This is a genomic window from Acaryochloris marina MBIC11017 (assembly GCF_000018105.1).
In the GTDB taxonomy this organism is placed as follows: domain Bacteria; phylum Cyanobacteriota; class Cyanobacteriia; order Thermosynechococcales; family Thermosynechococcaceae; genus Acaryochloris; species Acaryochloris marina.
The window spans coordinates 5,823,873-5,881,543 of sequence record NC_009925.1; the positions used below are offsets into that span (position 1 = coordinate 5,823,873).

At 44.3% G+C, this 57,671-nt stretch carries 50 protein-coding genes (1 of these 50 only partly in view); 35 read left to right on the forward strand and 15 right to left on the reverse strand.

All coding sequences use genetic code 11. The annotated features are described in order from the left end of the window. Both AM1_RS25970 and AM1_RS25975 read right to left on the reverse strand, forming a co-directional pair. Positions 1-28, reverse strand: partial view of a phosphodiester glycosidase family protein gene (locus AM1_RS25970; RefSeq protein WP_041660536.1) — the 5' portion only. The gene continues 1,742 nt to the left of window position 1, outside the view; only the first 28 of its 1,770 coding nucleotides appear in the window; the start codon lies at positions 26-28; its stop codon lies beyond the left edge, outside the window. Between the two features lie 116 nt (positions 29-144). Further along, positions 145-510, reverse strand: a complete 366-nt coding sequence (locus AM1_RS25975; protein ID WP_012165905.1) for a hypothetical protein — start codon at positions 508-510, stop codon at positions 145-147. 373 nt (positions 511-883) lie between these two features. Here AM1_RS25975 and AM1_RS25980 point away from each other — a divergent pair, with 373 nt between their 5' ends. From AM1_RS25980 to AM1_RS26005, 6 genes are all read left to right on the forward strand, one after another. Beyond that, positions 884-1,570: a DUF1997 domain-containing protein gene (locus tag AM1_RS25980; RefSeq protein ID WP_012165906.1), complete on the forward strand. Its 687-nt coding sequence runs from the start codon at positions 884-886 to the stop codon at positions 1,568-1,570. 403 nt (positions 1,571-1,973) lie between these two features. Continuing rightward, positions 1,974-3,137, forward strand: coding sequence for a SpoIID/LytB domain-containing protein (locus tag AM1_RS25985; protein ID WP_012165907.1), 1,164 nt, complete (start codon positions 1,974-1,976; stop codon positions 3,135-3,137). 95 nt (positions 3,138-3,232) lie between these two features. Further along, positions 3,233-4,318 carry a GDP-mannose 4,6-dehydratase gene (gene gmd / locus AM1_RS25990; protein WP_012165908.1) on the forward strand — a complete coding sequence of 362 codons (1,086 nt, stop codon included), beginning with the start codon at positions 3,233-3,235 and terminating at the stop codon, positions 4,316-4,318. A 66-nt stretch (positions 4,319-4,384) separates the two neighbouring features. After that, positions 4,385-5,020: an esterase/lipase family protein gene (locus AM1_RS25995; protein ID WP_012165909.1), complete on the forward strand. Its 636-nt coding sequence runs from the start codon at positions 4,385-4,387 to the stop codon at positions 5,018-5,020. 38 nt (positions 5,021-5,058) lie between these two features. Next, positions 5,059-6,042, forward strand: coding sequence for an ABC transporter ATP-binding protein (locus tag AM1_RS26000; RefSeq protein WP_012165910.1), 984 nt, complete (start codon positions 5,059-5,061; stop codon positions 6,040-6,042). Next, positions 6,039-6,827 carry an ABC transporter permease gene (locus AM1_RS26005; protein WP_012165911.1) on the forward strand — a complete coding sequence of 263 codons (789 nt, stop codon included), beginning with the start codon at positions 6,039-6,041 and terminating at the stop codon, positions 6,825-6,827. Before AM1_RS26000 ends, AM1_RS26005 begins: the two co-directional genes overlap by 4 nt. A 4-nt stretch (positions 6,828-6,831) precedes the next feature. On the opposite strand, the gene AM1_RS26010 is transcribed toward AM1_RS26005, so the two are convergent. After that, positions 6,832-7,878: an isocitrate/isopropylmalate family dehydrogenase gene (locus tag AM1_RS26010; protein ID WP_012165912.1), complete on the reverse strand. Its 1,047-nt coding sequence runs from the start codon at positions 7,876-7,878 to the stop codon at positions 6,832-6,834. Positions 7,879-8,097: 219 nt separating this feature from the next. On the opposite strand from AM1_RS26010, the gene AM1_RS26015 reads away from it, so the two are divergent. Next, positions 8,098-10,347: an NADP-dependent isocitrate dehydrogenase gene (locus AM1_RS26015; RefSeq protein WP_012165913.1), complete on the forward strand. Its 2,250-nt coding sequence runs from the start codon at positions 8,098-8,100 to the stop codon at positions 10,345-10,347. 242 nt (positions 10,348-10,589) lie between these two features. Here the strand turns inward: AM1_RS26015 and AM1_RS26020 are convergent, their stop codons facing one another. Beyond that, entirely contained in the window at positions 10,590-12,629 is a 2,040-nt protein-coding gene (locus AM1_RS26020; RefSeq protein WP_012165915.1) for a protein kinase domain-containing protein, read from the reverse strand. A gap of 67 nt (positions 12,630-12,696) precedes the next feature. On the opposite strand from AM1_RS26020, the gene AM1_RS26025 reads away from it, so the two are divergent. The 3 genes from AM1_RS26025 to AM1_RS26035 all read left to right on the forward strand — a co-directional run bounded on the left by AM1_RS26025 (position 12,697) and on the right by AM1_RS26035 (position 15,988). Further along, positions 12,697-13,308 carry an alpha/beta hydrolase gene (locus AM1_RS26025; protein WP_012165916.1) on the forward strand — a complete coding sequence of 204 codons (612 nt, stop codon included), beginning with the start codon at positions 12,697-12,699 and terminating at the stop codon, positions 13,306-13,308. A 260-nt stretch (positions 13,309-13,568) separates the two neighbouring features. After that, positions 13,569-14,615: a class II fructose-bisphosphatase gene (glpX, locus tag AM1_RS26030; RefSeq protein ID WP_012165917.1), complete on the forward strand. Its 1,047-nt coding sequence runs from the start codon at positions 13,569-13,571 to the stop codon at positions 14,613-14,615. Between the two features lie 71 nt (positions 14,616-14,686). Next, positions 14,687-15,988: a glutamyl-tRNA reductase gene (locus AM1_RS26035; RefSeq protein WP_012165918.1), complete on the forward strand. Its 1,302-nt coding sequence runs from the start codon at positions 14,687-14,689 to the stop codon at positions 15,986-15,988. On the opposite strand, the gene AM1_RS26040 is transcribed toward AM1_RS26035, so the two are convergent. Further along, positions 15,985-16,725, reverse strand: a complete 741-nt coding sequence (locus tag AM1_RS26040; RefSeq protein ID WP_012165919.1) for a WecB/TagA/CpsF family glycosyltransferase — start codon at positions 16,723-16,725, stop codon at positions 15,985-15,987. The two genes, AM1_RS26035 and AM1_RS26040, sit on opposite strands and share 4 nt — an antisense overlap. Before the next feature lie 427 nt (positions 16,726-17,152). Between AM1_RS26040 and AM1_RS26045 the strand changes: the two genes are divergently transcribed. The 15 genes from AM1_RS26045 (at position 17,153) to AM1_RS26110 (ending at position 33,973) form a co-directional block, all read left to right on the forward strand. Continuing rightward, entirely contained in the window at positions 17,153-18,511 is a 1,359-nt protein-coding gene (locus AM1_RS26045) for a nucleotide sugar dehydrogenase (protein ID WP_238549084.1), read from the forward strand. 132 nt (positions 18,512-18,643) lie between these two features. Then, the gene (locus AM1_RS26050; protein ID WP_012165921.1) at positions 18,644-19,657 is read left to right on the forward strand and encodes an NAD-dependent epimerase/dehydratase family protein; all 1,014 of its coding nucleotides are present in this window, start codon (positions 18,644-18,646) and stop codon (positions 19,655-19,657) included. Continuing rightward, positions 19,654-20,799 (forward strand): DegT/DnrJ/EryC1/StrS family aminotransferase, encoded by a 1,146-nt coding sequence (locus AM1_RS26055; RefSeq protein ID WP_012165922.1) that lies wholly within the window; start codon positions 19,654-19,656, stop codon positions 20,797-20,799. Before AM1_RS26050 ends, AM1_RS26055 begins: the two co-directional genes overlap by 4 nt. A 3-nt stretch (positions 20,800-20,802) precedes the next feature. Beyond that, positions 20,803-22,686 carry an asparagine synthase (glutamine-hydrolyzing) gene (gene asnB / locus AM1_RS26060; protein ID WP_012165923.1) on the forward strand — a complete coding sequence of 628 codons (1,884 nt, stop codon included), beginning with the start codon at positions 20,803-20,805 and terminating at the stop codon, positions 22,684-22,686. After that, complete coding sequence (locus tag AM1_RS26065) at positions 22,686-23,723, forward strand: GNAT family N-acetyltransferase (protein ID WP_012165924.1); 1,038 nt, start codon at positions 22,686-22,688, stop codon at positions 23,721-23,723. The genes asnB and AM1_RS26065 overlap by 1 nt, the downstream gene beginning before the upstream one ends. 3 nt (positions 23,724-23,726) lie before the next feature. Next, the gene (locus AM1_RS37810; protein WP_012165925.1) at positions 23,727-24,404 is read left to right on the forward strand and encodes a class I SAM-dependent methyltransferase; all 678 of its coding nucleotides are present in this window, start codon (positions 23,727-23,729) and stop codon (positions 24,402-24,404) included. A gap of 1 nt (position 24,405) precedes the next feature. Next, a complete protein-coding gene (locus AM1_RS26075) occupies positions 24,406-25,782 on the forward strand; it encodes an NAD(P)-binding protein (RefSeq protein WP_012165926.1) in 1,377 nt (458 codons plus the stop codon). A gap of 38 nt (positions 25,783-25,820) precedes the next feature. Continuing rightward, a complete protein-coding gene (locus tag AM1_RS37815; protein ID WP_049783790.1) occupies positions 25,821-26,135 on the forward strand; it encodes a hypothetical protein in 315 nt (104 codons plus the stop codon). 185 nt (positions 26,136-26,320) lie between these two features. Then, positions 26,321-27,133, forward strand: a complete 813-nt coding sequence (locus AM1_RS37820; protein ID WP_012165928.1) for a glycosyltransferase — start codon at positions 26,321-26,323, stop codon at positions 27,131-27,133. Next, a complete protein-coding gene (locus AM1_RS26085) occupies positions 27,133-28,566 on the forward strand; it encodes a flippase (protein ID WP_012165929.1) in 1,434 nt (477 codons plus the stop codon). The genes AM1_RS37820 and AM1_RS26085 overlap by 1 nt, the downstream gene beginning before the upstream one ends. Further along, the gene (locus AM1_RS26090) at positions 28,553-29,431 is read left to right on the forward strand and encodes an NAD-dependent epimerase/dehydratase family protein (protein WP_202947635.1); all 879 of its coding nucleotides are present in this window, start codon (positions 28,553-28,555) and stop codon (positions 29,429-29,431) included. Before AM1_RS26085 ends, AM1_RS26090 begins: the two co-directional genes overlap by 14 nt. 57 nt (positions 29,432-29,488) lie before the next feature. Further along, entirely contained in the window at positions 29,489-30,580 is a 1,092-nt protein-coding gene (locus AM1_RS26095) for a glycosyltransferase family protein (RefSeq protein WP_148215832.1), read from the forward strand. A 344-nt stretch (positions 30,581-30,924) separates the two neighbouring features. Continuing rightward, positions 30,925-32,091 (forward strand): glycosyltransferase family 4 protein, encoded by a 1,167-nt coding sequence (locus tag AM1_RS26100; protein ID WP_012165932.1) that lies wholly within the window; start codon positions 30,925-30,927, stop codon positions 32,089-32,091. 34 nt (positions 32,092-32,125) lie between these two features. After that, on the forward strand, positions 32,126-33,073 hold the full coding sequence (locus AM1_RS37825; protein ID WP_012165933.1) for a class I SAM-dependent methyltransferase: 948 nt from the start codon (positions 32,126-32,128) through the stop codon (positions 33,071-33,073). A gap of 18 nt (positions 33,074-33,091) precedes the next feature. Next, positions 33,092-33,973, forward strand: a complete 882-nt coding sequence (locus AM1_RS26110; RefSeq protein ID WP_012165934.1) for an SAM-dependent methyltransferase — start codon at positions 33,092-33,094, stop codon at positions 33,971-33,973. Between the two features lie 138 nt (positions 33,974-34,111). On the opposite strand, the gene AM1_RS26115 is transcribed toward AM1_RS26110, so the two are convergent. Next, positions 34,112-35,047, reverse strand: a complete 936-nt coding sequence (locus AM1_RS26115) for a glycosyltransferase (RefSeq protein ID WP_012165935.1) — start codon at positions 35,045-35,047, stop codon at positions 34,112-34,114. Between the two features lie 463 nt (positions 35,048-35,510). Between AM1_RS26115 and AM1_RS26120 the strand changes: the two genes are divergently transcribed. Together AM1_RS26120 and purH are read left to right on the forward strand one after the other, a co-directional pair. Then, the gene (locus AM1_RS26120; protein WP_012165937.1) at positions 35,511-35,855 is read left to right on the forward strand and encodes a carbon dioxide-concentrating mechanism protein CcmK; all 345 of its coding nucleotides are present in this window, start codon (positions 35,511-35,513) and stop codon (positions 35,853-35,855) included. Positions 35,856-35,941: 86 nt separating this feature from the next. After that, positions 35,942-37,516 (forward strand): bifunctional phosphoribosylaminoimidazolecarboxamide formyltransferase/IMP cyclohydrolase, encoded by a 1,575-nt coding sequence (gene purH, locus AM1_RS26125; protein ID WP_012165938.1) that lies wholly within the window; start codon positions 35,942-35,944, stop codon positions 37,514-37,516. A 12-nt stretch (positions 37,517-37,528) separates the two neighbouring features. Here purH and AM1_RS26130 read toward each other — a convergent pair whose 3' ends face one another. Then, positions 37,529-38,905, reverse strand: a complete 1,377-nt coding sequence (locus AM1_RS26130) for a cytochrome P450 (RefSeq protein ID WP_012165939.1) — start codon at positions 38,903-38,905, stop codon at positions 37,529-37,531. 136 nt (positions 38,906-39,041) lie between these two features. Here AM1_RS26130 and AM1_RS26135 point away from each other — a divergent pair, with 136 nt between their 5' ends. Further along, positions 39,042-39,962 (forward strand): DUF4434 domain-containing protein, encoded by a 921-nt coding sequence (locus AM1_RS26135; protein WP_012165940.1) that lies wholly within the window; start codon positions 39,042-39,044, stop codon positions 39,960-39,962. Positions 39,963-40,102: 140 nt separating this feature from the next. Then, entirely contained in the window at positions 40,103-41,047 is a 945-nt protein-coding gene (locus AM1_RS26140) for an endonuclease/exonuclease/phosphatase family protein (protein WP_041660544.1), read from the forward strand. A 15-nt stretch (positions 41,048-41,062) separates the two neighbouring features. Here the strand turns inward: AM1_RS26140 and AM1_RS26145 are convergent, their stop codons facing one another. Beyond that, entirely contained in the window at positions 41,063-42,442 is a 1,380-nt protein-coding gene (locus AM1_RS26145) for a serine/threonine protein kinase (protein WP_012165942.1), read from the reverse strand. Positions 42,443-42,547: 105 nt separating this feature from the next. Next, positions 42,548-43,426, reverse strand: a complete 879-nt coding sequence (locus AM1_RS26150; protein WP_012165943.1) for a DUF72 domain-containing protein — start codon at positions 43,424-43,426, stop codon at positions 42,548-42,550. A gap of 85 nt (positions 43,427-43,511) precedes the next feature. Between AM1_RS26150 and AM1_RS26155 the strand changes: the two genes are divergently transcribed. The 3 genes from AM1_RS26155 to mraY all read left to right on the forward strand — a co-directional run bounded on the left by AM1_RS26155 (position 43,512) and on the right by mraY (position 46,930). Further along, the gene (locus AM1_RS26155) at positions 43,512-45,440 is read left to right on the forward strand and encodes an ABC-F family ATP-binding cassette domain-containing protein (RefSeq protein ID WP_012165944.1); all 1,929 of its coding nucleotides are present in this window, start codon (positions 43,512-43,514) and stop codon (positions 45,438-45,440) included. Between the two features lie 145 nt (positions 45,441-45,585). Beyond that, positions 45,586-45,804: a DUF3134 domain-containing protein gene (locus AM1_RS26160; protein WP_012165945.1), complete on the forward strand. Its 219-nt coding sequence runs from the start codon at positions 45,586-45,588 to the stop codon at positions 45,802-45,804. A gap of 10 nt (positions 45,805-45,814) precedes the next feature. After that, the gene (mraY, locus tag AM1_RS26165) at positions 45,815-46,930 is read left to right on the forward strand and encodes a phospho-N-acetylmuramoyl-pentapeptide-transferase (protein WP_012165946.1); all 1,116 of its coding nucleotides are present in this window, start codon (positions 45,815-45,817) and stop codon (positions 46,928-46,930) included. A 17-nt stretch (positions 46,931-46,947) separates the two neighbouring features. Here mraY and gloB read toward each other — a convergent pair whose 3' ends face one another. Continuing rightward, on the reverse strand, positions 46,948-47,721 hold the full coding sequence (gene gloB, locus AM1_RS26170) for a hydroxyacylglutathione hydrolase (protein ID WP_012165947.1): 774 nt from the start codon (positions 47,719-47,721) through the stop codon (positions 46,948-46,950). Between the two features lie 170 nt (positions 47,722-47,891). On the opposite strand from gloB, the gene AM1_RS26175 reads away from it, so the two are divergent. The 3 genes from AM1_RS26175 (at position 47,892) to AM1_RS26185 (ending at position 51,071) form a co-directional block, all read left to right on the forward strand. Further along, positions 47,892-49,910 carry a right-handed parallel beta-helix repeat-containing protein gene (locus AM1_RS26175; RefSeq protein WP_012165948.1) on the forward strand — a complete coding sequence of 673 codons (2,019 nt, stop codon included), beginning with the start codon at positions 47,892-47,894 and terminating at the stop codon, positions 49,908-49,910. A gap of 69 nt (positions 49,911-49,979) precedes the next feature. After that, positions 49,980-50,747: an imidazole glycerol phosphate synthase subunit HisF gene (hisF, locus tag AM1_RS26180; RefSeq protein ID WP_012165949.1), complete on the forward strand. Its 768-nt coding sequence runs from the start codon at positions 49,980-49,982 to the stop codon at positions 50,745-50,747. Positions 50,748-50,819: 72 nt separating this feature from the next. Further along, positions 50,820-51,071 carry a hypothetical protein gene (locus tag AM1_RS26185; RefSeq protein ID WP_012165950.1) on the forward strand — a complete coding sequence of 84 codons (252 nt, stop codon included), beginning with the start codon at positions 50,820-50,822 and terminating at the stop codon, positions 51,069-51,071. A 1,075-nt stretch (positions 51,072-52,146) separates the two neighbouring features. On the opposite strand, the gene hpnI is transcribed toward AM1_RS26185, so the two are convergent. The 5 genes from hpnI to hpnJ form a co-directional block, all read right to left on the reverse strand. Then, positions 52,147-53,298 carry a bacteriohopanetetrol glucosamine biosynthesis glycosyltransferase HpnI gene (gene hpnI, locus AM1_RS26190; RefSeq protein ID WP_041660547.1) on the reverse strand — a complete coding sequence of 384 codons (1,152 nt, stop codon included), beginning with the start codon at positions 53,296-53,298 and terminating at the stop codon, positions 52,147-52,149. Between the two features lie 23 nt (positions 53,299-53,321). Continuing rightward, positions 53,322-54,083 carry an EamA family transporter gene (locus AM1_RS26195; protein WP_238549085.1) on the reverse strand — a complete coding sequence of 254 codons (762 nt, stop codon included), beginning with the start codon at positions 54,081-54,083 and terminating at the stop codon, positions 53,322-53,324. A gap of 68 nt (positions 54,084-54,151) precedes the next feature. Beyond that, positions 54,152-55,027, reverse strand: coding sequence for a hopanoid biosynthesis-associated protein HpnK (gene hpnK, locus AM1_RS26200; protein WP_012165954.1), 876 nt, complete (start codon positions 55,025-55,027; stop codon positions 54,152-54,154). 30 nt (positions 55,028-55,057) lie between these two features. Beyond that, entirely contained in the window at positions 55,058-55,927 is an 870-nt protein-coding gene (locus AM1_RS26205) for a ferritin-like domain-containing protein (protein WP_012165955.1), read from the reverse strand. A gap of 139 nt (positions 55,928-56,066) precedes the next feature. Continuing rightward, a complete protein-coding gene (hpnJ, locus tag AM1_RS26210; protein ID WP_012165956.1) occupies positions 56,067-57,503 on the reverse strand; it encodes a hopanoid biosynthesis associated radical SAM protein HpnJ in 1,437 nt (478 codons plus the stop codon). Positions 57,504-57,671 lie beyond the last annotated feature (168 nt).

Below are 57,671 nucleotides of genomic sequence, written 5' to 3' on the forward strand. Positions count from 1 at the left end.
TAACAGCCAGCACACCTGGGCCCAGCATCAAGAAAGAGGAAAGGTAAGCCAAAAGCTAGAAAGGGGGGATAAAGGACAAAAAAACAAAACTATTTACCCAAGATACCCAGCAAACAGAACAAAGATTTCGATTCGAAATAGTCCTTAAGGTGTTTCGATCTCAACCCCGCTGACAGCAGGAGCAGACTGAGTCGGTGAACCTAACTGCTCCTGCTGTTTTTTACGAAAGGCATCGACGGCGGAGTCGAAATTTTCAGATTGATCCTCTGCAAACTCACTACTGGAGCGACTATTCACCTGCTGCAAGCGATTCAAAAGGTTCAGTAAGGATCCTGGGCCTCCCCGATCCGTAAAGACCTCCTCTGCACTATTGGAATCTTCCAACTGGAAATCCTGTAAAGGATCATTGGTGGGTGAAGACTGAGCCAAAGCAGGGAGTGGATTAACACAGGTGAGAACACTCAGGACTGTTAAAGTCGAGACTTGGAAACGAATCAGGCGGATATTCATGATTTTCATTAGCTCAGAAGCGAAATAAACGATTAATTGATGAACACAAGCTATATACGATATTACCCATATCTACACCTCTGCCAAATTGAGGCCATACCCGTCGCGGATATTTTGATCCGCAACTTTTAGAAAACCCAGGGCTGAAAGGTGATCAAACTCACTGATTAGAGTATGAACCATAATCTTTAATGATTCTTAGAATAAAAGATAACCAGTAAGCATTTAGACTCTCGCTTCGGTTCGAATGTTTCTTCTTCAGAAACTGCACTAAGGTTCCAAAATATTAATTTTTCGACGACTGTCGAAATTTAAGTGGAATTGGTCGATCCTAAAGAATGAGGGTTTTAAAGACGGAGTCATAGGTAGGCAGATGCATTCATCCAAGACGCAGCAAGATATCGAGAAGCAGCTCGTTCCATGTCCTGAAGCAGGATGTTTAAGTCAATCAGATTCTTCATCTAGATTTGTTCAGTTTATCTCTGTCACCCATCCCGAACTCGAAGCTAGTTTGCCCCAAGCCCTCCATTTCAAACATCAGTTCAAAGGCCAAATGGACCTTAAGGCTGATAAAGACACGGTAATGGCCTATTTGGATGCTCATCAAGGCTGGTTCTGTCGATGTGCGCATCCCATGAAGGTAGAGCCAGTGGGGAGTAATGGATATATTCTTTCCTTGGGGCGGTATGGCTCCTTTGGGTTTGAAGTGGAACCCCAAATTGGCCTAGAGCTGCTCCCTCAAGAGGAAGGGGTTTACCGGATTACGACCATTCCTGTCCAGAATAAGTTTGATCACTGCTATCAAGTCGACTTTCAAGCTGCGATGTATTTGAACGAGACTTCTGATCCGGGCGATAATTCATCCACCCCCCAAACCTCGGTGGAATGGGACTTAGCCTTAGACGTTGCGATTGTGTTTCCTCAATTTATTCTCCGTCTTCCTCGCAAAATGATTCAAGGGGTAGGTGATAAGTTGCTACAACAAATTGTCCAACAAATATCCCAACGGCTAACGAAAAAGGTGCAAAGTGATTTCCATGCTTCCCATGGTATCTGCTAATCCAAAGGTGTCTTGGTCATCCACGACTTTCCAAAGGGGACGCGCTGTTGAGAACCACAAGAGACATAAATGATTCACCTGGGAGGAAAAGCTAAACCTTTATGGGGACTCAACGCCCAAGGCAAAGAATTTAGGTATTATCCATTAGCAACTATAATTTGAACGAAAATTTGAGGATTGTGGCTGATGGGCAACTTTCCCTGCTGTAGGCAGTCATGAATGAAGGTATTTTCCTCCTCGCAGCTAAATATTTTGACTTTACCTACCCGTCAGCCTGTCATAAAATCATGCAGGTTATGACTCGTATGATGTCAAACTCCTTTTAGGGCAAGGGGGACTAGACCCTCGGTTTTCAGTGCCATTCCTGGTTGCGTTGCTCAATTTCTCAGTTCATCATTGGCTTATGTTATCGGCATTTCAATTCAAACTTCATCGCTATCTGCCGTTCTGTACGGGATGCTTATCCCTGCTGCTGTCTTTGGTTGCGAGTCCTGCGATCGCATTAGAGTTACGCATCGCTCTATTACAAGGGCAGGGGGATGTCGTGATCGGGAGTTCCACCTCTGCCAACATCGTCAATGGCCAAGGAACAACGGTAGGCGCGCTACCCCCCTTAGAAGGGTTCTTTGCCAAATCCACTCCCGGGGCCGTCACTTTTTTTGGCAAAAAGGGATGGCAGCTCTCCATTGAACCCTCGGAAGGTGGTTTTGTGTACATCCAAGATCGATGGTATCGAGGTCAAGTCCGCTTAGTTACCACATCCCAAGGTATCTCAGTGATTAATGAAGTGGATTTAGAGGACTATCTGGCAGGCGTTATTGGCAAAGAGATGCCTAGAACGTGGCCCCAGGAAGCCTTAAAGGCTCAATCTGTAGCAGCCCGATCCTTCGCCCTATATCGAAAGGGCAAACAGAAAAATCCGCTTTACGATTTGGTTAATACCACCAAAGATCAGGTTTATGGGGGCATTGATGGCGAAGCCGAGAGTACAAGAGCTGCAGTCCGAGCTACAGCGGGGCAAGTGTTGACCTATCAAGGCAATATCGTTGAAGCCTTGTTCCATGCGAATTCTGGTGGCCATACGGAGAATTCTGAGCAAGTATTTAGTGGCGTTATTCCCTACTTGAGAGGTGTTCCCGATTTTGATCAAGAAGCGCCTAATTTTCAATGGTCTGTGAACTTTTCTCAAGCACAACTGCAGCAAAAACTATCGGGACTGGGTAATATTCTTGCAATGACTCCTCAAGGGACCACAGCCCATGGTCGTGTCAAACGCATCAAAATTGTCGGAGAGCAAGGGACAAAAATAATGAAGGGGCGTGAATTTCGCCGAGCCCTGAAGTTAAAAAGCACCTTATTTCAAGTTGTTCCCCAATCTGATTTAGTGGCGAGTCAAGCTCAAGCTGTGCCCAGTAAGCCCTCCGGCTTCACCATTAACGGTCGTGGTCATGGCCATGGGTTAGGGATGAGCCAGTGGGGCGCTTTAGCCCTTGCCCAGCGAGGAAATACCTACCAGCAGATTTTGCAACATTATTACAAAAACACTGTTCTCCAAACCTCCTATTGACAGTAGGAACTCAATCCTTGAATCCATTTGTCAATAGGATCCGCGCCATTCATTTCTATTAGCAGCACAGTTGAATCACACATAGGATAAATTTCATGGCAAAAGTCGCTCTCATTACTGGCATTACGGGTCAAGATGGAGCCTATCTGGCAGAGCTATTATTGGCCAAAGGCTATCACGTTCATGGGATTAAACGACGCGCTTCACTCTTCAATACAGATCGTATTGATCACTTATACCAAGATCCCCATGAGAAGGATCGACGCTTTTTCCTTCACTACGGTGACTTGACCGATTCAACCAATCTTATTCGGATTGTGCAGCAAGTCCAGCCCGACGAAATTTATAACTTAGCGGCTCAAAGCCATGTGGCGGTTTCGTTTGAGACGCCAGAATATACCGCCAATGTTGATGGCCTTGGCACCTTGAGATTCTTGGAAGCCATTCGCATCCTAGGCTTGGAGAAAAAAACGAAGTTTTATCAGGCCTCTACCTCTGAATTGTATGGTTTAGTGCAAGAAGTGCCTCAAACGGAGAAAACCCCCTTTTACCCTCGCTCTCCTTACGCTGTTGCTAAACTCTATGCCTACTGGATTACGGTGAATTACCGAGAAGCCTATGGCATGTATGCCTGTAATGGCATTTTGTTTAACCATGAATCTCCACTTCGGGGTGAAACCTTTGTCACCCGGAAGATCACCCGTGCGATCGCACGAATTTACCTGAAAAAGCAAAAGTGCCTATTTTTAGGAAATATGGACTCCTTAAGGGATTGGGGCCATGCTCGGGACTATGTGGAAATGCAGTGGTTAATGCTTCAGCAAGACCAGCCTGAAGATTTTGTGATTGCCACGGGACAACAATACAGCGTCCGCCATTTTGTGACGATTGCCTGTAAAGAAGTCGGCATTGACATTCGCTGGGAAGGGGAAGGTCTTGACGAAAAAGGCTATGACCAGGAGGGGAATTGTATCGTCGCAGTCGATCCCCGTTACTATCGCCCCACAGAAGTAGATACCTTATTAGGGAGTCCCGAGAAAGCGAAGGAAAAACTCAAATGGGTTCCCAAAGTTAGCTTTCCAGAGCTAGTCCAGGAAATGATGGCAGAAGATTTGAAAGCCGCTAAGCGGGATAAGATTATTGAGGATCACGGCTATCCTGTTCCTCTCGTCCATGAATAAATCTGCGTTTTAGGCTAAATTTTAAGCCTGTGGATAGGGGCGATTCCCAGTGAACATTATTTGGTAATGAAAGTACTGCTAATACATGGCCTGGGACGTTCTCCCCTATCCGTATTTGGGTTATCTCAATACTTACAGCAAGCCGGGTATCGCACTGAGTTATTTGGCTATTCATCCCAAATCGAATCCTACGCCCAAATTATTGAGCGTTTACAGCACCGTTTAGGAGAGTTAGAGCCAGAACGCTATGGCATCATTGCCCATTCATTGGGGGCAGTGTTAGTGCGGTCTGTCATTACACCTCATTCTTCCTTCACACCCAACCCAGTGATTTTGTTGGGACCGCCCAATCAGTCCCCCCGTATCGCTCAGTTGGCCCAGCGATTGAGCCCCTTATCGCCATTTGCAGGAGAATGTTTACAGAACTTGGCGGACCCCAGTTTTTACCAACAGCTCCCTAATCTAGCCATTCCTCATATCATTATCGCCGGGACGAATGGTCCTCGGGGGACTTGGAGCTTTTTTGGCAACGAGGTGAATGATGGCATCCTCACCTTAAAGGAAATGCAGCTGGAGGATTGCAGTCGCTCTATCATACTGCCCGTCAACCATATCCAAATGTTGAATAATCCCCTGGTACAGCAAACGATTTTACAAATCCTGGCGGACCCTGCCTCAAAACTGGAGGCTCACCCCATATAACCCAAGCTACTCCGACATTTCTTGTCTACAGTAGGGGTATGACCATCATTACTTGCGACCATCTTGAAAAAGTTTATCCAGTTGCCATTAAGGAACCCGGATTTAAAGGCACTCTATCTCACTTTTTTCAACGACAACATCGCCTTGTCAAAGCAGTACAATCCGTCACCTTTGAGGTTGAACCCGGAGAGGTTGTTGGTTTTTTAGGTCCGAATGGTGCAGGCAAAACCACAACCTTAAAAATGTTGACCGGTTTGATCCATCCTTCGGGGGGGCAGGTGAACGTCGCTGGCCAAATTCCGTTCCGACGTAGCTCGGCTTTCCTAGAAAAGATCACCTTGGTCATGGGCCAAAAACAGCAGCTGTTATGGGACTTGCCGGCTTTAGATTCCTTGCGGATCAATGCAGCCGTTTATAAAATCAGCCCCCGTGAGTTTCAGTATCGAGTCGACGAGCTGTCTGAGATGCTGTCTTTAGGGGGAAAGCTTACTCAACCCGTGCGTAAGCTTTCCCTCGGAGAGCGGATGAAGGCAGAGCTACTGGCTGCCCTCTTGCATCGCCCCCAGGTCCTTTTTCTCGATGAGCCGACCCTTGGTCTAGATGTCAATGCTCAAGTCAGCGTTCGTGAGTTTCTCCGGCAATACAACCACCGCTACGATGCTACGATTTTGCTGACCAGTCACTATATGGCAGATATTACAGCCCTCTGCGATCGCGTTCTCTTAATCCATCAAGGTCAACTTATTTATGATGGGGGCCTCAATCAGTTAATGAATCGCTTTGCTCCCTATCGAGAAGTCAAGTTAGAACTCATGCAAACGCCCGATCCCATAACCTTGGAACAATATGGCGAAGTTGAAGAAATCACTGGACGAGAAATTCGCTTACTCGTCCGTCGGGAAACTTTGACCCACACCGTCTCCCAAATTTTGGCCAATCTCCAGGTACTGGACTTAACCATTACAGATCCTCCCATCGAGGAAATTATTCGGCGAGTCTTTCAATCGGGCAAAGTCACATGAGTGCTGTCCTCCGCAAAATCACGACCTTCTTGACCGTCTATTACGCTTATATGTTGGAATACCGAGCAGAATTGCTGCTATGGGTATTAGCCAACTCACTCCCTCTAATCATGATGGGAGTCTGGTCTCAAGCCGCTACAGAGGGGCAATTTCCCCTCACAGCCCTAGACTTTGCTCGCTATTTTATCTCTGTCTTTATTGTTCGGCAATTTACTATCGTTTGGGTGATTTGGGACTTTGAGCGGGAAATCGTCGAAGGCAAACTTTCTCCTCGATTACTCCAACCCATCGATCCCGTCTGGCACCATGTCGCTGGCCATGTATCTGAGCGATTGGCCCGCCTTCCCTTTTCCGCCGGATTAGTCATTCTATTTTTCGTTCTTTATCCTCAAGCCTTCTGGTGGCCTAGCCCCCTGGGCTTGGTTTGGGGGTGCTTGGCAACAGCCTTAGCCTTTATTCTGCGCTTTATTATTCAATACACCTTTGCCATATTTGCGTTTTGGGCTGAACGGGCCACGGCGATTGAACAACTATGGTTTTTATTTTATTTGTTCCTATCGGGAATGATTGCTCCCCTCGATTTATTCCCGCAAGCGGTTCAGGCGGTTGTGGTGTGGACCCCCTTCCCTTATCTCATCTATTTCCCTGTTAGCCTCTTAATCGGACTGCCAACGCCTATTGCTAAGGGCTTTGGTATCATGCTGGCCTGGTGTGTGTTGGGCCTAGTAATGAATCGCTGGCTGTGGCGTCGAGGCATCAAACATTACTCAGGAATGGGAGCTTAGGGTCTCAAGCAGCAATGGCTTGAGTAATAGCTTGAGCCATCGCTTGGGAATCAACCCCTTCAAAACCAACGGGATTTAAATCAGCAGTCGTATCGACATGGCTTGCAACCACAGCCTCCACTGCGGCCTGTAATCTTTGAGCAGCCTCCTGTTCTCCTAAATGGCGCAACATTAGCGCACCGGCTAGGATGAGCGAGGTCGGATCATGCCCCACGTCATCTGTGCCCGTTGATTGGGCACCAAACACTGCATATTTATCGCCGACATGCGCAATCGGTACACTCAATCCACCTACCATGCCAGCACAGAGATGGGCAAGCAAATCACCATATAAATTTGGCATCACCAGCACATCAAATCTTTCGGGTTTCTGCATTAATTCCTGGCATATCACCTCTATGGAGCGATCCGCAAACGCTATGTCTGGAAACTCTTGGGCAATATCACGGGCAATCTCAAGAAAAAGACCGTCTGTATGGGCCATAAAATGCGCTTGATGAACCGCAATCACTTGGTGCCGTTTGGTCTTTCGAGCATAATTAAAGGCAAATTCAATGATTTGACCACAGCCTTTAACGGAAATCGGTTTAATGCCTACCGCAGCATCTTCTCGTATTCGTTTGCCAGACAGTTTTGACAGAAAAGAACGAGCATCTGCAGCTTCTACTGAAGTGCGCTCAAATTCGATGCCAGCATAGATTCCCTCTGTCGTTTCTCGCACAATCATTATGTCAACATTCTGATAATTGCTGGGAATCCCCACCATCGTTTTTGCGGGTCGCAAGTTGACATAAAGATCTAGCTTTTCCCGGATGTCTGCTTCCATCTGACGATAATTATCCGGCATCATCAATGGTCCAATGACAGCAGTTTTAGCCGTTCGGATAATATCAAAAATATAGTTCGGTAATAGACCCTGCTGATCCTCTCCACCGATATCGACAATCTGCCAAGTAATGTCGACCCCTGTTGCAGCAATAGCCATCTGCAAGGCATTCGTCACCTGCGCCCCTAGTTCCCCCTCCTGAATCAAGACCACCGGATATCCCATTTACTTATCCCCCTCAATTTAGGACTTTAGCCGCGATCGTTCATCATCCGAATCTAGTTAACACTTGCACAGGCACCCTATTCCTGTCCTCGTAACCTCACCCCAAAATACTTCTTTGAGGGGGATACACTGATATACTCCACCAGGAAACGCTTGGTCACCTTACTATTAGGTTACCCATACAGCTGGTCAAGGTGCTGCAACCTTTAGAGAAGATACATGTCCCCAAAAAAAGCCACAAGAATCATCTATACCCACACGGACGAAGCCCCCGCCTTAGCCACCTATTCTTTCCTGCCTATTGTCGAAGTTTTTACCCAAGTAGCCGGTATTGAGGTGGAAACGAGGGACATCTCCCTAGCTGGACGCATTATTGCGAGTTTCCCCGAGAAGCTAACTGCTGACCAACAGCAACTCGATAATCTAGCTTACTTAGGAGATCTGGCAAAAACTCCTGAAGCGATTATCATCAAACTCCCCAATATCAGTGCCTCTATCCCCCAATTAACTGCCGCGATCCAGGAGTTACAGGCCAAAGGGTATAACATTCCTGATTACCCAGCCAGTCCTCAAAATGAGCAGGAAATCACGATCAAAAACCGGTATGCCAAGGTTCTGGGAAGCGCAGTTAATCCAGTTTTAAGAGAGGGGAATTCAGATCGGCGAGTGGCTGCAGCCGTCAAACAATATGCCCAGAAAAACCCTCACTCTGTCGGTCCTTGGACATCCGATTCGAAATCTCATGTGGCTCACATGGATACTGGTGACTTTTATGGCACTGAGCAATCTGTTGTGATCAGCCAATCAGGACAGGTCAAAATTCAGTTAGTAAGAGAAGACCATTCTCTGCAAGTTTTGAAAGAGAATGTCCATGTTCTTGAAGGCGAAGTCATTGACGCAGCAGTAATGCAGGTACAGGCGTTAAGAGCCTTTTATGAACAGGAGATCAAGGCAGCAAAGGCTGAAGGCATCCTCTTGTCTTTACATGTCAAGGCCACCATGATGAAAGTCTCTGACCCGATCTTATTTGGCCATGCTTTAACCACTTACTACCAGGGTGTATTTACTGAATATGCTGATACATTTCAGGCGCTTGGGGTCAATGCCAACAATGGATTAGGCGATCTTTTTTCCAAGATTCAAACCTTGCCAGATTCAGAACGCTCAGCCATCACAACAGCTTTTAAGACGGCAGAACAATCTGGTCCACCCCTGGCCATGGTTAATTCTGATCTGGGCATATCAAATTTCCATGTCCCCAGCGATGTCATCATTGATGCATCTATGGCGGCTGCCATTCGGAACTCCGGCAAAATGTGGGGGCCCGATGGTCAACTCCATGATACGAAGGCGATGATCCCCGATCGCAGTTACGCAACCATGTATCAAGAATGCATCAAATTCTGCCAAGAACATGGCGCTTTTGATGTCCAAACCATGGGAAATGTTGCCAATGTAGGGTTAATGGCTCAGAAGGCTGAAGAATATGGTTCCCATGATAAGACCTTTGAAATTCCTGCTGACGGGACTGTCCAGGTCATAGATCAGACGGGGCAAATTTTAATGGAGCACTCGGTCCAGAAAGGGGACATTTGGCGCATGTGCCAAACTAAAGATATTCCCATCCAAGACTGGGTAAAATTGGCGGTTAATCGAGCCAAAGCTACAGGTTCTCCAACTATTTTCTGGTTAGATCCGGATCGGGCTCATGATGCAAACCTTATCCATAAGGTGCAGCAATATTTGGCTCAATATGACATGACGGATCTAGATATTCGGATCATGTCTCCCGTTGATGCCATGTGCTTTACCTGTGAACAGATTAAAGGTGGCCAAGACGTCATTTCGGCTACCGGGAATGTCTTACGGGACTACCTTACGGATTTGTTCCCCATTCTAGAATTAGGAACAAGCGCCAAAATGCTATCCATTGTTCCCCTACTCGCTGGAGGCGGATTATTTGAAACTGGCGCAGGGGGCTCTGCTCCCAAGCATGTTCAACAGTTTCTGAAAGAAGGGCATTTACGATGGGATTCTTTAGGAGAATTTCTGGCTTTGGCTGCAACTCTGGAAGATTTAGGACATAAGACCAGTAATAAAAATGCTCTAGCTTTAGCGACAGCACTCAATCAGGCGAATAGCCAATATCTAGAACAAGCTAAATCCCCTTCCCGTGCTGTCCACGAGTTAGACAACCGGGGGAGCCATTTCTATTTAGCCCTCTACTGGGCTCAAGCTTTGGCCGAGCAAGATCAAAATCCTGCTTTCAAAACTCTGTTTATGGACTTATTCCAACAGCTCAGCGAGCACAAAGAGACTATTTTGGCCGAGCTTAATGCTCTCCAGGGCCATCCAACAGAGATTGGTGGGTATTACTTGCCAGATACAGAAAAAACTTGCCAAGCCATGCGTCCAAGCCAAACTTTGAATCGGATTTTGGCCTCATACCTTAAGAACAGCCCAGGATAGGAGATTTTTATCGCTCACCCACTTCCTCCTTGAATTAAGTCCTGGTTTTAAGGAGACCATTAAAGTTTTTTGTCGTTACACAGCTTTTGATGGGCATTCTAGAACCGGAAGGTTCTGGGATAAGCCTAACAGTTTATCCCAGACCTACTGCTCCCAAACTCACTGTGTCAGAATCTTGTATTCTGCGCAGTGAGTTAAGATTACATCCTTTATATACCTTTGCCAGTTTTTGGCAACCTAAATTACCATAACGGTTCATTGTTATTGGATTGCCCTGAGCCGGGTCCCCAAAGAGGCTCTTGCCGTCGCGGCGCGGGAGCTGGAGCGGGGCGCGGTGCAGGTCTAGGTGCTGCCCTTGGCACTGGGGCCGGAGCTGGACGAGGTGCTACATAAGTCGACCGTTGAGGAGGCACATAAGCTGGTGTAGATCGAGCCGGTACTGATGCAGCTTGGGCAGCTTGAGCGGCCTCCAATTTTCGCTGAGCCTCTGCAGCCGCCGCAATTTTCTTCTGTCGCTGTCCATTTAAAGCTTTTAGTTGCTTATCAAAGTCTTTTTGTTTGGCTTCAACCTGTGATGCAACTAGAGTGTCTTTCGGAACATCTTTGAGTAGCTTGATAGCTTTCGCCCATTCCGCTTTGTGTTGATCGAGGGTCGCAACAGAGTCATCGCTTTTAGCCTTCTTTTGCACCGCTTGGGCAATGGTTGTTGCCTTCTTGAAGGTTTCGTCCGCTTTGTTCTCTGTCTGAATCCGAGTTGAGATGGCTGTGCTCTCAGCTTGGTACTCGGCTATGGCCTTTTTAGCATCATCGTAAACCTTGACATTTTTAGGAATTTTTTTGAGCTCTGCAATGGCATCATCCATCTCTTTCAGGGCCGATTGGAGATCATCAATGGTTTTAGCCTGTTGCTCGCGAGTTTCTGCAGACTTGGCATCCTCAACGGCTTCGTCGAAGGTCGCTTTAAATTGAATGTCTTGAGAACAGTTATTTAGGACAGTGCAAACAGATTGAAGGTGGGGGGAGGTAAAGGCCAACGCCGTCCCACCCATTAACAGGGCTACCAACCCTCCAGTCAACACTTTAGTTCGACTCAATCCATTCGTTTTTTGGGGAGATCTGGGAGAGACTGCAACGGTTTCTGGAGGCATGGCCCCAGGAAGATTTGCCGCAGATGTCTGTGGAGTCGTGGGGATGGGATCAGCCTGTTGAGCGGTGTCTCCTATTTGTGGCAACCCGTTAGAGGTATCTAAATTAGGAACATTGGTAGATTGTTGAGCCGTTGTTTCTAATTGCTGAACCGTATTGTCTGTTTGGGCCGTTGTTTCTAATTGCTGAACGGTATTGTCTACAGCAGGCAAGGGCTGTACGGGATTGCCCGCTCCCTGACGGAGATTGACTACTGTTTCAGGCAAATTATCCACGGGAGGGGGTGGCGAGACTTCTGCCTCTCGCGCTGCTATTAAACTTTGAACGGCCAATAAAGCATCATTTGCAGACCGATACCGCTGACGGTAATCGTAAAGCACCATCTTTTCTAATAAGGTGGCGAAGGCAGGCGATACGGAAACGCGATCGCGCCAAGCAATTTCCCCTGTATTCTCATCTTCGGGCAACTCACCAAAAGAAGGACGCAACCCCGTCAAAGCCTGCAAGGCAATGATTCCCACCGCATAGACATCACTACACAGGCGGGGTTGTCCCCGGAATTGTTCACTCGGCATATATCCCGATGTACCGATGAGGACGGTACGAGGCATTTGGGTTGCCGATTCTGCAATTTGGGTGGTGACCTGTTTTACCGCCCCAAAATCAATCAATACCAGTTTGCGATCGCTCTGACGCCGAATTAAATTAGAGGGCTTAATATCCCGATGAATAACCTGCTTATCGTGCACAAAGGACAACACTTCTAGGATGTCATGCAGCAGTTCAATCACCGTTTCTTCATCTAACTGCTGGCCTGGAACTAACTCATCCGCCAGACTTTCCCCTTCTACATATTCTTCCGCTAGGTAGAACTCTTCTCCATCTTCAAAGTGAGCCAGCAACCGAGGAATTTGAGGATGGTCTCCGAGCTGGTGCAGTACCTTCGCTTCCGAATCAAACAATCGTCGCACAGTATGCAGCAAAGCCGGCTCATGGGAACCGGTTTTAAGCTTCTTGACCACACACTGAGGAGAGTCAGGTAAATGGGTATCTTCAGCTAAGAACGTTTCGCCAAAGCCACCTTCTGCTAATGGTTTAACAACGGAATAGCGTCCTGCCAGTTTGCGTCCTAACATAGGATGGATCTCAGCGTCTAACAACGATGTGAAACAATGAAGGGTGTTTCTTTACAGAACACGAACTGTGTCACTCTCGGTAATCACTCTAGCACCAACCACAGGCCAACCGCCCGTAGGTCTTTTCGTGGCTTTACATGGATGGGGATCTAACGCTGAAGATTTAGCGTCACTCGCACCCTATCTCAATTTGCCAACCTACCAATTTTGTTTTCCCAACGCCCCATTACCCCACCCTCATGCCCCTGGTGGATTTATGTGGTATGACCTCAATACTCAAGCTGGCTTGCCCGATAGTCGACAACTCCTCTTGGATTGGCTGCAAGGGCTAGCCGTAGAAACTCAGGTTCCTTTAGACCGGATTATCCTCGTTGGATTCTCCCAAGGGGGAGCAATGACCCTGGACATTGGTGCTCGGTTACCCTTGGCCGGATTAATTTGTCTCAGTGGTTATCTACACCCTTCGATTACCCCTTTATTTAGCCAGAATACTGGGCCTGTTCTCTTAATCCATGGCCAGCAGGATCCCGTTGTTCCTCTGAGTGCCGCCCAGACCTCAGAACAAGCACTGCGCCAAGCAGGGGTTGCTGTTCAGTACCATGAGCTACCCATGGCCCATGAAATCAACCCCGAGGCATTAGGGTTGATTCAAGATTTTGCCGTTTCTCTTGCTCCATAGAGAGGGCCTTAACGAATCATTCAAAGCGAGTTTGGCAGAATTTATCCTAGTTTGAATCGGCTGGGCATAGCCCTGTTAAATTGCCTTAAAACAGAGTAAGGAAAAATTAAATGCAAATTCCTTTAGAAAACCTCTATAAGCGTGTAACAGCGGTCTGATAGACTTGTAAACTAGTACTTAAAGATACAAAACAAATACAGTCGCAGTTACTTTAAGATACAGACGCAAGACACAGTCAGGCATTTAGGAGGAATCTTTGCGTGGATAACGTTATCGGCCTAGAGATCATTGAGGTGGTTGAACAAGCAGCCATTGCCTCAGCTCGATGGATGGGAAAAGGTGAAAAAGATACTGCAGATCATGTTGCAGTAGAAGCCATGCGCGATCGCATGAACAAAATCCATATGCGGGGCCGCATCGTTATTGGAGAAGGGGAAAGAGATGATGCCCCTATGCTTTATATCGGCGAGGAACTGGGCATTTGCACTCAGCCCGATGCTGCTCAAGTTTGCAACCCCGATGAGTTGCTAGAGATCGATATTGCAGTGGACCCCTGCGAAGGAACCAACCTGGTTGCTTACGGCCAGAACGGCTCTATGGCTGTCCTCGCCATTTCTGAGAAAGGCGGATTGTTTGCAGCGCCCGATTTCTACATGAAGAAATTGGCTGCTCCTCCTGCAGCCAAAGGCAAAGTAGATATCAACAAGTCCGCCACCGAGAACCTACAAATTTTGGCTCAATGCCTGGATCGCTCCATCGAAGAATTGGTGGTCGTGGTTATGAAGCGAGAACGCCATAATGACCTCATCAAAGAAATCCGTGAAGCTGGAGCAAGAGTGGCGCTAATCACAGATGGAGACGTTTCCGCAGCTCTCTCCTGTGCCTTTTCTGGAACGAATATTCATGCCCTCATGGGAATTGGTGCAGCACCGGAAGGCGTGATTTCTGCGGCTGCCATGCGCGCACTAGGTGGTCATTTCCAGGGTCAACTCATCTATGATCCCGATATCGTCAAAACTGGACTAATTGGCGAGAGCAAGGAAAGCAACCTAGCTCGACTCAAGGAAATGGGCATTAGCGATCCTGATAAGGTTTATACCGCTGAAGAATTGGCCTGTGGTGAAACTGTTCTGTTTGCTGCTTGTGGAATTACTCCAGGCACCCTAATGAAAGGCGTTCGCTTCTTTGGTGGGGGTGCTAGAACTCAGTCCCTGGTTATTTCTACCCAGTCCAAGACCGCCCGATTTGTCGATACCGTTCACATGTTTGAAACGCCTAAACGTCCTAAGGCACTTCAGTTACATTAGGCGATAGCCTCTTAATTCTGAAGTTTGAATCCCTCAAACGACGCGGCTAGATAAACAGAGAAGGAGGACACATGAATATTGCGGTTGTCGGTTTAAGTCATAAAACAGCGCCAGTGGATGTGCGAGAAAAACTCAGCATTCCCGATGATGTGAAAGAAAAGGCTACCTCTCAATTAAGGAGTTATCCTCATTTAGAAGAAGTGGCAATTTTGAGTACCTGTAACCGCATGGAAGTCTATGTGGTTGCGCAAGAAACCGATGACGGTATTCGTGAGCTGACGCAGTTCTTATCTGAGTGGAGTCAAATCCCTCTGTTAGAGCTTCGTCAGCATTTGTTCATCCTTCTGCATCAAGATGCCGTCATGCATTTGATGCGGGTGTCTGCTGGACTAGATAGCTTGGTGTTGGGAGAAGGTCAAATCCTGGCCCAAGTGAAACAGACTCACAAATTGAGCCAAAAATACAGCGGCGCAGGCCCCATTCTCAATCGCTTATTTAAGCAGGCCATCTCTGCAGGTAAGCGAGTTCGAACCGAGACCAGTATCGGTACCGGAGCAGTATCGATCAGTTCAGCAGCAGTCGAACTTGCCCAGATTAAGACTGAAGATTTATCAGCCCATCGGGTCGCCATTATTGGAGCGGGCAAAATGTCTCGCTTGTTGGTCAAACATCTGCTGAGTAAAGGCGCTAATCAAATTGCCATTTTAAATCGGTCGTTGAAGCGAGCTGAGCAATTGGCCGATCAATTTCAAGGTGCTGATCTAAAACTGCATACTTTAGCCGATATGCAGGCAGTTCTAACCGAATCTGATTTAATTTTTACGAGTACGGCTTCAACCGAGCCTCTGTTGGATCGCGACATTCTAGAGCCCATCGTCTGCGATCGCCAATCTTGCATGATCTTTGATATCTCTGTACCTCGAAACGTTCACAGCAATGTGAATGAATTATCCCAAGTGCACGCCTTTAATGTGGATGACTTGAAGGCAGTGGTGGCTCAGAACCAAGAGAGCCGACGACAAATGGCACTAGAGGCTGAGTCCCTGTTAGAAGAAGAAGTTGCCAGTTTTGATGTCTGGTGGCGTTCCCTAGAGACAGTTCCCACCATCAGTAGTTTAAGAACGAAGGTCGAATCCATTCGAGAGCAGGAATTAGAAAAAGCGCTTTCTCGTCTAGGAACTGAGTTTGCCGAGAAACATCAAGAAGTGATTGAAGCGTTAACCCGAGGCATCGTCAACAAGATTTTGCACGACCCCATGGTTCAACTGCGGGCTCAACAAGATATTGAAGTCCGTCGCAAGGCCATGCAATCTCTCAATATGCTCTTTAATCTCAATTCTTCTCAAGGGGTTGCCAAACAGCGCAATACTTAGGCTTCACGCTGGAACTTGTGCATCAATAACTGTTGACTAACCAATAAGATAAACAGGGGGTTGTTGATTAGATAACGACGCCAAAGTCTTCGGGGCTCAACACAAAATCGGTAAAACCATTCAAGACCAAGCTGCATCATCCATCGGGGAGATTGCTTCACTTCTCCACTGTGAAAGCTAAAGGCAGCTCCTACACCGATCATCACGGCATTTATTTTGCCCTGTTGACGAGCCATCCATTGTTCTTGCTTAGGGCAGCCCAGGGCAACAAAAATCACGGATGCACCGGATGCGTTGATGCGATCGCAATCCTGTTGTTCCTCCTCTAAAGTTAAGGGCCGAAAGGGTGGTGAGTGGGACCCTGCTATTTTCAAGGTGGGGAATTGTTCACTTAATTTCTGAGTGAGCTTTTTGAGTATCTCTTCAGAACCCCCATAGAGGTATATGGAAAGGTCTTTTTCAGCTGCACGCTCACACCAAGCCAACATTAAGTCTGGACCATAGACTCTAGATTGACGGTCACTTCCCAACTGCCGCATCACCCATACTAGCGGCATACCATCAGGGGTTACTAAAGCAGCGTCATTGATAACTTTTTGATACTCTGACTGCCAGAAACCAGTCATAACGACATGGACATTGGCAGCAATCATATAGCTGGAGGTTTGGGATTCGGCCAATACTTGGATGAGATCGCAAGCGTCAGAATAGCTGGTGATGTCAATCCTGCTTTTCAATATCCATTTTGAGTCTCCAATTGTTTTCATTGTGGTTGGAACCATTTTTATCTTTATGTGGAGGCCTGAACGCCGTTACCTAGGGCCAGATCATCTCCTGATTTGTTCATTCTTAGTATGGGATTATGCTAAACCAGGAGGCATTGGTATTGTCAGCCCAGTTGTTACTAGAATAACAAGCCTTTAGTAGGCACTCCGTGGGACTTTGATAAAAAATGACTAGGGATGGGTACATTAGGGTGAGAAACCCATAATTACTAGGTTTTAAAGGCTGTAACAGGCAACCATCCTATCAGTTGGAAGATGATCTGAACAGATTACTCTGGAAAGATCTTAGAGGTATTTACTTCGTAAATATCTGCCCAATATTTCTACTCAGGATTCACAGAAATAGAAACAAAATCATTATTTTTTTAGGTATCTTTTGATGGTCCAGGCTTCTTTACCTGAAATGGGAAATTTTGAGAACTTCAACCACTTCTCCCAACTTCAAGACAGCATTCTCAATCGAAAAGCAGTTGTCTGTGTGATTGGATTAGGCTATGTTGGTCTCCCGTTTGCTGTAGAGAAAGCGAAAGCAGGATTCGATGTCGTTGGTGTTGAACAGAATCCAGCGAGAGCGGGACAGGTGAATCAGTCGGACAGCTACATTGATGATATCAGTTCTGCAGAACTGGGGGCTGCTGTGAGCGCCGGTAAGCTGAGGGCTTCAACTGATTTTGATGAGATCCGGAATGCTGATGTGATCGTTATCTGTGTCCCCACTCCGCTAACAAAAAATCTAACTCCCGATTTAAGTTATATCGAAAGTGTCACCACAGAAATTTCACATCGGTTGAAACCTGGACAATTAATTGCATTGGAGTCTACGACGTATCCAGGCACAACTGATGAGGTGATGCGACCTATTCTGGAAAAAAATAGTGGATTAGTTCAGGGAAAAGATTTCTTTCTAGCTCATTCCCCAGAACGGGTTGATCCTGGTAACCAGCGTTATACCACTCAGAATACAAATAAGGTTGTGGGCGCATCTGATGCACAATCCTTGGAAATAGCATTGTGTTTTTACCAACAAACCATTCAACATGTTGTCCCGGTAAGCAGTGCGAAGGCTGCAGAATTGGTAAAGGTATTTGAGAATACTTTTCGTGCGGTCAATATTGCCTTGGTAAATGAGCTGGCATTGTTGTGCGATCGCATTGACTTAGATGTATGGGAAGTGCTAGATGCCGCTAACACTAAACCTTTTGGGATTATGCCCTTCTACCCTGGCCCAGGGGTAGGTGGTCATTGTATTCCTATTGATCCACATTATTTGGAGTGGAAAGCGAAAGAAGTCAATTTTAATACGCGCTTTATTGCTTTAGCAGGTGAGATTAATCGCCGTATGCCCTCTTTTGTGAGGAGTAAAGCTTTTAGAGTACTGAATCAGTTGGGAATAGCGCCTTCTAAAGCCCAAGTTTTAGTTTTGGGTGCCACCTACAAAAAAGACTTGGCGGATTGGAGAGAGTCCCCTGCGATCGAGGTGATGACAGCCTTAAAAAGAGATCAGGTTAACCTGTCCTATCACGATCTATATATTCCTGAAATTCAAGTGGATGGACAAGTTCTGAACAGTATTGAGTTGACCCCAGAAACATTAGCCCAGATGGATCTGGTGCTCATTGCAACAGACCATAGTTGTGTTGACTACCCCTACGTAGTGCAGCATGCTAAAGCAGTTTTGGATACCCGTGGTATTACTCGCACATTGGACTGCGATCACACTAAAGTAACATTGCTCTGATTCTTAAGGGTGCTTACTGAATGTTCTAAGAGAATTAATCAGCAATGGAAAAACAGGTAAAAATTAGCCTGCATTCAATCTGTTTAAGTCCTCTTCAAATATCACTAAATGATGTAAAGGAAAACAATATCAATGGAATTATCAGGCAAGCGAGTATTAGTTATTGGGGGAGCAGGTTTGATTGGCTCCCATACTGTTGATACTCTTCTTAAAGAGGATGTTGAAGAAGTACGAATTTTTGATAATTTTACTCGAGGCAGCCGTGAAAACCTCTCAGAAGCACTCAAAGATCCACGATGTAATATTTTTCCCCTAGGTGGGGAGTTGATGCATCGCGACCTTTTGGATGCTGCAATGAAAGGCATTGATGGGGTTTTCCATTTTGCGGCTATGTGGTTATTGCATTGTTACAACTTTCCCAGATCTGCCTTTGAAGTCAACATTGGTGGAACCTTTAACGTATTGGAAGCTTGCATCAACAATGGTGTTCAGCGTTTAGTGTTCTCATCTTCTGCTTCGGTTTATGGGGATGCCGTTACGGAACCAATGACCGAAGATCATCCTTATAACAATCAAACCTTTTACGGAGCAACAAAGATTGCAGGGGAGCACATGTGTCATTCCCTCTATCACCGCTATAAAGACACTGATCAACATTTTGACTATGTTGGTTTGCGCTACATGAATGTCTTTGGTCCGCGGCAAGACTATCAAGGGACCTATATTGCAGTCATTATGAAAATTCTCGATCGGTTAGATCAGGGATTGCCACCCATTATCTATGGTGATGGATCTCAAGCGTACGATTTTGTTTACGTTGAAGACTGTGCTCAAGCTAATGTTTGCGCGATGAAGGCTCAGGCCACTGATGCTTTTTACAATGTCGGTACTGGTATTAAAACCTCATTAAAAGAGTTAACGGAGTTGATCCTAGAGATCACAGGTTCTTCACAACAAATTCAGTACGAGCCAAGTGGACAAACGTTTGTGAAAAATCGAGTGGGATGTCCCCTGAAGGCAGAAGAAGAAATCAGCTTCAAAGCTAAAGTCCAACTTCGCGAAGGATTAGAGCGGTTAATTGTTTGGCGGAACCAGCATAAAGAGATTGTGGCCCAAAAACGAGAACATGCAGGAGTATTGGGATGACAGAGCACCGCAATATTCCCATCTCACTACCATCAACGGGTGAAGAAGAATGGTTAGCGTTGAAAGAGCCTCTACTGTCTGGTTGGTTAACTCAAGGCCCTAAAGTTGCCGCTTTTGAAGCAGATTTTGCGAAGCGACATGGAGTCAAACATGCGGTCGCAACTACAAGTTGTACAACATCACTCCACTTAATCTTGACAGCCTTGGATATTGGCCCTGGTGATGAGGTAATTGTGCCAGCGTTTACTTGGGTCTCTACTGCAAATGTGGTTTTGTATTGCGGAGCTACACCTATTTTTGCTGATGTTGACCCTAAGACCTATAACTTAGCCATTGATCAAGTCGCCAATAAAATAACTGAACGGACAAAAGCGATTTTGCCTGTCCATTTATTCGGACGCTGTGCCGATATGGATGCTTTAGCAGAACTCGCTCCTAATATTCCTTTGGTGGAAGATGCGGCTTGTGCAGCTGGGGCAGCTTATAAGGGTAGAGCTGCTGGATCCCTTGGAATAGCAGGAGCCTTCTCATTCCATCCTCGCAAATCAATTACGACGGGTGAAGGGGGCATGGTTACTACTAATGATGATGCCTTGGCAGATCGCATGCGAATCATTCGCAACCATGGTGCCAGTATTTCAGAAGAACAGCGTCATTTGGGTCCTAAACCTTATATTTTGCCTGAATTTAACCTGCTAGGGTTTAACTATCGGATGACGGATCTCCAGGGTGCAGTTGGTTTGGTGCAGTTGCAAAAACTGGATGGTTTGTTAGAGGAACGTCGGCAGTGGGCAGAATATTACAGCCGTGAGTTGGCTTCAATTAAATGGTTAAGGACGCCTCAGGTTACTGAGGAGTATTCCCATGGTTGGCAGGCCTATGTGTGCTTTGTTGATGAGACGGTTGCACCGCGGCCTCGAAATTCAATGATGGAGTTCCTTCAATCTAAAGGGGTTAGTACTCGGCCAGGTACTCATGCGGTGCATTTATTGGGGTATTACAAAGATCGATTTGGTCTTGCTCCAGAGGATTTTCCTGGAGCAAGAGATTGCGATCGCTTCACGCTAGCATTGCCCCTTCATAATCAAATGACTGCGTCCGACTATAGATATGTGGTGGCAGCCCTCAAGGAGCTGGAGTAATCTATGTGCGGTATAGCAGGGCTGATCCATATTAATGGTGATCCCGTCTCTCCGGTGATTTTGCAGCACATGACTGATGCGATTGCCCATCGTGGCCCTGATGGTGAAGGGCATTGGATTGAAGCTAATGTGGGTTTGGGCCATCGCCGTTTAGCTATCTTGGATTTGTCTCCTGCAGGACATCAGCCGATGGTATCGGCAGATCACCGTTTTGTGCTGAGCTATAACGGAGAGATTTATAACTATCAGACACTTCGCGCTGAATTGGAGACGATTGGCTACTGGTTTCGTTCTAAAACAGATAGTGAAGTGGTTCTCTATGCATTGGCAGAATGGGGAGTAAAGGCATTTGATCGGTTAAACGGAATGTTTGCCTTGGCTCTATGGGACCGTAAAACGAAATCGCTTTTACTCGCCCGAGATCGCTACGGTATTAAACCTTTATATTACACACAGCAAGGTAGTCTGTTTACGTTTGGATCTGAGCAAAAAGCTTTGCTAGCGATACCCGGATTTGAACGTCGTCTAGATAAACCAGCACTACTCGAATATTTTACGTTTCAGAATTTTTTTACGGATCGCACCTTGCTTGAAGGGGTCAGATTACTACCTGCAGGTCATTATGCCATTTTGGATCTGGGGCAAAGTTCACCCGGCCTGAATATAAAGCAGTACTGGGATTATAACTTTTATGAACCAGCAGAGCCGATCAATGAGCAAGATTATAGAGAAGAATTAGATCGACTATTTCAACAAGCTGTCAATCGGCAATTGGTAAGCGATGTTGAGTTAGGATGCTACCTCAGTGGTGGGATAGATTCAGGTTCAATTAGTGCGATCGCAGCCCGTTCCTATCCTTATCTAAAAAGTTTTACCTGTGGTTTTGATCTAAGTTCAGCTTCTGGGATTGAGCTTGCCTTTGACGAGCGGGCTCAAGCGGAAGCGATGTCTTACCACTTCAAAACAGAGCATTATGAAATGGTGCTCAAAGCAGGGGATATGGAACGGGTTCTACCAAAGCTAGCATGGCATTTAGAAGAACCTCGGGTAGGACAAAGTTACCCCAACTATTATGCCGCTCAGCTTGCAAGTAAGTTTGTAAAAGTAGTTTTAAGTGGTGCAGGAGGAGATGAGCTTTTTGGAGGTTATCCCTGGCGCTATTACCGAGCAGTAGTCAATGAAGATTTTGAAAACTATATCGATAAGTACTACTTGTTTTGGCATCGCCTAATTCCTAACAGCCAACTTAAGAAAGTGTTTGCGCCCATATGGAATGATGTAAGCCAAGTATGGACACGTGACATTTTTCGTGATGTGTTTCAACATCACCCAGACCGTTTAGAAGGACCAAAGGATTACATTAACCACTCGCTATATTTTGAAGCGAAAACGTTTCTACATGGCCTATTAGTTGTGGAAGACAAGCTAAGCATGGCTCATGGCTTAGAAAGCCGTGTGCCTTTTTTAGATAATGATTTAGTCAATTTTGCTATGGGGTGTCCAGTCAACTTAAAACTGAATAATTTGGCTGAGGTGGTGCGACTTAATGAAAATGATGTTGGCAACAAACCCCAAAAATTTTTTCAGAAAACTCGAGATGGTAAACAGATATTCCGGGATGTGATGCAGAAATATATCTCTGAAGACATTACTAAGGCTGAGAAGCAAGGATTTTCTGCTCCAGATGCAAGTTGGTTCAAAGGTGACAGTATTGAGTTTGTGAAACGGAAATTATTAGACCCAAATGCTGCAATTTATTCACTAGTAGATAGAAAGGCAGTGCAGGATTTGATTGAAGAACACTTAAATGGACAAAAAAATCGCCGTCTACTAATTTGGTCTTTGCTGAATGTAGAAGAATTCATTCAGCAGATAGGTAGTTTGTAATGGATATCCATCTAGAAATTCATAATAGCGATAATGTCAATACCGAAGAATTATTAACGCTTAGTTGCAATTCTTTGATGCACTATACACCTCAATACTTAGAATTTTTATCTAGAGTCCTTATTAATGTAGAGGTCGCTTATTTAGTTGCTCGCTATCATGGGGAGCTAAAGGGATTACTGCCATTAGCTATTTGCAATGATAGCAACATGGGCACAGTCATCAACTCTCTCCCTTTTTTTGGTAGTCATGGAGGGCCAATAGTAGTAGATAGAGATAACAGTAAACAGATCAACCTTGATTTGCTACATGCTTTTAAGGAACTAGCAATAGAACGGCAATCTCGCTCTGCAACATTGATTGAAAACCCTTTTCACCCTTTGGATGATATTTTAATCGCTGCCTCAGGGGGATCTGTAGTTGATGATCGGATAGGGCAATTCACGAGACTTCCACAAGGAAAATCTGATATAGAAGAAGCCTTGTTTTCTTCTATTCATGTGAAAACTCGTAATGCTATTCGAAAAGGACAAAAGTATGGACAGCGAATTCTACGCCGGACAGATTCACCTGCAATTGAATGGCTTCAAAAGGTTCACGAGCAGTCTATTCAGGCACTAGGAGGTATTGCCAAACCCCTTAATATCTTCCAAACTTTGATGGATATTTTTGATGACAAAGCACGAGTATATATCGGTGAGTGTGATAATCAACCAACTAGCGGTTTATTTGTCATCTTATATGGCAACACGGTTGAATATTTCACGCCTGTTATCGAATCAGAGTTTAAAAACAAACAGCTACTCTCTAGTCTGATATTTAGTGTGATGGCTGATCTCACACGCGAAGGCTATAGCGTTTGGAATTGGGGTGGGACATGGCGTTCACAAGAAGGGGTATATAGATTCAAAAAACGTTGGGGAGCGCAGGATTATCCTTATCGATACTTAAATCAAGTTATGGATCCTGATTTTAAGTTTCAATCGAAGAATGCTCTCGTAAAATCTTTTCCATTCTTCTATCTATTTAAATATTGAAATATGACTAATAGATTTCAACATGTCAGAGAGCTATATGACCAGAGTTATAAACTATATGGAGACTCTCCTGCATCTCTACTTACACCAAAAGGTCGAAGTGAACTTCGATTTAGAGCAATAGATCCATATTTAATTAGGAGCAATGTCCGTGTTCTCGACTATGGGTGTGGCTTAGGATATTTGTATGAATACCTAAACCAATCAGGTTTTGAGGTTAATTATACAGGTATAGATATATTGCCTTCATTTATAAATGCCTGCCGCGATAAATATCCTGACTGTGCCAATTTTCATCAAATAGAACCTGAGTCAAATATCACTGGTGAATATGATGTAGTTTTTGCATCTGGGGTGTTTAACTTGGTTAGTAGTAAAGACGAAGAATCATCTAAATCTTATGCCTATAACCGAATTAAACATCTATTTGAGATTACTCGTGAAGTTTTAGTCTGCGATTTTTTAAGTCCATATGTAGATTTTAAGCAAGAGTTAGCACAGCACTTTTCGATTGATGAAATCGCAAATTTATGTTCAAAATCACTTACTCGTCGCTTTATGATTCGCCATGACTTACTGCCTTATGAATTTACATTGATTGCGCATCAAAAATCAAAAATTAAACGCCCTGAAAATTTTTTTGAAGTTGATGCTAACTTAAGCTTCAAAGGTGAAATATAAAATGAATTTTGCCATCGTTGGGGGAGGGATAACTGGCTTAATTGCAGCTAAAATTCTAAATGATAAATACCCTAATAGTAACATTACGCTCATTGAAAAAGCTAATGAGATGGGTGGAATTCTGGCTGGAACCTATTATAAAAAACAAGGAATCTACTTTGATAAGGGAACTCATATATTTCGTGAAACAGGTTATCCTCAGATTGATGACTTTATATTGAGCTCTATTCCGAAAACTGAACTTATCCATTTTGATGTTCATCAAGGTGATATTGCTGGGGCAGTTTTTGATGGAAAGTTACAATCGAATTCCCATTTCCCTGATATTCGTAAACTCACTAATTATGATGATCTTTATATATCTTTAAGCAATCAGGTTAATTCCTGTAACCCTATTTCTCCTATAGAGAGACTAGAACCTTTAATAACTAATGCTTGTTCTCGTTTTGGAGAACTATACACTAAAAAGGTTTTAGCTCCTATACTGTCAAATTTATTTCAGAGACCAGCCGAAGACTTGGCTAGTTTTTCTCTGTTACTACCAGGACTTACACGAATCGTCTGTTCAAATTATCTTGAGTGGTTGCAGAATGCCCATAACATCCAATATCGTGAAATATTTGCTGTACCAGATCAGCGTAAGCTACCAAATCAATTACGCCATGGGAAAAGAAGTTTCTATTCTCATAGCCTTGGCTCAAGAAATTTCGTGAAAGGTATTACTGCTAATCTTGAGTCTAAAGGTGTTCAGTTTTTGCAAAGCACAACCATTACATCATTTAATCTTGATAAATTACTCATAACTTGTCTTACGCCGAAAGGTGAGTCATTAGAGCTCCAAGTGGATGGAATAGTGCTTGCAACAGGTGTATTTGGTGCTGCCCAATTATTAGATATCTCAATGGAGATCTTTAGTTTTGATCAACCAATACTTAGTCGAATTATAAATCTCATTGTTAAGAAATCTCCAGAGAGCGATCTTTGTTATTTTTATGGTCTTGATCCGAAGATGGATTTCTATAGGGTGACGAACTATCGAGCTTTTTCGGGAAATCCAAAAGATCGTCGTTTATCTATTGAGGTACTAGGTAATAATGCTATTGATAATTCAATACTTCCACAACATGTTCTTAAACAGCTTTTTGATATTGGATTTATATCACATGAAGGGTTTGAATTTGGCGATGTTGTTAGACTAAAAACTGGTTTTCCTACTCCTACAATTAGTAATATGCAGTCCTTGGTTAAATTGAGTGATTATGTCCATGAGCAATTACCAAATAAGGTATTATTGGGCGGAATTGGAGCCAAGAAAGGCTTATTTTTTCAAAATGAGATCATCAAAGATATTTCCGATAAAATTTTAGAACGATTTTAAATGTTTAAGAGTTTAATTGTATATGTAAAATCTGTTTTATGAATAATAAAAGAGGGCTATTTATTAAACAAGTAGTGACATATTTTGTCGCCACACTCACTATGCCATTTTTTTATATCATTTCTTCGGTTTTTGCTCTTATATCCAGATCAAAGAATTCAAAAAATTCTACTCAAGCACGTTTAGTTTGGGGGCCAGTTCCAGTAATTAATAATAAATACTGGTCCAATGCAATGAAAGAGGGTGGTTGGAATTCAATCACTTTTATGCATAGTTATTTTTCTGTAATAAATCAGCGTTCAGACTTTGATGAAATACTAGCTGAAAAATATTTATTTTCCCAAAAAGTATAAAAATAATTATTTCTTTTTGGGAAAGTTTATTTAGGTTTGATGTCTTTTTCATATCTTTCAGAGGATGGATATTAGGTCAAACTCCCTTTTGGTGGATAGAAGCACATCTTCTTAAGTTAGCTGGGAAACGGATTGTTGCAATTCCTTATGGTTCAGATGCTTTTGTATACCGAAAAATTAAATCTTTGCCACTGCTTCATGGTTTGATGATGTCATATCCTGAAGCATCTCGCTTGCAAGATGATGTTGAAAAAAGGTTGCATTATTGGTGTAAAAATGCTGATTGTGTTAATCCAGGAATGATGGGACCTGATGGATTTGGACGATGGGATATTTTACGACCTAGTAGTCTAACAATTGATTTGAATACTTGGTTGCCAACTACACGTATTAGTGATGCTGATGGAATAAAAAGTACAGTTTATGTGGCCCATGCTCCAAATCATAGAGGCTTTAAAGGGAGTGAATTCCTAATTGATGCAATTCAAAAACTTAAAGATGAAGGGTTAAAAGTTGAACTAATTTTAATAGAAAAAATTCAAAATGAAGAAGTAAGAAAAATATTTCAAGGTGAAGTTGATATATTAGTTGAACAATTGATTGCAACAGGGCATGGGATCAATGCTATTGAAGGTATGGCTTGCGCATTACCAGTTATATCGAATTTTGAAGACGATGATTATACATTAGTATTTCGCAGATGGTCATTTTTAGATGAATGTCCTATTGTTTCTGCTAGCCCTGAGACAATTATTGACCAATTACGTAAACTTATTACACGGCCAAAGCTTAGGGCTAAATTAGGTGAATCTGGCCGTAGATATGTTGAGAAATATCATAGTTATGATTCAGCAAAAATACTCTTTTCTAATATTCTGAAATATGTTTATGGTGAGATTGATAATTTAAATAGTTTATACCACCCTTTATTAAGTGAATCTTCGGATATAGAAAACTCAGTTTTACATCCACTCATTAAAAATAGAATTGTAAGCTGATGGTATTTCGACAGATAGCTAAAGATTCTGCGATATACGGTGGAGCTGATTTTCTGGGGAAATCTATCTCATTCTTTACTTTTCCTATAATTGCAGCTGCTTTCACACCGACTTCATTTGGCACTCTTGAATTAGTACGTACAACTACGGCATTGTTGGCTCTGGTTATGAACTTTGGTCTCAATAATTCTGTGCAACGTTTCTATTGGGACTCAGATACAACAGAGAATCAACGTCCTATAATTGTTTCCACTGGTTTAGCAACCCAAATACTATTTGGGTTACTTACTTGTTTACTTGGATTCTCATTGATGCCTTGGACCATGAACGAGGTACAGAAAGTAAATCTTTCACTTAGCTGGATAGGTTTTATTTCTGCACTTCTTTTGATGTTCTTCTCACAATGTCTTCAGTATTGCTTAGATGTTATTCGGCTTCAATTCTCTCCTTTTAAATTTTTGTTTTTAACATTTCTAAGTCGCATACTTAGTGTTTTATTGTCTGTCTTAGTTGTAGTTAAGTTTAAAGGAGGGATTAATGGATTTTTGAGTATTCAACTACTAGTAAATATCTTAGCTATACCTCTAGCTTTCTGGATGATTAAGAAAGATTTAACTCTTAAAATTGATTTATCTTGGCTTCGAGAACTCGTAGTTTTTGGCTACCCATTTATTTTTGCTGGATTGGCCTATTGGTTATTTGGATCAATGGACCGATGGATGCTTGCAACAATATCGTCCGTTGAGCAAACAGGTTTATATTCAATAGCCTTTCGTTTTGCATCTATCGTTCTTTTTGTTTCTGCGGCTTTTGGTAAAGCATGGAGTCCAATATCAATCAAACTTCGAAAAGACTATCCTGATGAGTATAGAAATATTTATGCCCAGGTTTTACTACTAATATTATTTTGTATGCTGACTATTGGAGGAGGACTTTCATTACTGTCTGGAGAGTTGATCACTATAATGATGCCTCAAGAATATGCAGCCAGTTCATTGCCTTTGACAATTTTATGCTTTGGTATTATTTTGCAAGCAACTCAGCAAGTAACTGCCATAGGAATCTCCCTTGAGAAAAAAACTTATATTTTTGCTCATTTAACTTGGGCAACAGCAGGAATCAACTTGTTCCTTAACTGGCTCCTCATCCCTAGGTATGGAGCGATTGGTGCTGCTTGGGCAACCAGCATTTCTTATTTAGTTCTTACTAGTAGCTACTTATATTTTACGCAACGTTTGCATCCTTTACCTATACCTTGGCTCCAGCTTTTTGGACTATTAGGACAAGGGTTAATCATTGCCATTATTTCAATTTGTTTTCCTGCCGATTCCATTCAATGGTCGGTTGTTATCTATAAGTTGTTATTTATACTTGTATTTTTGGGAATAGCTTATATAACACTTCCTCTAAAGAGTTTAAATGATGCAAGGTAACACTAGAGTATTGATTACAGGGGCTAACGGATTACTTGGAAGCCATACTATTGATGCAATACGCCACCAATGCCATGTAGAAGCAGTTGTCAGGCAGCTACCTAAACTCATATCAAGAGATGTTTCCTATCACTTAATCGATTTTAGCAAGAACTGGAAAGTAGCTGATCTACCTAAGTCTGTAGACATTATTATTCATCTGGCCCAATCCGAACATTTCAGGGAGTTTCCGGAACAAGCTATGGATGTTTTTCAGGTAAATATTGAATCTACAGCTCGATTGTTGGATTATGCATTTAAGAGTGGTGCTAAAAAGTTTATTTATGCTTCTTCTGGAGGAGTTTATGGAAATGGCCCAATAGCTTTTCATGAAAATTCGTCGATTGTTAGCCATCAAAAGCTAGGTCATTATCTGGGTAGCAAAGTTTGTGGAGAGGTTCTTGTACAGAGTTATGCATCAATATTTGATGTAATTATTCTTCGTCCATTTTTTATGTACGGTGCTAATCAACGCCGTACTATGTTGATTCCACGATTAGTCGATTGTGTTGTTGAAGGGCGGCCAATTATTCTTCAGGGAAAGGATGGGATTCGAATCAATCCCGTACATGTACGAGATGTTGTCGATGTTATAAAGTTTTGCTTAACTAGTAGTGGTAGTCTAACTTTAAATGTCGCGGGACCAAGTATTCTCAGCATTAAAGAAATTTCTGAGATAATTGCAAATATTGTAAATAAGAAACCTCACTACTATATAACTAATGAGATCAAAAATGATCTTATTGGTGACAATGAACTAATGCTATCAATATTAGATAAAGAACTAATTCTCTTGAATGAGGGCATACTAGAATTAATTTATTAAATTTATATTATTCTCAATATTGGTTATTGTATGCGAGTTCTTCATGCACCCACGACAGTGGGAGGTAATCCTCAAGGATTAAGTAAGGCATTAAATAAACTTGGAATCGATAGTAAGTCGTTAGCACTAACACAAAATTATTTTAACTATAAACCTGATTATGTTTTATGGTCAAAAACAGATGGACTTATTTTAAGAGAAATTAAACGATTAATTTTATTGATAAAAGTTCTTTTTTTGTATGATATAATCCACTATAATTTTGGTACTACTATTGCATATCCGACATGGGTAATTAAGGCTCATAAGAATTACATAAAAGCTATAATTAGGTTTTTTTATAGACAATATTGCTGGAATTTACAGTTAATCGAATTGAATATTTATTCATTGCTTAACAAAAAAATATTTATCACATATCAAGGTAATGATGCTAGGCAAGGAGATTTTTGCTTAAAAAATTTTGAATTCAATATTGCATCACAAGTTGATGATGAATTCTATAATCCTGAATCTGATGCATTGAAACGTATTATGATTCAAAGAATGAGCAAGTATTGTAGGGAAGTTTATGCATTAAATCCAGATTTAATGCATGTTTTGCCAAAAAAAACAAAGTTTATTCCTTATTCTCATGTATTTCTTGATGAGTGGACACCACATTATAATCAGCTAGAAAATAGAAAATTACGTATTGGCCATGCACCGAGCAATAGAAAAGTAAAAGGAACAGATATTATTCTAAATTCTCTAGCATGCTTAGAAAAAGAAGGTTATGAATTCGAATTAATTTTAGTAGAAGGAGTGAGTAATTCAGAAGCAAAAAAACTATATGCTTCAGTTGATGTATTAATCGATCAAATTTTTGCAGGTTGGTATGGCGGATTAGCCGTTGAAGCTATGGCTTTAGGAAAACCGGTGCTGGTTTACATCAGAGAGCTTGATTTGAAATTTGTTCCGACTGAGATGGTTAATGACTTTCCATTTATTCAAGTCAATCCAAATAATATTGAGTCTAAGCTTCGAATGATTCTAGAACTTCCTAGAAAAGATCTTTTGGCCCTAGCAAAAAAAAGCCGTGCCTTTGTTGAAAAATGGCATAATCCGCTTGATATTGCGAGTAAAATTAAGGAGGATTATATTACTTAAATATAATTGAATTAGTATTTAGATGTATTTGAACTTTTAGCATTAAAAATAAAGTATATGTAGTTAATTGTCTACGCTACTAATACTAATCAATAATAAGTATAAATAAGATAGTCAAATCTTAAGCATAATTGATAGTTCACAGAATTTTAATAATATTAAAAATTATCTGTTTGAGATTTATTATTTAATTTTGAGTATTTAATTTTATAAATCTTTACTGAAAATTTCTAATAATATCTCTATATCATTAATTTATGAAACTAGCTTTATGAGCTGCTATTTTCTAGTTAAAGATTTATCTATATTTATTCTTTATCCAATTGTTTTTATTTAACTTCAACATGAGAGGACTATATTTATCAAATATTGATCCAAAAAAATCAATAGGATATATGTCAAAGATTTTTGGACAAATAAATGGATTCCATCAACTTGGGTACCATGTAGACTTTATCTGCTTTAACGATGATTTTAAAGTTTCATTGATAACTTATGATATTGAATTACAAAAGAACAAAGTCTCATTGTTAATTGATCAACCTAATAATAATATCCTACAGCGGAGATATAGCCTAATTAAAGCCTCACTAAATTACCTAAAAGAAAACAAAATTGATTTTCTATATCTTAGGTATCCTCGTTCAGAGCCACTATTTCTATATTTCCTTTATCAAGTTAAACAAAATTTACCGAACTGCATTATTTTAAGTGAATTCCCTACTTATCCATATGATGAGGAATATAAAAGGCTAATATCATTTAAGGAGAAAATTGTTCATTTTTTAGATAAAGTAACACGGAACTATCTTAAAAATTTTATTAATAAAATAGTTTCAATAAATTATAATAAGCCTATATATGGTATAGATGTTATCTCTATTGATAATGGAATCGACATTAATAAGTATTCACCAATAATTGATTCGCCGAAAAAATTAGATATTATTCAAATAATTTGTGTAGCTAATGCTAGTTATTGGCACGGTTTAGATCGCGTCTTGCTTGGGTTGAATGAGTATTATTCTTTAGTAGAGGCTTACTCACCTAAGGTATACTTCCATATTGTAAGCCCACCAACTTACTATATAGATGAATTAAGAAAAATTTCTAACACTAAAAACCTAAGTCATTGTGTTTTTTTTCATGGCTCAAAGAAAGGTATGGAATTAGATTCTTTATTTTTAGAATGTCACCTTGCGATTGGTGTTTTAGGTGGACATAGAAAAGGCCTTAAAATAATGTCACCTTTAAAAAATAGAGAATACTGTGCACGTGGAGTTCCATTTGTCTTTAGTCATACTGATCCTGATTTCTCTGAAGATTTTGAGTATTGTTTGAAGATAGATTCTTGCGATAATCCTCTAAATATTCAAATGCTTATCGAATACGCTAATAAGCTAAGTACCGATAAAGAAATCCCTAACAAGATGCGTAATTATGCATATAAAAACCTAGATTGGTCAGTTAAATTAAAACCAGTACAGACCTACCTTGTGAGTGCAAATTAATTAAGTAATCTTTAAAAATTGTAAGATTAAATTTATGTATAGAAATTCATTTGTAAAACGAAATAAGTGTCCAATATGCTCTTCAAAAGAATTTAAAACAATTTACTCTGGAGAGTTCTTAAATGAGGAAGTAAGTATATATTTAAAAAATGCTTATGGAACATCTCTAAATTCCTTTTTACAATCTGTAAATGATGCCAATTACTCTGTACTTCAATGTAGCGGCTGTGATCTTATCTTTCAAGAATATATTCCAAACTCAGAATTTATTACTAAGCTATATTCTCAGTGTAATGAGACTGGATCATTTCCTAGTCCTGTAAAGGATTATGGACTCTCCTATTACTCTATATATTGTCAAGATATTTTTCAAATTCTTGCCTTTATTGATAAACCACCATCTTCATTGAAAGTTCTTGATTTTGGGATGGGATGGGGGCGATGGGCACTTATGACTAAAGCATTAGGTTGTGAGGTCTATGGTGTAGAACTCTCTGATCGGAAGGTTGAATTTGCAAAAAATAATGGTATTAATATCGTTCAATTGGATAGAATGCCAATGCAAAAATTTGATTTTATTAATACCGATCAAGTTTTTGAGCATTTAGCTAACCCTGTTGATGTTTTAGCAGAACTCAAACAGTCATTAAAAGTAGGTGGGATAATCAAAATTTGTGTACCAAATTCTTTCGGTATACGGTACCGACTTCATAAAATGGATTGGACAGCCCCAAAAGGTTCTTTTAAATCTTTAAACCCAGTTGCTCCCCTTGAACATATAAACTGTTTTTATCGTAAATCTATGCTTAACTTAGCTGAAACTGTAGGGCTATCAGAAGTTAAAATTCCAATGATGATGCAATATAAATATATATCTGCATGGGACAGTCCTAAGAGAATATTGAGGAATTTACTAATGCCTATCTATCGGAATATTTTGGGTCTACAAAATTATTATCTATTCAAGAATTCAGTTTCATAGGGATGGAGAATCTACCTAATGAACACTCTTATATTAATTGCTAAAACTTTGAAGCAATCTTTTATATTTAGCAATGCGGAGCAGCTATGGCAGGCTAATCAAAAAAATTTTTGGTTGCCTTTGAATAAATTTCAAAAGCTTTATTTAGGAAGCTATATTATTTTACAAGACTATGTTTCTGGAACCTTTCCACCCACTTTTAGTGATCAAACTAAAGCATACGAGGCTGAAGAAAAGTTTTTCTTCTCATTGCCTGGGGTTGATTCTAAAGAAGCATTAGAAAGTGATCTACGTAAACCATTCTGGTTGGGGAATGAAAGATATATAAGATATTTTCTGGAGCTTTGTGAAGCTTTAAAGACTTGTGATATAAGACCTTCCCAAACTATTTTAGAGCTTGGAGCTGGTTCTGGGTGGATGTCGGAGTTCTTAGCTATGATGAACTTCAAGGCCATTGCTACAACTATTGGTCAGAGTAGCGTTGAGCAAATATTTCAAAGAGTAAAAGGTCTGGAAGTCAAAGGCTTAGGAGATAACCTAAAAGGATTTCAATCTCCCATGGAATCTATTCATCTTGGACTACAACGGGAGGGAGAGCCTCCAGTAGATGCCATTTTTGTATTTGAAGCTCTACACCATGCCTATAATTGGAAAGAAACGTTCAATTCAGTCTACGAGAGTTTAAAACCGGGCGGATGGTTTCTTATTTGCCGAGAACCTAATCTATTACATACTTTTATTTCATACCGAGTTGCTAAATTATCCAATACACATGAAATTGGAATGAGCAGAAGTGAAATGGTAAAAGTATTGAGTGAAGTTGGGTTTCAGAAGATCATGATCTTAAAGAATCGCTGTCACTTTTTTATTATGCCTCACTGGATAGCTGTTCAAAAATAATTTTTTCCTAGATTTAAGTATAGACTTTAAAGTTTTTAGTAGTTACATCAATCTACTAATAAAAAACTACTAAAACTTGTATGATATTTTGATGTAAATTCAGTTCTTTTTGGTAAATATTTATGGCCCAGAATAAATTTATAGTAATAGAGCTAGAATATTCCTAATGAATTTCCACTTCATGTATGCACTTCTAGAGTCAATTTTTATAAATTTAAAAAGGCTAAAAACATTTCTTGCATTTTTGAATTCTCTTTTTCTTAAGTAACGTACAGTACCAGCAAGAATAAATTGATGAAAATAATTTGTCTTGCAAAATTCTATAGTATCTACATCTAACCAATGCTCAGCTTTTATCCAGTCGAATAATGATATAAGATTTTTCAGGACGGACTCATTGAACATATTCATTGTTAAAGCATCAGCATGAACTGTGTAGTTAGCAGTCGTGAAGGGTATGCAGAGCAATCCATGGGCATTGAAGATACGAATCCAAAGATGAATATCAGCTATTCCACCTACCGTTTCGTCAAAATAGCCTACTTGTTGAAAGACATTATGTTTTAATATGATTCCCGGAAATCGTACGAAAGAAGAATTAAGTAGTAGTTGCTGAAGCGCGGATTCTCGATCAAGGTATTGCATCTTTGAGAACTCTTGCTTTTTCCGTACATGCCCATTAGCCGTCACCACGTTCACGCCAAACAGAAAAGCTGATCTTTGAGGATTTGCTTGTATTGTTTCCAGAATTGTAGCGATGGCCCCTGTCTCTAAATAGTCATCATCGTGGAGGATCAGTACATACTCTCCTGTCGCCATTTGGACACAGCGATTCCAATTTTTAGCCATGCCTAGACTGGGAGAATTGGCTTGATATTGCCAAGGTCCTTGCCAATCGGACAGCAACTCATGGGTAATGTGGCCACACTTATCAATGGTGGAATCATCTGAAATGACAATTTCGACTTGAGATTGTTGAGTCTCAGGCGTTGAAAGGATTGAGAATAGTGCTCTTGAGAACCACTGGGGTCGATTGTATGCCGGAATGCAAATACTCAGAATAGGGATTGACATTTGTAGAGCATCTCTACCACATAAAGATGATGCCAGAATAAAAAATTCTAGTTAACAAACTGAGGAATAACCATGTAGACATGGAAGATATTTTAACTCCAGTTCAGGACAAGCCTATTTTTGAGCCTCTTCTACGAAAGAATGCCGATTTCAGCCTACGTAAGAATAAGGATTTTAGTTTATCCCCAACTCAGGTTATTTTGTACTGACAACATATAGTGTTCACACATCGAGGACTAAAGTTACTCAAGATATAATATCATCTGAATAAATTAAAATGTTTGCTACAAGATATCAAGTTTAAGCTTTGGTACTGATTGAGTACTTTGTAGGTTTAGGTCAAACTAGTAGACTACAATTGCATAGCCAGTATGTGTAATCTGGCATCATCGGTGGGAGCAACAATTCATTCTTTGGAATCTTTACGAGATTGAATTATATTTTTTGATTAGGAGATTGACGAATGACGAATGGGGTTGTCTCTCAGCAAGCCGTGGGGGCATTGGAAACATCTGGGTTGCCAGGGAATCTTTCAATTGCGGATGCCATGATCAAGGCTGGCCGGGTCACTTTAGTGAGTTACATCAAGGGCGGTAGTGCTCGATTTGCCATTTGTTTTAGAGGTGATGTCTCCGAAGTGAAGCGGGCTATGGATGCTGGGATTGCTGTGGTGGAGAACACCTATGGGGCGGTATTACATACATGGGTGATTATCCCTCGTCCTCATCCCAATGTAGAGCGAGTTCTACCTATCGGTTACCCACCTGAAGTTGAAGAATATCGTCTGCAAGCCAATGAAGGGAAATAGTGGCAGCTTCTTGCAGTAAATTCAAAATCCAATACAGCTTTCTCTTCAATCTGCTGTCAACAATGTAGTGTTTTCAGAATTTGGTAATGACGCGTTTAGCCCTCTTAAGTACCTCAGATAAAACTGGGTTGGTTGAGTTAGCCCAGCAGTTAGTCAATGAATATGGTTTTACCCTGGTAAGTAGTGGAGGGACTGCGGTAACCATAGAAAAAGCTGGATTGCCTGTCACTAAGGTGTCAGACTATACCGGGTCCCCGGAAATTTTAGGCGGACGAGTCAAGACTCTTCATCCTCGCATTCATGGTGGGATTTTGGCTCGTCGAAGTTTAGAGTCTGATGTACAGGACCTAACCGAGAACAATATCCAGGGGATTGATTTAGTGGTGGTGAACCTATATCCCTTTGAAGAGACCATTGCCAAACAAAAAGCTCAGGGAATCACAGATCCAGACCAAGCATTGGCAGATGCAGTCGAACAAATTGATATCGGCGGCCCCACCATGATTCGGGCAGCTGCCAAAAATCATGCCCATGTGACCGTGTTATGTGACCCTCAGCAGTATGCGTCTTATTTACAAGAACTGAAACACGGGGAAGGAGAGACGTCGCTGCCATTTCGACAGGCTTGCGCCCTTAAGGTGTTTGAGCGAATGGCGAGTTATGACCGTGCGATCGCAACCCACCTCCGCCAATCCCTAGCTACTACCGATTCCCAAACCCAGCTCTCCATCTTGGGTACAGCCAAACAAACCCTTCGCTATGGTGAAAATCCCCACCAAAATGCCGTTTGGTATCAAGAAAGCGATACGGCTTCGGGATGGGCTGCTGCTCAACAGCTCCAAGGAAAGGAACTCAGCTACAACAATCTGGTTGATTTAGAAGCTGCTCGGCGTGTAATCGCTGAATTTGCTCAGGCCGAAACCCAACCCACGGTAGCGATTCTCAAACACAACAACCCTTGCGGCGTCGCCCAAGGGGAAACCCTGCTCCAGGCTTATGAAAAAGCCCTAGCCGCCGATTCAGTTTCTGCTTTTGGCGGTATCGTGGCTATGAATCGTGCCATTGATACCGATACGGCCCAGGTGCTCACCAAAACCTTTTTGGAGTGTATTGTTGCCCCTGAGTGTCAACCTGAGGCTGCGGCTGTCCTCCAGGCCAAGTCGAACTTACGGGTGTTGGTGCTACCGGATTTGGTCAGTGGTCCCGCGGTTACGGTAAAAGCGATCGCAGGGGGGTGGCTGGCCCAAGCCGCTGATGAAACCTTAACGCCCCCTGCTGATTGGCAGATTGTTACCCAAGCGAAGCCTACTGAGGCTCAGTTAGCGGAACTTCTGTTTGCCTGGAAAGTGGTCAAACATGTCAAGTCCAATGCCATTGTGGTGACCAAAGATCACACCACGTTGGGGGTTGGTGCAGGCCAAATGAACCGAGTGGGCTCGGTTAATATTGCTCTGCAGCAGGCAGGGGAAAAAGCTCAAGGTGGAACCCTAGCTAGCGACGGTTTCTTCCCCTTTGATGACTCGGTCCGCACAGCCGCCGCTGCCGGAATTACGGCTATCATTCAGCCTGGTGGCAGTATTCGAGACAAAGATTCCATTCAAGCTGCCGATGAACTGGGAATTGTGATGGCCTTTACGGGCACCCGTCATTTTCTCCACTAATCCCTTCGGGAATCAGACCGTTTGGAGTGATTGCTGCGATCGCAGTCCCTTTTTCTGAATCTGAACAGATTGTTTTTGCCCTAAAGTAACCCCTCGACGTCCAGGCCGAACGGGCTGTTTATTCAGTAAGGCAAAATCACACTGGGTTAGAAGTGTTCCCAACACAATCTTCATCTCATACTGAGCCAAGGCCGATCCAACACAGCGTCGAACCCCTCCTCCAAACGGCAAAAACTCATAGGGAGAAAACTTCTTCTCAAGAAACCGCTCAGGGCGGAACTGTTGGGGGTTGGGGTATAAATCTTCCCGCTGATGGATGAGATAAATACACCCCATGATCAGCATGCCGGGATCGAGCTGATAGCCACATAGCTCCATTGGCATCTCCACTCGCCGAGGGAATGTCAGCATCGCCACGGGATGAATTCGTAGGGTTTCGTTACAGACTGCCGTGAGATAAGGGAGCTTGAGAAATTCAGACGGATCATTTGGATTCGTAACAGCATCCAGTTCAGCCATCAGCTTACCCTTCACCTCTGGCAAAGAATGGATCCAGTACATTGCCCAAGTCAAGGCTGTCGCCGTCGTTTCATGACCGGCAACGAGTAGCCCCATCATTTCATCCCGCAGCTCTTGATCAGTCAGACCGTTACCGTCTTCGTCCCGAGCCGCTAACAGTAAAGACAGAATATCGACCCGATCCGGGTCAGGATTGGCCCTTCTTTCCGCAATTTCAGCAAACAGTAGTTCATCCGTTTGAGCTGCAATTTTAAGTAGTCGGCCTCCGGGACTCCAGGAACCGTAGTCTTTTTGTAACCAAGGCAGGAAAACGATGGCAGACGCCAAAGGGGACCCCGTCATATCTAATCGAATCCGCAGCAATTGTTCCAGCTGTTGATAGCGCTCGCCTTGATGTAGCCCAAAAACAGCCTTTAGGATGACCTGCATCGTGATTTTTTGCATGATTTCACGGGTATTTCGGGACTCATGCAAAGGCCATTGCGTGATTAAGTCATTACTAATTTGCTGAATAATTGCCCCATATACGGTGAGTCGCTCTCCATGGAAAGGGGGCAAGACCAATTGTCTTCGGTTTTGATGTTGATTACCACTCAGCAACATCATGTTCCTTTTACCAACCAGGGGCTCCAACAATTTGTTGACATCCCCCGGTGAGGTAAACTCCTTCCTCGTATCGTGAGTGAGGATATACTGAACAGCTTTGGGATCATTAACCATAATTAAAGGCGCGGAGTTGCCCCAAAGAACACAGGCTTCAAATAGGTCACCGTACCGTTTGAAATTTGTCTTCATATAACCCACTGGATCAAAGATCCACTGAGTCGATTGAACGGGCGTCGGTGTTTTGGGAGAAGGCAAGGTTTGCATAGGTACTGTTCACTTGCATCTGGTGTGTTATGGCTGCATTCTATCAAAGCTAATTAGATCGGGTAGGAAGTTGATTTTGCTTCATCTCAAGAGATTGAGCGTATAGTAATGAAGTCAAACAGCCGCACAGGATATTATGAGAATTTCCGGTACTTTTTTGGATGAGATTACCCACGACATTCCATCCAATAACTGGGGAAGAGCCGAATGGGCCGAAGATTTCCGAATTATGAAATCTATCGGTATTGATACGGTAATTATGATTCGAGCTGGAGTCGGTCGAACTGCGGTTTGTCCCTCCCAGGTACTGTCAGAGCAGGCTGATATTTTTCCGGTCTATGAAGATCTAGTGGAGTTGTTTCTAGACCTAGCCGAAGAAAATGAGATGGCCTTTTTCTTTGGCACCTATGATTCGGCAACTCGACCGTCGAGGGAGCGCACCTTAGATCAAGAGGTGCAGTTGGGTAAAGACTTTATCGATGAAGTCTGGCAGAAATATGGACATCGGTCCGCCTTTAAGGGCTGGTATCTCACCTTTGAGCTGGGCAAGATGGAGAAACATCGGGTGGAATGCCTGAGGCAGTTGGGTGCCCACTGCAAAGGGCTTTCTCCGCATCTGCCGAATATGATTTCCCCCTATTTACATGGCCGTAAATTAGTCGATGATCCGATCTCCTTGGATCAGCATTGTGAAGACTGGAATGAAATTCTAGGGGTATTAGCAGGTGCCGTTGATATTGTTGCTTTCCAAGACGGGCAGGTGGATTATGATGACTTGCCGGATTTTCTGAGGGCAAACCGTGAACTCATCACTAAACATGGGATGCAGGCGTGGTCCAATGTGGAAAGCTTTGATCGAGATGTTCCCTTTGACTTTCCGCCTCTAGACTGGCGGAAACTGTGGTGGAAAATGCAGGCGGCAGAACAATCTGGGGTGGAGAAGCTGATTACCTTTGAGTTTTCCCATTTTATGAGTCCCAATTCTTGCTGGCCAGCGGCTAAGAACCTCTTTAATCGCTATTGTGACCACCTAAGAAAAGCGGGGGAGTTAGATTGAATGTCCGCTTTTGAGGAATTGGGGTAGCTTGCAGCCTCTGGGGGAGTTAAGGGGGATAAGGATGCACGCAACCCACGACTCACGTCTAACACGAATAGAAATCTTCTCTCAACCCAACTTAAATCCAGCTTTTAGCCCTTATGTATTTTCGGTTGATATCTAGTGCAATACTGCTCATCAGCGGGCTGGAAGTACTGGTTTATTACAGTCCTTTGAAATTCCGTTGGCTCCTGGCCCTCCTAGTTGAGCTGTGGCCCTATTGGTGCGTCATCCCTTGCTTAAGTTTTATCCTGGTCGTCGCCATCCCGAAGCTGCGACAGCAATCAGCTCGCTTGAGTATTGCCACACTCATCCTAATTTTGATTGTGGCTCCTGTGATTAATTGGGTCGGTCTTCCCCAATTGGGGTCAACTCCTGATGGGATGCGGGTAATGGCTTACAACATCTGGATTGACAATCCCAATACCGATGCGATCGCACAATCAATTCAGGGTGAAGATCCAGATATTTTGTTCCTGTCAGAAGTCAGCAAACCCATGATGGCCGAACTGCAATCTCGGCTGAGTTATCCCCATGACTATCGAACGGAAGGTAGTAATAATGCCCTGTTCAGTCGATATCCGATCCTGGAAGCGACTACGAATGATTTTGGGGTTACGACCAAAGGCCGAACCTTTAGCCTGGTGGCAAAATTGCAAGTGGAGGGTAACCCAGTAACGATCATTGGGATTCACCCCCCTGTGCCCATCATTCCAGGATTTTTTCATATCCGGAATCGGCAATTGGATACCTTTGCCAAAGCCAGTCAATCTATAGAGGGAAAGCTGATCGTTTTAGGGGATTTTAATGCAACCCCTTGGTCACCGTATTTTCAGCGTTTTGAGCGAATTAGCCAGCTTCAAAATTCAGGTCATCGCCAGTGGATTTGGGCAACGTGGTATTTCAATCAAACCCTGACTACCCGATATATCAAAATCCCTTTGGACCACATCGAAACGCGAGGTTTTACCGTTCTCAAAACCTGGACGGGGCAGACAGGGGGCTCCGATCACAAGCCAATTGTTACTGTTCTAGAACCGACCTAGACAACCACGCGCCTTCTAAGCCGCCAACTTTAAGAAGTCTTGTAGCTCTGCAATTAACCACTCATTCTCTAAGTTATCCAAATCCCCACTAAACTGATAAGTCTTTAAGCCAGTCCGGATCTGGCAAACTTTGGTTGTGTCCTGCCACGGTAATCGTTTAATAATCCAAGCGACCTGATCGATATCAGGGGTTCTACCTGAAGTTTGATACTTGATTCCCAGCAAGGACCAACGAAGCTTAAAGTCGGTTCGATTGATTTCCAAATGGAACCGTCTCATCCGAAAAATCAGATCAACCCCAAACACAACACCTGTCCCTACAAAAGGGAACGCACAAAATATACAGATAATAAAAGCTGCAATATTATGATTGGCAATTGCTGACACTTCTGGTGAGAATGGCAACCACAGGATACTACTACCAGCTACCAATAGAACAACACTGAGAAGCGCTTTGATTAAATCATCGAGACTAAGCCAAGTGATAGGGACATCAATGATCATGCCATCGCCCTTGCGTTCCAACTTGACTCTGCTTCCGGTAGGTTGACGAACCATTCCACTTTTACAGTCTTCAATGGCTTTTTCACCCTTGAGAACAGCCAAAGCCTCTGCTGCAGATTCAAATCGATCCTCTGGCATGGGAGCCAGCACCATCTCTAACCAATTGGCAAAGGCCGTAGATACCTCAATCTCATCGCGAAAATCGATTTTAAAGTGATGTTCCGGTAAAGCAGTGGGAGGTCGTCTTGTCAACAAAAATAACAGTGTCCCTGCCAACTCATATAAATCCGTCACCGGGGTTGCTTTGCCCCGAAATTGTTCTGGAGCCATATAGCCATAAGTGCCAACCACAGTGCTGCCATAGGTTTCTGAGCCATACTCGCTAACCTGAACCGCTCCAAAATCAACAAGAACAATCTGTTGATTATCCTGCTGAATCAAATTACGAGGTTTAATATCTCGATGAATCACAGGCGAGGGCAGGCTATGGAGATAAGTCAAAATCTCCAAAACCTGTTCGGCAATCTGTTTGGCTTCTTCTTCGCTAGCTCGCCAACCCTCGTGGACCAAATCGGCGAGGGAGGTGCCTTCAGCTAGGTTTTGGACGATATAAAACTGCCGATCTTCAGGCAGGTCAACTTGGAAATAGTCGAGGTAACGGGGGATAGCTGGATGATCCAACTGAGATAGAATTTGGGCTTCTCGCTCAAACAGTTCTATTTTTTTCCAGCTTTCTGCTTGGCGTAACTTTAGAACTTTTAAGGCTACCTGTCGATCCGTAAGCCGATCTTTCGCTCGATACGTAATACCACTTCCACCCTGTCCCAAAACGTCTAAAATCTCGTAGCGCTGAGCAATGTGTTCACCGGACTGGTGAAGTAATAATTCCATTTTTTAAAGAACTTGTTGATATTTCTATTTTAACTCGTGAAAAAATAATCGCTATTTTCAATCCTTTACAGGGCAACTGATTTGAGTTCAGCAAGCTCGATTATTTCAAAACAAACTGAGCTGGGTGGAAGGAGGTGTGAGTTGATTCCACGGTAACGGTGGAATCGCGATCTGTTCCTGTAAAAGCTGTTGAAACAACTGGGCAGTTCTGGGGGACTGTTCTTCCAAAGGACAATGGACAAAGAAATAAGTATCAATTCCTTGTCGCAGCCACGTCTGCAGAATATTGATCCAATTTCCTAGAAACACATCATTTAATTCCCTTTGCGGATGGCTGATATAGCGAACCACCGTAAAGGGCGCTGTGGTAACAGGCTGCAGAGGTAGCTTCGGTTTACGCCGTTGAGAATGCACTTGTGGATCGTCCGGTCCTTGATAAATGGGACGCGAATCCAGCAATACTCTGCCAATTTGGAGTGAACTCAACAAATCATTGAACTGATTTGCATAAGGCGGCTGAAACCATTGCGGATGCCGCACTTCCACAGCTATGGGCACATCAGATGGCTTTATCTCTGTCAGGAACGTTTCTAAGTCCGACAATTGTTGTGGACCATAACTGGGAGGAAGCTGAACGAACAGCGGCCCCAAGCGAGGGCCTAAACCTTGCATAAGCTGGATAAACTCAACCGCCTCATCTTTATGGGGGTGTAAAAGACCAGCATGGGAAACGGTGCGGGGAAACTTGGGGCAGAAGCGAAAGGTGTCTGGGGTTTGTTCCGCCCAGCGACGGACCGTTTCAGGAGATGGGGTGGAATAAAATGTAGCGTTCACTTCAACCGTAGTTAACCGTTCAGCATAAAGCGGTAACAACCGACTGGAGGAACTGCCCTGGGGGTAAAAATCCCCTAGCCAACCTTTATAGGCCCAAATGGCGCAGCCTAAATAGAAATTACCCTTGGGTTCAGATAATGATGCAGTCATGGTTTCCCCCTACAATTGGAGTGTTTGCTTCCTTGAGACCCGTTTCTCAAGAGGGAAATCTCCTTATTATCTCACCACAAATCAGATGAGCATTGTAACGCTGCAGGGAATTCGCAAGGATTTTGGCATCAAGGAAATTCTGCGAGAGGCCAGCTTTAGCATTGAACCCGATGACAAAATTGGTCTGATCGGTGTGAATGGATCCGGCAAGTCCACGGTCCTAAAGATGATTTCTGGGATGGAATCTATTGATGGGGGTAAACGCCAGGTCAACTCAGGGGCCACCATTGTCTATCTGCCCCAACAACCCGATCTGGACGACGAACGCACTGTGCTTGATCAGGTGTTTAATGACAGTAGTGAGCAGATGCAGCTCGTCCGTACCTACGAGGACTTGTCCCATCAAATGTCTCAGGTGGAGGGAGCCGAACTTGAAAACCTGATGGCGAAGTTAGCTGGAATATCTGCCCAGATGGAGACGACGGGGGCCTGGGAACTGGAAACCAACGCCAAAATTATTTTGAGCAAGTTGGGGATTACGGACTTTGAGGCTAAAGTCGGAGATCTCTCCGGTGGCTATCGCAAGCGCATTGCCCTGGCAACTGCTCTGCTCTCAGAGCCTGACTTGCTGTTAATGGACGAGCCCACCAACCATCTTGATGCGGAATCGGTGGAATGGCTACAGAGTTATCTCAAGCGCTATCGAGGGGCGCTGTTGTTGATTACCCACGATCGCTACTTTTTGGATCAAGTTACCAATCGGATTCTGGAAATTGATCGGGGGGACTTGTATACCTTCTCTGGCAACTATTCCTATTACCTAGAGAAGAAGGCGTTGGCTGAAACGGCAGCCGCTAAGAGCCAACGTAAACACCAGGGCATTCTGCGGCGGGAGTTGGAATGGCTGAAACGGGGGCCAAAGGCCCGCAGTACTAAACAGCAGGCTCGGATTGACCGGATCCATGCTATGCAGGATCAAACCTTTAAGGAAGCTCAGGGCAAAGTCGATATCGATACACCGGGGCGTCGGATTGGCAAAAAGGTGATTGAGCTTGCCCAGATTTCCAAGGGCTATGGTGATCGAACGTTGATTCAGGATTTTTCCTACGAATTTAGCCCTGAAGATCGCATTGGCATTATTGGTGGCAATGGCACTGGCAAATCCACCTTAATGAACATTATGACTGGGCGAGTTGAGCCAGATAAAGGGCAAGTCGAGATAGGCACTACGATTCATATCGGCTACTTCGACCAACATTCAGATGATCTGGTGGCCGCAGCCAATCAGGAGCAGCGAGTGATTGATTACATCAAAGAGGTCGGGGAGTTTGTCAAAACGGCGGATGGCAGTCAGATTTCAGCCTCCCAGATGCTGGAGCGATTCTTGTTCCCAGGTAATCAGCAGTATGCCCCCATTCACAAGCTATCTGGAGGAGAAAAACGGCGGCTTTTTTTACTGCGGATACTAATGAGTGCCCCCAATGTGCTGATTTTGGACGAGCCAACTAATGATTTAGATGTTCAGACTCTAGCCGTTTTAGAGGAGTATCTCGAAGACTTTAATGGTTGCGTCATTGTTGTATCTCACGATCGCTATTTTCTGGATCGGACCGTAGACTATATCTTTGCTCTAGAGGATTCTCAAGTTCGCCGCTATCCCGGCAACTATTCTATTTATTTAGATATCAAGCAGTCTGAAGCAGACGCAGAACTGAGCCACCCCAAGGAAAAAGATAAGTCTGCTGAATCCGTCCCCGAAAAAGCAAAGGGGAAGCCCCAATCATCTTCTCGATCACGTCGCCTGTCTAACTACGAGCGCCGAGAGTTTGCCAGCCTAGAAGATAAAATCCCAGAACTGGAAGCAAAGAAAGCCAAATTAGAGAAAACCCTATACGGTTCACCTCCCAGTGATTTTTCCGAGGTGCAACAGCTTTCTGATCAACTCGCCACCTTGGAAGCAGAGATTGAGACTGCCACAGAGCGCTGGATGGAGTTAGCCGAATTGGAATCGTAGGGTTAAGGAATTTTTATTTAACGATCAGGAAATTTTTCCTCAGGCTTGACAGCGCTCTATGCTTGAAGAGTGCCAAATTCCCATTATCTGAGTAAGATAAGAAGCGGCATCCGCGCAAGCATAATCATTTTCGTCATCAAAAACAATGGAAAATCCATCTCTCCGTGAACAACCTCGCGAACAGAAAGCTCCGATCATGGAGTCCCGACAAGATGCATCCATCCTGGGATGGCTGGAAGGATCGGGGCGGTTAATGGATCGAGATACCCAGGAACGGGCCAAAACGGTCTTAGAAGAAGAGGAAAGCGAAGAAATCAATGCCCTGATGGGGGGCGATGACGATGCGGATGACGATGAGGAATAAGTAAAAAAACATGGTCCTTGCAAATAAGACCACTGCGTCAACTCGATCTGGGGCTGGCCGTAATTTGTATTGGTTATTACTCCTGTGTCTCAGTGGAGTCGCTTTAGCCACGGATATTTACTCCGGCCGTATTGACACCCCTGCTTTAACGATTGTGGCCCCTCTGTGGACTAGTACCCTTGTGGTTACGCTATTGGGATTTTGGGCAGTTCCAATGTTGCGATCGCTCAAAGCATCCCAAGTCATCCAAGAAGACGGTCCCCAGAGTCACCTAAAAAAGGCAGGCACCCCCACCATGGGCGGCATTTTCTTTATGCCGGTGGCTTTGGTATTAGGTTGGGCTTGGGTCGCCGCCAATAGCGTTAATTTACTCGAAGTATCTGCAGCAGTCCTCCTTACCCTCTGTTTAGGTTTGGTGGGCTGGTTTGATGACTGGCAAATCCTGCGCAAAAAATCTAACAAGGGTATCTCGGCAAAGTTGAGATTGGGCATCGAATTAGGCAGTGGTCTGATCTTTGGATTGTGGCTCTTTTTAACCCGCTCAGACATTAGTGGGTTGGCTTTACCCTTTGGGCTTAGCCTTCCAATCGGCGTGCTGTTTTTAGCTATCTCTACCTTCGTTGTGGCAGCAGAAAGTAACGCCGTTAACTTAACGGATGGTATGGATGGATTAGCGGCGGGCACTAGTGCGATCGCATTCCTCGGACTCGCCCTTGTGGTTGCACCGAGTTGGCCAGGACTGATGATCTTCTGTGCCTGCTTTTCAGGAAGCTGTTTAGGATTTTTGGCCCACAACCATAATCCGGCCCAAGTCTTTATGGGTGATACCGGATCGTTAGCTTTGGGCGGTGCTCTAGCGGCTGTAGGATTAATTACCAATACCTTATGGGCATTACTGATTTTGAGTGGACTCTTTCTAGTAGAGTCCCTATCCGTAATTGCCCAAGTGACCTACTACAAAGCCACTAAGGGGCCTGATGGGGTGGGCAAACGCCTTTTCAAAATGTCCCCCATTCACCACCATTTCGAGCAATCTGGCTGGCCCGAAGTCCGGGTTGTATCCACCTTTTACGCTTGCGTTGCCGTTTTAGCGGTGGCGGCCTGCGGCCTGAATGCCCTCAGCTAGTTTCTCTATTACACCTATTAAAACTGATCTTTCATACCCCGTAGCCGTGCAAAACACTGGACCGGGGTATTGCTTTTGGTATGGATAATTAAATGGGGCTGATCCCACCGCAGAAAGGGGTTGGTCTGTTTTTCCAAGCCAATATCAGAGGGAACAGTCGGTTGGGATAGATTCCGAGCGTTTTGCACCTGTTTAAAGCGATTTTTTAGGTGTGAATTGTCTGAATCTACCGTCAGGGCAAACTGCAAATTTTTGAGGGTATATTCGTGGGCACACCAGACTCGGGTGGTCTCCGGTAAGTTGCGCAGCTTGCTTAAAGAGTCCACCATCTGGGCCGGAGTGCCCTCAAACAAACGTCCACATCCCCCTGCGAACAAGGTATCGCCACAAAACAGTTCCCCCCATTCTTCTCCTGTCGTAGGGGGGAAGTAATAGGCAATATGGGCTCGGGTATGGCCGGGAACAAAGTAAACCTCAGCCCTGCGATGAGCAAAAGAGACTTGATCGCCTTCTTTTAGAAAGTGTTGCTGGCCGGGAATCCGACCTCGATCCTGCTCTCCTCCATAAACAACGGTGTTGGGAAAAGCCTGGAGGAGGGTTCGATTGCCCCCCACATGATCCGAATGGTGATGGGTATTGAAGATGGCGACCAGCTCAGCCCCCAACTCTGCCAATTTCTTCAGTACGGGCTGAGGATCGGCTGGATCAACCACGGCGGCAATATTCTGCCCAGGATCATGGAGGACAAAAATGTAGTTATCGGAAAAGGCCGGTAGTCGGTGGATTTGCATGGGCGATCGCAAAATTCTATATCACTGATATCTTATTATTTTGCGACTCCAACCGTTGTTGAAAGCCGGGTTGCACTGCTGACATCAGCCACCTTGCGACTCCAATCACACCATTCTTTGTTGCATAGGATTTAACTAGGCATATCGGCTTTGTTATTCATCCTTGAACAATGCGCTGCCAAAAAATTCCCTTCATTTTGCTGTCTCTCCTTCTGACAGTCTGTCTTTGGGGCTTAAACTCATGGAATCTCCGAGCAGAAACCAATCATCAGCTAGTCGTTGCCCAGCAACATCCCGCTGCATCAGACCGCAACCCTGGCACCGAGAATAAGCCTCTTCAGACCATTAATGCCGCTGCTCAGCAGGCTCGGCCCGGGGAGACCATCCTGGTTCATGCCGGTATTTACCGAGAGCGAGTCACACCTCCTAGGAGTGGAAACCCGGATCAGCCAATTGTCTATGCAGCTGCCCCCGGAGAAACTGTCGTCCTCCGAGGGTCAGAGGTTTGGTCAGCAACGCCCGTATCCGACCATGAGTCATCCACCTTATCCGCTGATTGGGAAGGTCCCCTGCCCAAGAACCTGTTTCCAGATACGGATCCATTCACCAAGCAGCTGGAGCGAATGCAAAAAGGGTATTTACGCGGTCAAGTTTTTTGTCAAAGTTTGCCCCTACGCCAAGTACTCGATCAAGAAACCCTGACTTCCCAACCCGGAACTTGGTATTTTGATCCCCAACAACGTTGGCTGAAAGTTCACCTAGACCAGGCTTATCCCGTCTCAAAGCCTCCTTTACTAGAAGTCAGCACCCGTCGAGCCGTCTTTGCCCCTAAAATTCGCGGGTTAGGCTATATCCATGTTCGTGGATTTGTGATGGAGCATGGGGCCAACCCCTTTCCCAGCGGGTTTTGGCGCAGTCAATCTCCCCAAGCAGGCATTTTGAGTACCCGCTCAGGACATCATTGGCTGATTGAAAACAACACCGTTCGCTTTGCTAAAAGCCTGGGAATTGATAGTGGTAGTGAAGGACGCTATGACATTGATGGCTTAGAGCAACCGATCCCGGAGGGCGTGGGATATCACGTGATTCGGCATAATCGAGTGACGGACAACGGTGCAGGGGGAATTGCGGGTTGGAATCAAACTGCATCCTTGATTGCCTACAACGTGATTGAACGCAATAACCGTTTAGGCTTTAAAGCGCCAGAAACAGGGGGGATCAAAGTTCATGGGTTTGTAGATGGCCAGATTATTGGCAATGTCCTCCGCGATAATGAGTGCTTTGGCATTTGGGTCGATAACGTCTACCGAGATGCCCGCGTCAGCCGCAATCTTGTATTGGGGAATCAAGGGGCTGGCATTTTCATCGAATTGGGAGGCGGTCCCATTTTGGTCGATAACAATGTGGTTGCTTTTACAGCCCTAGGAGAAGGCATCTATACTCACGATGCTAGCGGCGTCACCATCGCTCACAACTGGTTACAGGCCAACACTCACTTTGGCGTGTATATGCGAACGGTTACGGATCGCCAGTATGCCAAAGCAGATGGGACTTCTGAGCAAGCGGCCACAAGCGGACAGCGGGTTTACGGCAATGTTTTTGTTGATAACTATCGCGGTCATATGAGCCTGCCGTTCCCTTCGGAACCCGAAATAGATAATAAATCTGACTACAATCTGCTGATTAATGGCACCCTATGGCAGTGGGAAGGCCAAGCCCCTCACCGATTTGTCTGGAACCACCAGTCTAAATTTGTGAAACGAGAATCCATTGTTGCCACCCTAGAGAGAGCCTTTGCAACAGGTCAACTCCCCAAGGCAGAACAACCCAATTTTGATCAGTGGAGTCAGACCCTCGCTTTACCGCTACCTTGGTGGCAGCAGCTAACAGGGAATGACACGAATAGCGTTGCGCCTTTAATTCAAGGGGGTGAGGTTGTGAATGGTGCCATTGCCCAGGGAGCGATTACATTAGGGGTCAACACGCCCAATTTAGAGGTCGCCGATCCAACCGTCGTTCCTCAACTAGCCATTCCCTCCTTGCCCCTTCCCAGTCGAGACTTCTGGGGGACGCCGATCAGTAATGCCCCTCGTTTTCCAGGTCCATTCCAAAACTGGCCCCAAGCAGGTGAAGTGCACTGGCCTCTCTGGCCGATAGAATCATCCGAATCAAAAAATAGGACTGAGTAGCTTAGGATAATATTTGGCCAGGATGTTCACCGAACATTCCTGTCCTATCCCATTGCAAGAGTATGAGCCATGCTAGCCAAGCGAATTTTGCCTTGTTTAGACGTTAAAGCTGGACGAGTCGTCAAAGGGGTGAATTTCGTCAACCTAAAAGATGCTGGAGATCCGGTTGAACTCGCCCAAATATATAACGAGGCTGGAGCCGATGAGTTAGTGTTCCTAGACATCACCGCCACCCATGAAGATCGCAACATTATCTTTGATGTGGTGTACCGGACTGCCGAAGCCGTCTTTATTCCCCTGACCGTAGGCGGTGGGATCCAATCCTTAGAAACGATTAAAAAGCTGTTGCGAGCTGGAGCCGATAAAGTCAGCTTAAACTCTTTCGCCGTCCGTAATCCCGACTTTGTAAACCAAGCCAGCGAACGATTTGGTCGGCAATGCATTGTCGTGGCCATAGATGCCCGTCGTCGTGATGATGGCAATTCCGGCTGGGATGTCTTTGTGCGTGGCGGTCGCGATAACACAGGTTTAGATGCGATCTCATGGGCCAAGGAAATGGAAGAACGCGGTGCAGGAGAACTCTTAGTTACCAGCATGGATGGGGATGGTACCCAAGCTGGATATGACTTGGAACTGACTCGCACCATTGCCGAACAAGTCGAGATCCCCGTGATCGCGTCTGGTGGCGCGGGCACCTGTGATCATATTCGGGAAGCCTTGACAGACGGTAAGGCTGAAGCGGCTTTGCTAGCATCCCTACTGCACTACGGGCAGCTCTCTATTGCAGAAATAAAAACTCATTTGCAGGATCACCGAGTTCCGATCCGCCTGGCTTAATTCTTAAATCAAACTGTAAAATCACAGATTTGTGGTGGATTAGTCTTTAATTTTATTAAAATTAGTAAAGTTATGATTATTCTGCTTGTCGGTGCTATTGGACTTGTGATGTGGTCCTTGCAATTAATGAAGATGGCTCACCACTCCAGTGAGAAGTCTCTCATCTTTGCGGGGGTACTCGTCGCTGTGTCTGCAATAGGCCTCGTAGCAGTTTATATGCTAATGGATGGCTGCATGGGATATATAACGGGTGGAGAATCCGTTTCTGCTCAGGCCTCTAATCTGCCCCTAATGGTGGTCTCCCATTTCTCTTCAATCTTTTGAAATTATCTCAGCTCATCATCCAAGTATCAATATTTAGGTTAACGAAGCATCAACCAGGCGCCTTAACCCCTTCAAATTAGCTTAAAACTTCGGTTCTAAACATTTTCAATTCTATAGTCGCTTAGTCTCAGCCCTTTTCCCTGTAAAAGCACCATATATTATTTATGGCGGTTGAGCTTCTTGAGAGGATGGCATACAACTGCACTGTTTTGGGTAACAAACATCCACAACCAGGTATATCTGAGTACATCTCCAAACTTGGACTTATCTGCAAACATCTGCCTTTCCGTGATCCGAATACTCCTGGCTTGTCCGTCAATATTTTGTGTTTTCTGAACTAACAAGCCTCAAAGGCAATACCTGAGAGGATTCTAAGGTAATTATCATCGTGCATCTTCTGGACCAAGGGAGGTGTTTGATCAGGATCAGCTAAAAATGGGAATACTCTTTTTACTCAATTAGGGCCAAACATTAATATATTTAACAAAATTAAAACAATTACACATAAATTTCAGAAAGGATTTAATACTATCGCTAATTAGTCCAGCCATCTTTTTGATTTACGCCTTTCTCCTAGGTGAAATAAGCAGTTGGTATTGTTTTTATTCTACCAAAAAAGACTAATATTTCAATTTTCTATTACCAGGGATAAACGCATATAAGCATTGCTAGACATTGCTTCTGGAATATTGAAATTTGTATTAACTGATACACTATTCCTTTTTTAAGATTTTAATTATCATTGTTTTTTGCATATGCGTTATCCTAGATAAATCTTGTCTAAACCTTGTCTTTTTTTAGGGGGAAAAATGCAGATCTGGAAACTGGTAACCATTGAATTAACGCTAATTTTTGCTTATTGTCTTGTTTTGGTCTTTAACGTCTTTAATTCCAACCAAAATGCCCAATATCCTGTGCAATCAAATATTCAAGTCACTCGCCCGAATTAATGCTTCTCAGTACGCGTAAAAGCGCTTATTGATCACCCGTAGATTAAAGCCCCCTGCTAGTTTTGATGGCTAGCAGGGGTTTGTTTTATCGTTGAATTGCCAGGCAATAAAAAAGCCAGAAAACACTATCCAGTGGAAATTATTTGGGTAAGCTTGCCATTTTTGCGCAGCTTATACCGATATCCACGCCATTCCACTGTCGTTCCCACCATTCCATAGCCCCAAATGGCAAAGTTGATCAAGTCCCGCAGGGGGACCAACCACCATAGCCTCTGAGCCACCCGATCATGAAGATAGTAGATCGCAATCACCCAAGCCATTAACCAGCGGCTAGCTAGCATAACGACCAGTACAGACCACCCCAAAATGGACCCTTGAGTTGCCAGCAGAAATAAGACTCCACTTGTGGTGCCAAAGGTGAACAGTAACCCCACGTAGCCCCAGAAACGCTCTACACGGATACACCGAGCCCAGCGAGCTTGTCGATGAAAGAATTCAGATAGATTTGTGGTCGCCAGTTGATGTTCCACAATATAGGGGGACAAAACAACCTGATAGCCTACTTGGGTGGGCAAATTCCCCATATGGAAATCATCAGCCAGGTGATCTGCTAAGGCCGCAAAACCTCCAATCTTGGCTAAGGCCGCTTGTCGAATCACAATAGTGGAACCAAAGGCAAAATGCATTCCTTCCAATTTATGGGCCGCGAGTACATTGGCATGGTTGCGGGTGGTAATCCCCAAGGCTTCAAATCCAGCTAACCAGCCCTTAGCCCAAGAATTATAGAGGCAAGTCACCACGCCCACTTCAGGGTTAGCCAAGGGTTGAACAATTTGCTGTAAATAATCAGATTGAACCAAAATATCGCAATCGGCCAGCACTATCACGTCATGCTTAGCCTTCTCCACCCCATTGGCCAGATTGCTGACTTTCAGATTGGTACCAATGGTGCGATCGCACACTACCAACTCAATATCCACATCAGGGAATGCCAAAATTAGCTGCTCTACAACGGGAAGACAGGGGTCCGTCGCCTCCCGTACGCTAAAGATGACTTGATATTCAGCATAATCCTGATGGCAAAAGGAAGCTAAATTCTCGTAGGTGTTTACATCAACGCCACATAGGGGTTTGAGGATGGTCACCGGAGGATGAAAGTCAGGATCAACCCGATGGTCTTGACGGAAAAAATCAACCGTCGCATAGATGGCATAGCAGTAATACAGTACCGCCGTGCAGCAAAACGGAAAGATTAGCCAAGGAAGATAAGCAGTCATACACCCAACATGGAAACAGGGGCCTAACCCGTTAAAGAAATAATGCCCACACCCCAACCAATGACAATAATGCCAGCTAACCGTCCTGAAGAAATATGCTCCTTAAGGATAAAGTGGGCACCACAGAGATTGATAATGTAGCCCAGGCCGGTAGCCGGGCGAACCAAGCTAATATCAGCCCAGCTCAAGAGGGAAATAAACATCAAAAATGAAACGGTATAGCTTGCAACCCCGATTAATACCCCTGGATTTACAAATACACTTTTCAGCCACTGCAGAATGGAGGTCAGAGACCGAGCTGAAAACTTGCCAATTTTCTTGACGCCACGGGCCACCAAAATATCTGCCGTACAGTCAGCCAAGACCAGTACTAACACGCCTAACCACATCTTGGGCAAGTAGAAACTCAAGGGCAGCAGCAGCATCCAAGAGGACTTTATATTGGGATCAGCGTCTTGCTGCAACTGGGCTTTGCGATCGTCTATTCGCTTACTCCAACCCACAATAAACACGCCCAACGAGATAAAAATTGCCGCCAACCAACGGGCTAAAGAAACCGGTTCTTTCAGAATCAGCCAAGCCATAAGGGCATTGAGAACATAGCTAAAGGCATGCATGGGCAGCACAAAGCTCATATCCAGCCGAGTCAGGGATACGAGATAAATGAGCATAGAAATCGTGAGGGTGACGACCCCCAAGCCAATCCAAGGGCTTGTGAATAAATAACCGACTAACTGCCCTAGGGCATCCGGATGAAATGACGTGATCTCACCAAATACTTTCATCCCCCGACTCAGCCAAATATCACCGAGCACTTGAGTAGAGATAAGCAGGAAGATAAGCAGGAAATTGATCAAAATGCGGCTGAAGCGATGAGTTCAGGATAATTGGTTAATTGAAATCCACTGGCCTGGAGCTGCGCTTTCACAGGTGGGCTAAGCAACGCCGCCAGCTCCCGCTCTCCCGCTCCCTCAGGGCCATTGATCGGTTCATGGGGATATGCGATGGCAGGATGGGCATATAGCTCTACAACATTGGCCTGAATTTGGGGAATTAATCTCATCAAATAGGACTCCGTTACAGCGCCAGATTGCAAAAGCCCGTAGACCCGCTCAGCATACCGTATCCCCTGGACCGAAAGCACCCGTTCCCCATGACGACGCAGCAGTCGAAACACAGACCAGCCCAGTCCCTTAGCTAGCCAGCCCTGGGAATCTGCCTTTAAGGTATAGGTCAACTCCTCATAAGGAAGCCGGATGATGGGGATGTTGTATTTTGGCGCTAAAGCCATTAAGACGTTCAGGACGGCAGGATTAGCATGGTGGTGTAAATGTCCATCCACATGGGAAAGGGACAGACCTGTTGCTAGAAAGCACTGAAGTTGGGCTTCTATTTCTTGGTGTAGTTCTCGGCGAGCCGCCTGATTGAAGTAGTATCGCCAGCCCGCCTGAGCCGGATTATCAGGGAACTGACCCTGCTCATCCACCAAGTGAGGAATTTGCTCAGGAGGCAGTACTGCTTTGCCACAGCCCAACACCACATGCAGACCCACGCCCAAACTGGGATGCTGCTTAGCTAGGTCAACCGCCTCGTCAACCGCCTCCCCTGCCACCATCAGACTGGTACTGGTGAGAATGCCTTCAGTATGGGCTTGAATAATACCTTCATTCACCCCATGGGAAAATCCAAAGTCATCACCATTGACGATTACATACCGTGGGGATGTCATTGCCGCCCTAACCTGATCAAATAGGGCATCTTAGCCTCCCTGGACCGATGGAACTGGATTGCGACTGGGCCAGAGACGCAGGCAGGTCAAAGCCAGCTTGGATAAGCGAGGCATCAATAGGGGCTGAAGCAATTGCTCGTCAAACCGTTGCATGCGTTGTTGATTGGCATCCAAACAAGTCTTAAAAAACTGGTTGGCCGTTAAATCGTCCATAAAATGCCCAGCTTCAGAAGCTGTAAAGGGCTTGCCTTCCTGCTGATCCGCACTGCCGCCAAAGGCTTGAATTAAAGTCTTTAAAGCCTTGCCATAATGCCATAGAGCCCGGAAACTGCGGAGCCCTTCCACGTTCCACCCCTGCTGAATGTGCAGGTAGGTTACCCAATTGACGAAGAAGACAATATGGCGGGCTTCTTCATCCAAAATCGGGTCAAAAATCTTAAATACGCTTTCCGGCATGTACTGGGCTTGGCGGGCTAGATCAAACATGCCAAAGGCAAAGTAAGAATCCAGGCATTCGCCAAAACCAAAATCCGTAAAGGCCGTTTCTATCTGATCAGGAACGGTAATCTCGGGTAGGGGTGACACTTCAATGTCGTAGCGTTCGATCAGATGCCGCAATAAACGGGCATGGCGATGCTCTTCTCGACCTTGGAGCGCTACGGCTTCTTTAATCAGGGGGTCCGTAATGGTTTCGGCAAAAGCACTGACCATCACTCCGGCTTCACTCTCTGTTAGCAGTGCTTCCCGCCAGAAGGGAATTCTCCGCAATCGTTCCAGGGAGACTGGATCGAGGTTTGGCCAGGGTAAATTCTCAGGTTCATAGTCTAAATAGGTGTCCAGAAAGCTGCGACAGAACAGTTGCTTATGTTCTCTGCTACCTAATTTCATCATCACTTGCATAACCCCCAATGATTTCAATTTGTATTAGATGGTTCCCTAACTGACGGTGTATTTAATGGTTTCCAAAATCCCTAACTTTCCCCTCCAGGGCGGGAGGGGAGTCCTGTCGAGAAGGTCACTGAATCCTCCGGGGGCAACCTTACGCTTTGGCTGCTGCGCCGGTTTGTCGCTCTTTCAAATAGGCAAAGAACTCCCGCCCTTCCCGTAAACGGCGGACCAACATTTGCGGGTCTCCTAGCATTTCACCCACAATCGGAATAATCGCTTGAGGTCGGAAGTAGAACCGACGATACATGCGCTCTACAGCATCCTCAATCGCGGCACTCGAAAGATTGGGATAGGCCAAGGTTGAGGTTTGAATCCCGGAATCTGCTAACAGAGAGGTATCGCTAAACCAGTTATTCTCTTTAGCCTGGGCGTAAAGGGCTGTGCCGGGATAAGGGGCCGCAATCGATACCTGAATGGTATGGGGGTTCACCTCACAGGCAAACCGAATTGTTTCTTCGATGGTTTCCTGGCTTTCGTTGGGAAGGCCAATAATAAAGGTGCCGTGGACGGTGATACCGAGTTTGCGACAGTTGGCCATAAACTTCCGAGCCACTTCCAGTTTGATGCCCTTATTGATGCCGTCCAGAATTTGCTGATTGCCAGACTCAAACCCCACTAACAATAGCCGGAGGCCGTTATCTCGCAACTGCTTGAGGGTGTCGTAGTCTAGATTGGCCCGGGCGTTACAGCTCCAGGTGAGTTTGAGGCGTTTGAGATGTTCACTAATTGCGATCGCACGAGGTTTATCAATCGTAAACGTATCGTCATCAAACATATATTCCCGCACCGTATCGCCAAACAGGTACTTGGCCTGCTCCATTTCTTTGCCCACGGCTTCGGGGCTTTTAGCGCGGTAATTATGGCCACCAATGGTTTGGGGCCACAAACAGAAGGAGCACTTAGCCGGACAGCCACGCCCCGTGTAAAAGGAAATATAGGGATGGAGAAGATAGCCGATGAAATACTTTTTGATATCCAAATCGCGAGCATAAACGGGCAGGACGCTCGGCATGGCATCCCAGTCGTGGATCAGGTCCCGCTCGGGATTGTGTTGAATTTGATTATCTGCGTCGCGATAGCTAAGCCCCTTGATTTCTGATAGAGGCAGACCTTCGGCCACATCTTTGCAGGTATAGTCAAATTCGTTGCGACAGACAAAATCAATAATGGGGTTATCCCGCAGGGTTTCTTCCGGCAAAACGGCAACGTGGGCACCAATAAAGCCAACCCGAGTACCAGGCTTTTGGGCCTTAATCGCTTCCGCACATTTGACATCATTGGCAAGGGAAGGCGTGCTGGTGTGCATAATCACCAAGTCATAATCCTTGGCGACCTTAAGCACATCTTCGACGGTTTGTTCATGGGGAGGGGCATCAATCAGCTTACTTCCTGGCACTAAGGCTGCAGGTTGGGCCAGCCAGGTGGGATACCAAAAGGAGGTAATTTCTCGTTTGGCCTGATACCGGGCACCAGCACCCCCATCAAATCCATCAAAAGAGGGGGGACTCAAAAATAAGGTTTTCTGCACAGTTTCACTCCTCACTTAAAGATGCAGTCACAGCAAAGTTTCTAGCTTTAGAAACATCAATTGAGGACCATCCCTCAAACGCCCAGAACACTGAAGCAACCATAGCCTATCAAAAACTGGCCTTGCATGGCCGTGGGTTCTGTCTCGGTTGCAGTTGATTTATCCAGT

Bases quoted from the DNA above. Each gene is read 5' to 3' on its own strand.
- AM1_RS26075 (WP_012165926.1), top strand. From the start codon at position 24,406: ATGAATTTTGCCATCGTTGGGGGAGGGATAACTGGCTTAATTGCAGCT.
- AM1_RS25985 (WP_012165907.1), top strand. From the start codon at position 1,974: ATGTTATCGGCATTTCAATTCAAACTTCATCGCTATCTGCCGTTCTGT.
- AM1_RS26045 (WP_238549084.1), top strand. From the start codon at position 17,153: ATGGTCCAGGCTTCTTTACCTGAAATGGGAAATTTTGAGAACTTCAAC.
- AM1_RS26010 (WP_012165912.1), bottom strand. From the start codon at position 7,878: ATGGGATATCCGGTGGTCTTGATTCAGGAGGGGGAACTAGGGGCGCAG.
- AM1_RS26015 (WP_012165913.1), top strand. From the start codon at position 8,098: ATGTCCCCAAAAAAAGCCACAAGAATCATCTATACCCACACGGACGAA.
- gloB (WP_012165947.1), bottom strand. From the start codon at position 47,721: ATGCAAATCCACCGACTACCGGCCTTTTCCGATAACTACATTTTTGTC.
- AM1_RS26160 (WP_012165945.1), top strand. From the start codon at position 45,586: ATGGAAAATCCATCTCTCCGTGAACAACCTCGCGAACAGAAAGCTCCG.
- AM1_RS25980 (WP_012165906.1), top strand. From the start codon at position 884: ATGCATTCATCCAAGACGCAGCAAGATATCGAGAAGCAGCTCGTTCCA.
- AM1_RS26205 (WP_012165955.1), bottom strand. From the start codon at position 55,927: ATGCAAGTGATGATGAAATTAGGTAGCAGAGAACATAAGCAACTGTTC.
- AM1_RS26175 (WP_012165948.1), top strand. From the start codon at position 47,892: ATGCGCTGCCAAAAAATTCCCTTCATTTTGCTGTCTCTCCTTCTGACA.
- AM1_RS26055 (WP_012165922.1), top strand. From the start codon at position 19,654: ATGACAGAGCACCGCAATATTCCCATCTCACTACCATCAACGGGTGAA.
- AM1_RS26085 (WP_012165929.1), top strand. From the start codon at position 27,133: ATGGTATTTCGACAGATAGCTAAAGATTCTGCGATATACGGTGGAGCT.
- hisF (WP_012165949.1), top strand. From the start codon at position 49,980: ATGCTAGCCAAGCGAATTTTGCCTTGTTTAGACGTTAAAGCTGGACGA.
- AM1_RS26185 (WP_012165950.1), top strand. From the start codon at position 50,820: ATGATTATTCTGCTTGTCGGTGCTATTGGACTTGTGATGTGGTCCTTG.
- AM1_RS26120 (WP_012165937.1), top strand. From the start codon at position 35,511: ATGACGAATGGGGTTGTCTCTCAGCAAGCCGTGGGGGCATTGGAAACA.
- AM1_RS26135 (WP_012165940.1), top strand. From the start codon at position 39,042: ATGAGAATTTCCGGTACTTTTTTGGATGAGATTACCCACGACATTCCA.
- AM1_RS26155 (WP_012165944.1), top strand. From the start codon at position 43,512: ATGAGCATTGTAACGCTGCAGGGAATTCGCAAGGATTTTGGCATCAAG.
- AM1_RS26130 (WP_012165939.1), bottom strand. From the start codon at position 38,905: ATGCAAACCTTGCCTTCTCCCAAAACACCGACGCCCGTTCAATCGACT.
- AM1_RS26100 (WP_012165932.1), top strand. From the start codon at position 30,925: ATGAGAGGACTATATTTATCAAATATTGATCCAAAAAAATCAATAGGA.
- AM1_RS26150 (WP_012165943.1), bottom strand. From the start codon at position 43,426: ATGACTGCATCATTATCTGAACCCAAGGGTAATTTCTATTTAGGCTGC.
- purH (WP_012165938.1), top strand. From the start codon at position 35,942: ATGACGCGTTTAGCCCTCTTAAGTACCTCAGATAAAACTGGGTTGGTT.
- AM1_RS26140 (WP_041660544.1), top strand. From the start codon at position 40,103: ATGTATTTTCGGTTGATATCTAGTGCAATACTGCTCATCAGCGGGCTG.
- AM1_RS26115 (WP_012165935.1), bottom strand. From the start codon at position 35,047: ATGTCAATCCCTATTCTGAGTATTTGCATTCCGGCATACAATCGACCC.
- AM1_RS37810 (WP_012165925.1), top strand. From the start codon at position 23,727: ATGACTAATAGATTTCAACATGTCAGAGAGCTATATGACCAGAGTTAT.
- AM1_RS25995 (WP_012165909.1), top strand. From the start codon at position 4,385: ATGAAAGTACTGCTAATACATGGCCTGGGACGTTCTCCCCTATCCGTA.
- hpnI (WP_041660547.1), bottom strand. From the start codon at position 53,298: ATGACTGCTTATCTTCCTTGGCTAATCTTTCCGTTTTGCTGCACGGCG.
- AM1_RS26195 (WP_238549085.1), bottom strand. From the start codon at position 54,083: ATGAAAGTATTTGGTGAGATCACGTCATTTCATCCGGATGCCCTAGGG.
- AM1_RS26145 (WP_012165942.1), bottom strand. From the start codon at position 42,442: ATGGAATTATTACTTCACCAGTCCGGTGAACACATTGCTCAGCGCTAC.
- AM1_RS37815 (WP_049783790.1), top strand. From the start codon at position 25,821: ATGAATAATAAAAGAGGGCTATTTATTAAACAAGTAGTGACATATTTT.
- AM1_RS26020 (WP_012165915.1), bottom strand. From the start codon at position 12,629: ATGTTAGGACGCAAACTGGCAGGACGCTATTCCGTTGTTAAACCATTA.
- AM1_RS26000 (WP_012165910.1), top strand. From the start codon at position 5,059: ATGACCATCATTACTTGCGACCATCTTGAAAAAGTTTATCCAGTTGCC.
- gmd (WP_012165908.1), top strand. From the start codon at position 3,233: ATGGCAAAAGTCGCTCTCATTACTGGCATTACGGGTCAAGATGGAGCC.
- mraY (WP_012165946.1), top strand. From the start codon at position 45,815: ATGGTCCTTGCAAATAAGACCACTGCGTCAACTCGATCTGGGGCTGGC.
- AM1_RS26035 (WP_012165918.1), top strand. From the start codon at position 14,687: ATGAATATTGCGGTTGTCGGTTTAAGTCATAAAACAGCGCCAGTGGAT.
- AM1_RS26005 (WP_012165911.1), top strand. From the start codon at position 6,039: ATGAGTGCTGTCCTCCGCAAAATCACGACCTTCTTGACCGTCTATTAC.
- hpnK (WP_012165954.1), bottom strand. From the start codon at position 55,027: ATGACATCCCCACGGTATGTAATCGTCAATGGTGATGACTTTGGATTT.
- AM1_RS25975 (WP_012165905.1), bottom strand. From the start codon at position 510: ATGAATATCCGCCTGATTCGTTTCCAAGTCTCGACTTTAACAGTCCTG.
- AM1_RS37825 (WP_012165933.1), top strand. From the start codon at position 32,126: ATGTATAGAAATTCATTTGTAAAACGAAATAAGTGTCCAATATGCTCT.
- AM1_RS26090 (WP_202947635.1), top strand. From the start codon at position 28,553: ATGATGCAAGGTAACACTAGAGTATTGATTACAGGGGCTAACGGATTA.
- AM1_RS26110 (WP_012165934.1), top strand. From the start codon at position 33,092: ATGAACACTCTTATATTAATTGCTAAAACTTTGAAGCAATCTTTTATA.
- AM1_RS26050 (WP_012165921.1), top strand. From the start codon at position 18,644: ATGGAATTATCAGGCAAGCGAGTATTAGTTATTGGGGGAGCAGGTTTG.
- asnB (WP_012165923.1), top strand. From the start codon at position 20,803: ATGTGCGGTATAGCAGGGCTGATCCATATTAATGGTGATCCCGTCTCT.
- AM1_RS26065 (WP_012165924.1), top strand. From the start codon at position 22,686: ATGGATATCCATCTAGAAATTCATAATAGCGATAATGTCAATACCGAA.